Origin of the sequence: Paenibacillus sp. ACRSA, from assembly GCF_022346845.1 — a bacterium.
Lineage (GTDB): Bacteria > Bacillota > Bacilli > Paenibacillales > Paenibacillaceae > Paenibacillus.
This window is the reverse complement of record NZ_JAKRNP010000003.1, coordinates 115,344-173,014: the sequence shown is the minus strand read 5'-3', so window position 1 is coordinate 173,014 and position 57,671 is coordinate 115,344. Positions and strand designations below refer to the sequence as shown.

Sequence of the window (57,671 nt, the reverse complement as noted above, 5' to 3'; positions counted from 1 at the left end):
TGAAGGATCAAGATTAGATATAACAATTGAACAGCGTTTGCAGATACGAGAAGAGTTAACATTGATCAGAAAGCAGAAAAGAATGATGAAAATTGAATGTTACATATGAGGAGAGCGCAAAATTGCACTGTCCTTTTTTGTTCGTCTTTTCATTATAGACAATTTTGTCTACATTGAGATTCGTTAAAATATGCGACAAATATATATGAAAAGTGAATGAAATTAGACTGATATCTTTGTTAATGTTCGTGTTCTCAATATGCACATTTTTGTGCACATTGGATTATGTACCACTTAGACGTGTGAATAGGCAAATACACGAACATTCACAGTCTCCTTCAGTTTGAAGGTAACTGGTTAAGGTATTCTCAAAGTTGAGCCTTCGTCAAATTGACGGTAGTTTTTGGACGTTGTATCCAACTTGAACACGAGTGTCCATTATGAACATGCGTTGCGTTAAATCATATCGAAGCTATCCTCGCAATGATATATCAGACATTACATCCTAGAGTGAATGATTTCCTTTGAAGGAAAACGTTAATTCTCCCTCAGTGAACAATGACGGGACACTTAAACTCCCTCGTTGCATTGATTGACCATGAACAAGTAGTCCACGGTGGATTCGTGACCTAAGCTAAACTTAGGGTATCTCCCAATAGAAGGAACCCCTACTTGGCTTTGATCATATCTTTGATGTCGACCATATGATAGTCCACAACCTTAATCACGAAGTGGAAAGTTATCCACCTTGTCTTTCCCCCCACGCGGGTGAAAACCTTTGTGTTTAGTTAGACAATATAGTTACTATAACTTGGTTCCTTGAGGGAACTGGGTGTAATTGGATTCTCGTGCGACAGAATTGTCCGATGAGGAGTTTAGAATGCTGTAGGTTGAAACCACATCATTAATCTGAAAACGGAATTTTACGCTTTCTAACTTCAAAGATAAAAAGTCGAGTACACATTGTACCTGAGTTGACTAGGCAAAGTTGACAACACAAACTGTATTTATATCGGACAGCAGATTTGCGTTATGACCAATGTTGAACGGAAAATTCCGTTACACTAATTTGTGACGTCCTTTAAGGACATGGCAAATAATTTCCATATTGGCGGTCGATTTGGTCGACAGCGATCATTTATAATAGAACTGAGTAATACAAAGACAACCAGCGGAAATATTCCGTCAGTGAAACTCAATGGCGAATCACCTGTAAGTTCAAATATAACGAATCGTTACAATTGAATTCTAATGTCGTGAATCTCGACTTTTGGATACGGCGATTTACCATGTCTAAATCAACTAGCACGAAATTAGGGTAGGTTCATTCAGCCGAGACAACGAACGGTAAATATGATGGTCTGTCAAATTAGAATATATCATTATCACTATACAGTGTACTTAGTAGTATAATATTCCTATTAAGCATAAGGAGTGATGTAGGTAGTGGGTTGGGTATTTGATTGGATAGAGACTATGTGGAAAAACAATGTAATAGGAAGCGTTATAATGCCTTTGATTGCAGTACTTATAGGTTGGTGGCTTGCTAACATGAGAGCAGATAAGAAAGAGAAGAAAGATGAACAGAATCAGCGTATCAAGTTGTTACATATGCTTAGTCATGAGTTGGAAACTGTAATTAGACACTACAACGAAAAGAAAAAGTACTACACCAAAGAATCGTTAACAGGAAAATTGATTGTAAACAGTCCGTTATTTAATGTAGATAATCATAAAGACATGTTGAGTGGATTATGGGAATATTTAAGAGGATATGAATCATTAAACACAGCTATTGACACGATCCCTATGCAGTTCGCGCCAAAACAATTAGCCTTACTAGACGAGAGTAGGTATGCTAGTAACAATTACAACTTGGAAAAATATAAAGAACTATCAGACGAGTTTGTAAATAAGGAAATAGCGTCTATTATTGATGAATCAGTCCAATACATTATTACCGCAGCTAGGCCACTATTAGAAGAGGTAGAGAAACAAATTAAAATAATGGAAAGCAAGTAATAAAGTCCATTCGTTTTCTAACGGAAGGAGGTGGAGATATGATAGTGATAACTTTCTTGGATGATTCCAGTATTACAATTGAGAATGACACTGTATTAAACGGATATAAGAATGATTCAGATGATCCAAAGGAATCATACTACTTACGTCAAGTTTACTCTAATTCAATTGATGGGAGCGAAGGTAAAGAAGCTTCCCGGTTAACAACAGTTGATGGAAAGGTTGGTGTGATGGGATTCATCCTTTCAGTTGATTGTTTCTCTATTGGAAGAAATACAGAGAGCAACATACTTTATCGTTCATCAGCAGTGAAATCAGTAGAGAATACCAATTTTAGTTTCGGTTGATGATTAGCATCCTTATGGGTGCTTTTTCTTTTATATAGCTCACATTGAAATCTTAAGGATAGAATGAGTAGTAGTCAAGTTGACCACCACTGAATACTTCCTCTCTGCGATTACTGTTACCAAACTCCACGACTCGACTGTAATTATGACGATGAAAATGTGTATCGTATGACTTGTCCATGTGGATGAGTCTATTCCTATTTGTATAGTTTTCTTCAAACATAGTAGATGGTAACTTGTTGTTGTATAATTGTGGTAGTTATGTAGGTGTAGTATGCACAGTTTTACCATTATTTATCTAAGTGAAATAATACTTTTATTTGAAGTTACATTTCGTGCGAATTGAAAGAAATCGGAGTTGAACTTATGTATTATCACATTCGAAAAAATGCTCTTGATAGAAATAAAGAAGCGGTCAAACTCTCATGTGATATCTCTGAGCTAAGACAAGGAATGGTGCGTCCTTTTAGGCTAACGATTCAGAATGAACAATTTCATGATGTTGGATATTTAATATTCAACTACTATTATGATGGAAAAATTTATATTACGGATTTTAAAGTGCAAAACCAAGGTGTTAGACATGGAAGACTATTGCATGACTTTTTTCTCGAAGTGTTGCCGCAAATTGAAGAAATCGCCTTCGAAATGGAGTTAAGATCTGTAAAGATGCACATAATTGAAGGCGAATTATTTCCTAATGGAATATCAAGAAATGATCTTATCGCAATATATAGGCATTTTGGCTATAAGATTGATGGTAGTTGGATTACTTTACATTTAGAAGTGAGTTGATGGAAGGTTTATTTCATATGAAATGGAGACGTGAGTTTTGAATGAGCAGAAGTCAATTACTAAAAGATTTGGTTAGTGGGACAATAACATTGGAAAATATACTTTTAAGGCTGAAAATTATTCTATCAGATTTAGAAAGCATAGCTATTATGGAATGGATTAATGGGGAACTTGAAGGGTACTCAGAAGGAGTCGAATTACCTGAGTACAGAGTGTTAACTGGAGTTCCAATGGGAACTTTTATTGTTAATGGTAGAGTTCAATATACCAAGTCTCAAGTTCCGATCGAGTCTTTATTGACATCTCAACAAGTAGAAGATATAAAGACAGTACATCTGTATGATAGTGTATCAACTTTACAGGCTATATCAAGCAGCGACAAAGAGGGTAGCTATGGTAAACAAATATCCACATATGATTGCCACTATATCTCAAAACCACATTTGCAAATTGCAAGTATGCATGTTTCAATTCCTTCAAATCTCTTAACTGGTATTGTATTTAAAGTAAAGTCAAAACTTTTAGATGTAATCATGGAACTTGAAAAAAGGTTTGAAAATTTAGATGATCTGGATATTAAGTCTCAAATTCAGAGTGATGAGTATAAAGAGCAGATTGTTAACAACATAGGCCAAATTATCTATGAGGGTAAAATAGAAATTGGAGACAAAAACAAAATTAAAGGCTCTGGGATTGGAAAACTTTTTAGAGGTGGGAAGTAATGAAGATCAAAATCGGAGATAATAACAAAATAAAGAATTCTTCAATTGGTCATCAAATTAATATAAATACGGATGAAAACAGTAAAAACAATCATCGGGCAAATTCATTCGCACAGAGGCATCCAATTCTTTTATCTATTATTATCTCAATGGCTACAGGTATTTTTTTGCTATTTTCTTTTTGGAAGTATGTAATTGATTTTATTGAGGGTTTGTTCTAATTGTTTGAAATAACTATTTTATGAAGAAGTGAGGAATAGAAAGTGAGCTTAGTTACAGTTATTGCGAAAGAGAAATATTGTTGCGTTATGTCTGATGGAAGAGTCGTAGATCAAGAAACAAAGGAAGTAAAACAAGAGGATTTACAGAAGTTTATAAATTATGACAATCGAGCATTTATTGCATACGCTGGAGGAAAGGACATGTGTGATATTGTCTTAAATGATATCACTGAGGTAAAAACTTATGATTTTGATTTATGGCTTCAAGCATTTCAACAACTATTTGATCGCTACAAACTTAAAGAGGCTTATTTGGTCGATCCATTGAGATACAAAGTATCTCTACTGTTCGGAGGGCTAAATGAAAAGGATGAGGTTGAAGTTTATTCGATCAGTTCTATTAACGGAGCAGTAGAGCACTATCTACCAAAAGATGACCAAGTTGCTGTTACCTTTTTGTGTAGTGAGAATGTCGGAGACGGTTCTAGAGTGATGGACTTCCTTGGCGAAAACTTGAGAAATGTTGGACATCAGACCCCTAGTCAAGCTCTAAGTACTATGAAACTTACTAATTCTTTTGTTTCTGATATAGATTGGTCAGTTGGAAAAAAGACTTTCCGAATGGTAATCAAATGACTGTTTTAAAGGATGTGGTGAAAATGAATAATGAAAAGATAAGGTATATCATTCTTAGTGAAACAAGTAAAGGAGAATTATTCAAAGGCATAGATGCTAAAGGATTAGAACGACTGAATCTTGGGTTTGACTGGAAAGAATTTGAGGTACAGGTTGCTTTTTTAGTAAGTGAAGGCTACCTTACAAAACCTTATTATGCTGGAGATACAATTTACTATTACAACTCCGTTTTGACTGAGAAAGGTGAAAGTTACATAAAAAAAATTGTTGGAGGGCGATATACTATGTTAAGAGAAAATGAGTATGAAAATGTAACTATAGTAAAATTGAATGGGAAGAAGTTCGAGAACGTTGAAGTTGTTATTGGGCCTGATGAGGTTGTAATTGAAGATGGTAGCTTGCCCGTAGAAGAAGGAGATAAAATTCTACGACTATTACCAAATGGACTTACTGAGACATACATTGTATTGGATAGAGGATTCTATGACAGATTTCTGGACATACCAGCACATTACCAAGCTAAAGTTAGAAAGGAATCTACAATAGATTTACAGAGATCTTCTGCAATGCATTTTAATATTGGAACGGTGTACGGTTCGAATATAGGTACACAAGGAAATGCGCATATTGAGAATGTTTTCAATTTCGAAAAGGTTAATCAGCTTATTGAAGAACATGGAGGTGAAGACAAAGAAGTATTAAGAGACATGATTGAGGAAATTAAAGAATTCTTTGAAGACTCTGAAAAAGTAAAAAAAGGTTCTTTATCGAAGTTTTCTGAGTTAATGGAAAAACATAGTTGGATCACTGGAGCTGTTTCACAAATGGGGTTGGGCTTTCTTACAGGCAGCTTGTTTAAATAGATTGTGTCGATAAAAATGGCTATTTTACATCCTGAATTACAAGGGTTAGACATTGGATCACAATAAGAAATGAAGTTAGCAAAAATTGAAGATGACATTAGTTAAAGGGGTTCTTTATATGGTGTTTATATTTTTAATTGGCCTCTTTGTAATATTTATTAGTTCGATGAATTCATATGGTGCAAAATGGGCGCATATTGCGTTCCCGATATACCTAACAGTGGGCTTGTTATATTTTTCTGTTTTGTGTATTGTCAACGAAAAATACTTTATAGGTAGTATCTGTGTAATTGCTACAATATCTTACTTGATGTACTTGGTACTCGACTTCAAGATTGGTGAAAGGTCACATAGAGACTCTCCCTCCGAGTGGGTGTCATATCTTGGGTTGTATCCAGTATTGGTAGCTGTTATTGCATTGTTGTTCCTACCTAATAATTTTGTGGTTCTAAAAGATGAAAAAGGCCCCGTCCAAAGTGACAATGTCTATTATAGTAACTGCTCTGAGGCGAGAAAAGCTGGAGTAACACCTATATATGAAAATCAGTCGGGTTATAGAAGAGGTTTAGACAGGGACAATGATGGAATAGCTTGTGAGTGATTCAGTAAAAGATGTGTTTCACGAGGAAGGATGTGCGACCATGACAGACAAGATCAACCTTTACGTAGATGACCTCAGAGACTGTCCTGAAGGCTTTGTGGTTGCTCGTACATACTATGAAGCAATACATATCCTAGAGACCAAAGAGGTGGCTATTCTAACATTAGACCATGATCTGGGCGAGGATGTAGATGGCAATGAGTTGCCCAATGGATATGACTTGGTGAAGTACTTCTGTGAACACGGATTGAGGGCAGATAAGATATACATACACACAGATAACCCTGTTGGAAGACAGAACATGTATGAGACTCTGTTAGCAGCTCAACGACGAGGATTTATAGAAGAGGACATTGAGATTTATCATTATCCTATTACGGCGAATAGATATTCAGGTGATTAAGTGAAAGGCATGTTAAATTTTAACTAAGGGAGATGTTTGAATGCGCGTTTTTATAATTGAATCTCCAAATCCTAAAGATTTACTTGATAGTCGCTCAGAAAGAGAGCCGCTTGAATACATTTGTAATGCTATGGGTCATAACGTGTATTCGTTTTTGGTTAAATCCGCTAGAGAACTTGGCGATACCTGCAAATATATTTCTTCTTTTTATGAGGGAAGTGATGACGACCCCGAAGAACCGCTATGTATTCATTTAAGTTGCCATGGAAGTAACACGGGATTACAATTTGGCACCGATAGGTTGAATTGGAAAAAGGTCGCTGAACATTTAGAGCCAATTCTAAAAATGAATTATCAAAATGACTTATTCTTAGTGATTTCTGCTTGCGGTACTGATAAGCAAAGAATCACAACGGAGATACAAAAGCTATCTAAAGTGGACAATAAAATAAAACCACCTAAGTATGTTATTGTATTTGATCAGAATGAGGTCAGTTGGGATGATGCAATTTTAACATGGACAATTTTATATCATCAAATAGACAAAATTGATCACAATAATAATGGGAATGTAAAAGGATTGCTTGATAGAATTAAAGGTTCTCGCTTTGGAAATTTAACTTATAGACGATGGAGTAAAAAGAATAAGATTTTTCTCAAATACGCACCAGATGATCCAGTGAAAGAAGAATAAGATAAAATGCCAAGTTTTATTAGAGATGATTAAGGAGCCGAATTATGTCCGATGTATGGTCTTTTTTTGTAGCTTTAGTTATATCCTTACCCATTACTGGTGCAACAATGTTGGCAGCTTTAAAGTTTTGGGGAAAGGCTTATATTAATCAACAATTCAATAAAAAACTTGAAGATCATAAACATGATTTGAGTGCGATAATGGAGGTTAGTAAATTTGATTTGCAAAGAAAAAGCTACGACTTTAACCTATATACAACAAAAAGGCATGAAAGCTATGTAGATTTACATAACTCATTATTGGGGACACAGGGATGTATAAGCAACTTCAATAGAGGTTTGGAAAGGAGTCCGCACTTTGCCTTTGTTCAGTATGAAGATTTAAAACACTTTTTAGAGAGCAACAATTTAAGACCTGACAGAATTGAGTACTTTTTAGGATTATGGACTAAGATTCCTTCCTCAGATAATCCACTTAATAAAGAATTGCGAGAACATTTCAAACAACAGGAATTAAAACGCCTTAATGATTCATTAGTTAATAGTTTGAATAAATCTTTGTTGGTAAGTCTGTATTTATCTGAAGAGGTAACTAGGAGTACTGAGGCGATAATTATTGAGATGCACAAAGCTTACGATTTTATAGAGCAATTCTGCCTTAGTCATTCTCCAGAAGATGTAAAATATATTGAGTTCGGAAATGCTATGGAAATCTCAAAGGAAATTTCTTCTTCCATAAAGAGTCTAAGATTGCAGATGAAGAAGGAATTATCCGTAGGCTATTATGATCAAATGTAAAATTGAAAAAGGCAATCAGATTATTAATTCCTGGATGCCTTTTTTGTGACTCTTATATTATTAGGATTAACTATGATGGGAGTGCTCTCTTGAGACATCTACTATAAACTTCCTTTTACAAAGAAATTTTTCAAAGCTTTATTACCTCTTTTATGATCTTCAGGATCACCAGATACTTTGATAGTAATCTTGAATCCTCGGCTGTTCTTCTCAGTAGACAAGTGCTTTGATCCGTCAGAATATTCAATATAATTATATAAATCACCATCAAAAATAACTTGCTCTCCGGGATAGGAAACTATAGTTACTGGCTTTTCCATATATTACTCCTCCTGAGTATTGTTTGTTATTTTAATATATTCAATATAGGTGGAAATTATGCTAGTTTTTTATAATGATTTTGTATTGTTGGTTTGGTTTCAAAATTTATTATAGTTCAGTCATCAAGTATGAATTCGACGGAATAAAGGTGAAATAATCAATAAATAAGTCATCATTTTAGATAATCCTGTTACTATACGATTGAACTTTTGAAAAACGCTGAAATCCCTTGACCTACCTACATTTTTTGATGTTCCAATCGTAAAATTGAAATTTTTTCCAATGTGTGAAAATCGTTGCTACGACTAGCTTTTCAGGGTGTCGATCGTCATTCTACGATTGCGTTTACGATATAGGATAAATTGACCTGATAAAGAAGCTAAAACGTTGATTTAACTGCATAAATGGATAGCTATTGTATCTTACACGATTGAAATCATGATTTATGTGATTGGAATTTGTCCATTCAGTCAGGAATCTGGTTATAGAAACGAATTTCTAAGACAGGCTCAAACTGAACTGTCCATAGGGACTTCGTAATTGTCCGATATTGTTCCAGTGCCACATTGGTACGTACCTAGGATTGAAAAGGTGTGGCTAAAAGTATACTTTTTGAAACACTCTATTAGTATGTGTCAAAAGTGGTTATGGTATGTTTCAAATAGTTTATAAATATATATGAAACATTTCAAAAGTGTTGGTATACATTTTGACATTAATTTGATATAATATCCTTAACGACATAGCAAAGGGTGATTGAATTATGGGAGAGATTAGACATCATGGATACATAAGAGTTTCAACTAAGGATCAGAATGAAGCGAGACAATTAGAAGCAATGAAGAACTTAGGGATATCGGAGCGAGATTTCTACATAGATAAGCAGAGCGGCAAGAATTTTGACAGACCATATTATCAAGCCATGAAGAGTGCTATCCGTAAAGATGATATATTGTTTGTGAAGGAATTGGATCGTTTAGGACGTAACGCACAGGAGATTAAGAAGGAATGGGAAGATATTACCCAGAACATAGGCGCTCACATTGTTATATTGGATATGCCAATCCTAGATACTAGACAGTACAAGAATGGATTAGAGAAAGTCATAAGCAGTATTGTATTGGAGTTGCTTTCGTATATGTCAGAGCGAGAGCGGGAAAAGATAAACGGTAGACAGGCTGAGGGAATAGCGACTGCTAAGAATGACGGTGTTGTATTCGGTAGACCTAAGCAAGCAATTAACGAGGAGTTTAAGCAAGCATACACAGAATGGAAGCAAGGTGGTATCACAGCCGTTGAAGCTATGAGAAGGGCAGCTATGAAACCTAACAGTTGGTATCGGAGAGTTAAGGAGTATGAACAATCAATAGTCTAGATCATGTGCTCAGGCATATGTTTGTTGTTATGGACAAAATTGCTGGACAGATAGTAAATGTAAAGGGTGAAACAAAATAGTTGATAATTAGAAGAAGACTAGGGTTACGTTCCTAGTCCTCTTTCTCTTCTAATAGCATTCTTAAAAGTTTGTTTTTCTCATCGTTCTGATCCAGTTCTCTTTCTTTCTGAGCAATCTCTATTAAAGGTTTTTGTTCTAAATTATTGTCTGATGAGGTAGCCTTTTCTACGGCTAGTACCATTAAATCAGGAGAGAAATGAATAATAATACTAACTAAAGCGACAAGAACATATTTTATTTTGTCGTCTGATGGATATAATTTATAACCATTAACCAACTCAATATACAAAGCAATGAATTTTTTTAATGCGATTGTCTTATTTAAACCTTTATCTATATTTGCCGCTTCTTCCTCAAATATATTAGTTGAAATATCGGTAGAAGAATCATAATCAATTTCTTCGTCAGTTATAGTGTAGTCTATAGATGAAAGAGAGTCAGCAATAGCCTTATAGGAATCAAAATTTGTATTGTTGGCAAGAGTGTTGAACGCATCGCCGAAACTGTCTTTAATCAAATCAGATAATGTTGTTATGCTTTCGAAAGCTTTTGAATCTACCATAGTCAACAAACTATCTCTTAAAGCATCCATCGCATTTTGAGTATCCTTAATAGCTGCCATTGTTGAATCGTTAAAAATCAAATCCACATTCCTCTGCATTACTGCTGTTTGTTCAGCTATAGGAGAGAAGGATATTCCCATTCGTTCCCGATGTTGAGTGATTGTGCTTACAAGGTCAGAAGCTAATTTAATTTGCTTATCAGTCATATAACACCTCACAAAGTGTAGTAACCATAATTATACTACATTGAATAAAAACAAATAAGCCTAACGAACGCAAGTATGATGTTGGTATAAATAGGAAAATTTACATAAGGGGGTATATTTACATCTGAAATCCACTAATAATTTCCATAATATCCCACAGCACTTATGCCTACACAGTAAGGTTATTGGATGGTCACGATAGGCAAGGGGGGTATTTAAAATCCAAAAAGTTGACTATTTTACAGAATATAAACCTAGCACTTCCACTCCGACACCACGATTAAACTTTTATCTGATTATATACCCGCTGGACATAACGCCGCCTCAACAAAAATAACCCTCCAGAGGTAGGAGGGGATAGTTTACCATTCAATTATATAATTTGCATCTGGTAGTATAAGTTGCTCAATAATCTTGAACGCAATAAAAAAGAGGAAACCTTGTTAAGGGATATCCTCTTTCCACCATCTAATTAAAATTGTCGAGCACTGATATTCATTTCAACTTTATGACCTGTTGAACTGTAGACATAGACTTTAACACTTGTTGTTCCAATAACACCTAGTCGTATATTACTTTGCTTTCCTTTAGCGATTGGAACATCAAGAGGTGAAAGGCTGCCTACAGTAACCTTGGCATAAATAGTATCTGTACTAGTATTCTGTATCCAAAGGTTAGCATCCTCCCCATTCTCAGGGGTTAATGTAAAATATCTCTCATATGCATTGTAGCTGCTGTAAGAATCAGGTCTGATAATTTGTAAATCCAATGGAGTAATAATTGGATCGTCGGGGTTCTCCACAGTGATTGGAGGGTTTGTATAAGTATCCTTTATTCTATCTTCTAATGGATTAGCACTAGCAGGATTAGCAGATAGTAATACAGACAAAGCTATACCAGCACCTAAAATTTTATTCAATGACAATGTAATTCCTCCTCTATGGCTAGTAGTATGTAATTGTGTTCCAATTACTTATATAATTTTATTACCAAAACATGGAATAGTACATAGGTCTAAAGTATAAATGTTATTTAATAACATATTTAAAATATTTATTAAATAGTCCTAACCAGGAGAATGCAACAAATTAAAGTTAATGTATGGATAATTTAACGCATTTTGATATAATTAGAGAAATAAGATAACTTGCAAGTTTTGAAGAAAAATATATTTCAATAGTGCTTTTGACATGATTTTACCTTATTATACCATAAAAATTTAACAAAAAACTAAAGGATTGTACCACGAAGTCAATCGAATGACAGACACAACGGGTTTTGTTGTGGATGAAGGTGAACGACAGCCATGGAGTGAAACGGAATGGATCTCGTCACCTATTATTAAGGAATGGAAACAATCAAATCTTGTCACCTTAAAGTCCTATAATATAAAATCATAACCCTAGTAGGGAATAGAAGTGACACATTTTAAAATTGACTATTGATAATTGTAATTTGAGGGTAGTAATAAGGAAACGATACCAACTCGATAAAAACCACTTCGCTATCGCTTCGTAATCGGTATTTACCGACCTATCGCGTTTCCTCTCGGCTACGCCAATTCACCTTCCGATTCAATTAGGTCTGAATTCTTGCAAGAAAATGAACAAAAAAAATCAAGAAATCCTTATGTATCAAGTGTTTTTTGGTATTCTTTATAGTCTAGTTTACTATAGTTTATATATATAAATATGCAGGATAATGAGACAACTTTATTAAAAAGTACGCATAAACTCAGGCTTTTTTGGGATTCCACTGAAAAAAAATCTGGAATTAATCTCAGTAAATATGTTTTGCTACTGTCCAGAATGTCTTGTTAAAATTCGGATTAGGTTGGTTATCTTCTGTTTTCCGCTTATTGTCCCTGTTCTTATCTCGTATGTTATATGGAATACTATTCTGTATAAAGTATTCATTAATCAATCTAACACTCTTTTGAAGCCTGTTATAATTGTCTCGAAGGTTAACCATTTTTATAAGGGCTCTCTGTTCATCTTTAAATAGCTGTTTACCAACAAGGCTATCCAGATAATCTTTGGATGTAGCTTTATCATATGTGTCATCTAACATAGTGTAATTCTCCTTTTGAAGTTTACTTTTTACGTGCTCTATATACCCATTCTCAATTTCTCGAATATCCTCAAGATTGTTTCTGTCTGAGCATTCTTTAAAGTAGCGCAATTCATTAACGAAGAACTCGGGATTAGTACGATCCTTATTCGGTTCAACGTAGATTGTGGGGTTGTTATGATTCCGTTTGTATTTGTCCATATATGCAATTGATCCATTTTCAATTAAGTATTTTGCCGAATTTATTATCTTGTTCTTTGCTCTTATACGTTGTCCAATTTCTTTATCCGTTATATTTCTAATTACTACTGTAACTTGATCTTTGGCATCTATGATTCGTTTTCTACCCAAGCATTGAATTAGAGTATCAACATCTTGTATATCGCAGACTATATACTTCATTTTCTTGTTTCGAAGATTTATTCCATTGTCCAGTGTTGAAGTAGTAAAGAGATATTGTTCCTCGAATGATTCACTGTCGAGCATTAGTTTAACTTGATCCTTGTTAACATATTTCTTGTAGTCAGAGTTTCCTTCTGCACAGACAAACATTGAATCTTCAAACCTCTTATGTAGTTCATATGCTTTTGATGCTTTGGTGAAAAATGCTATCACTTGTTGTCCTTTTCTAATCTTACTGAGGTATTTCTCCAGAACTTTCTCGTGTCTGTAAAATATCAGTTCTTTAATATGACTATAATCATGAGGAACACTATAACTTCTAAATTTGATCTGCTTGAATTTGAAAAAATCTATTGTGATATCTGCTGTAGCTGACATAAATATTCTTGTTTTGTTCGAATGTGACATGATCAACTTAAATGAAGTGTCTGTATTGGAGTTATAGGTTGAATCGGTTAGAAAATAATGAAATTCATCGCAAACTATATACGTGTAATCGTCTTTAAATGTGGCAGCTTTTTCTCTTCCAAGTCTACTTTCAACTTTTTGATAAAGGAAGATGTCAATTACATCATCTTTTCCGTCCTTCTGTATTTCTTCCACAAACTGATCTTTGAGCCTAGTTCGATTAACTAGGAATAATATTTTAGTACCCTCACGTTTAGCCTTTTCGTATAGAGTATTCTTGATGAAGTAGGATTTACCTACACCTGTTCCAGCTTCAATTGTGATGATCTCACCTTGCTGCCATTGTTCAACTTCCTTGCCTATGATATCCGTTACTGTAGGTTTCTTTTTACGTGCAATAGCTTTAGTCCTCCTTTTTTAAGAATTAATATATGTATTCATAACTAAATTAACATGTTTATGATAGTTTTGCAAGTGTATTATGAGAAACGGAGGGGTAAAATTGACCCTCCCTACTAATGGCAAGCAGAGTATCTTCTCATTGCCGAAAATACTGAACGCCGAGGGGAATCAGAGTTTGATCCGGTTAGGAAGGGGAAACAGGCAGCATTTCTGAAAGATTATTGGGATATCAAAAATAATGGTGACCAAACCGCTGAACCATTGTTCCAGCGCTCAATGAAAGACGTTGCTGAGTCATTAGGAGAATCTGAGCGCACTACTCGTAGACTGTAAACAACAATGAAATAAAAACTGAGCTCATGAAGGAAGACACTTTATACCTCCTAGGCTAGTTGTATTCCAAATTCCTATTAATTAATCAAGGATATGAGGAAGAGAATCGATTCTGAGATGACACTATAGTAGAAGAGAAATGTAAAGTTAAATAAGAGTAAATATACATATTGACAATAAATTATTAATTGCATAAACTGTGATTACAAGGTTAACGAATTCCAAGGCAGACTCTTGGAGCCTATGAATACATATGAAAGTGAGGGATGAGATACGAGGAAGGTTAGATATACGTGGTATAGGTTGATGAGCTGGCTGGGCTGGAAGTGATCCAAGGAGAATTAGCATGGGCAACAGGGATGAAGAAAAACCGAATTCAAGTTCGGATATAGTTTGACAGTAGATAGTGAAAGTTGAAAATAATACATAGTGAATGGGGAATTGTAAATATGAGTAAGTTTGATATTGTATTTAAGCTAAAAGATGGTTATGAGTTTAAATTGGATAAGTTGGATGGGAACATTCTAAAGCTTGAAGAGATGCAACCTGTCTTGAATCAAATGTACAATAATTTCTTTACTGGTTTGATTGCTAATCGTCCAATTACTGTTAACGATGAAGATGGTAATGCACGTCAATACAAGTTTGAGGATTTGAGTTCTCTCACAATTAACTTTGTTGGGGAGGGCGAGTAAATGAGCTTGGCAATTAGCGCTAGTTATGAGCATGATCATTATATCGCTGTAGATACTGCGGTATCTTTTAATCGAAAAGGGATTAGTTATAGAAATACTGACCCCAGAGAATATGACAAATTACATGTATTAGACGGAGAAGGGTACTTTTTCTCAGGAGATTCGATCTTATGTGTCAATACATATGCTCGTTTTAAAAATCAGCTAGAAAGAAGTTTCAAAAAGTTGCTATCTATTGCAAAGGAAACATACTCTAAATTGGCTGATGAAGGAGATAAGCTTGCCTTTGCTAAATACGGGTTCGATAATGATTGCCGTGCTACTTTTGAATGCATGGACAGCAGTAACTGGGATACAGGAAGGAATATGTTCTACTACGGGAACTCCAAAATTAGTTACATAACTTATGGAGCCCAGATGCAAAAAGCAATGAATGAGCTTGACAAGTATAAGAGTGGAGATCCTTCTATTCCTTCATTTTATCTACCTATTTATGAAGCTGTTGCTAATGAAGGCGTTGGTGGATCAATCATCTTTTATCATCTAACACCTGAAAAGTGGGAAATGTCATCTGAAATTCCTTTGAACGAACCTACGGATATTAAGAAAGCATCATTTTCGGATATACAATTAAAGAAAGAGCACACGTTTGTTGGATCAGGAGCAGACGCTTTTCCAGAGGTCACTTTGGGGGAGGGAGATGGAAATGGATTCGGCAAGGCAAAAATCTCTAAGCCGAATGGTTCATTAGATGTTGTGTATACTGCAAGCAACTTTGGACGTGAAAGAAGTGTGAGGTTCAAAGACAATGGAATCACATTAATTTCTGACAATGGATCTTTTACAGCAGAAAGTAAAGACTTCAAATTCATTTCTACAGAAAATGGTTCATATCAGTTAGGATTGTCCAATGGTTCAACTTTTGAATTAAAAACATCAGGTCTTGATATGGACATTCAAGGTGACATCAATATTAAGGCAACTGGTAACATTAAAATGAATGGTGCTCGTATCGATCTAAACTAATTAAACAAACATATAGAGGAGAATATACATATGGATAAACGATTTGAACTAGAGAAGAAACTGATGGAAGAATTGATTGAAACGAGAGAGTTGTACGAAACGACTATGACTGAGTGTGATATTTTGATGAATTTTGTGATGCACAACGATTTAACAATGCATTTGGAGTCTTACATTAATGAGCAATTAAAGATCTGTGATGATGAATACATTATTGATCGCTATCTACAGTTGATTACAAATCCTCACGAGGAGATTGTTGATGAAGAAGCAAGTGTGGAAACGTCAGGAACTCAGCCACTCTTTTTCATTAATGGTCAGGCAGTAGATTTCTCGAAAATTTTAGTAGGGAATTCTAAGTGAAACTGGAATTTTAACCGATATTTCTATGGTATAGTCTCAATTTTAGGCTATACCATATCTAAATCGGAGGTATATAAGATGAAAAAAATATTATCAAAGATTCCCACGTTTACATTAGGTTTAATTGTTGGCGTTGCAGTTACAGCAGGAACAGCAGTTGGAGCAGCTACATACCTTAAGGCGACACAAAGTAATGTGAAAATTGTTGTAGATGGCAACCAAGCAAAATTGTCTGACAGTCCAATGAATATTGGAGGAAGACTTTACCTACCTGTGAGAGATACTGCAAATGTAATGGGTTACTCTGTTGAATCTGTAACTAGTTCTCAAGTGTCTTTAAAAGAAGGCCTTACTGCAAGCAATACAGCTAATGGTGGGTCAACGAGTGGTCAATCTGGAACGGTTGTTACTACTCCAAGTAGTTCAAATAGTGGATCAGCTAATACAACAGCAAGTAGGAAGATAGCAAATTTGCGGGAAACGTACAGTACAAATGGGAAATTGGATGCCGAGAAAATACGGATTGCGCTAAACAATGGCGCATTGGATGTAAACTCCACCGACTCTACCAATGGCAACAATACGTTATTGATGTACGTCATAGAAGAGGATAATTTTGAGGCATATAAAGCGATAAATCGTAATGCACTTGATGTTAATATTCAACGTGATGACGGCAAAACAGCGTTAATGATGACTGTAATTGAGAATAGTTCGTTTTATTTTGGAGAGGTAATCAATAAGAAGCCAGATACAAAATTGAAAGACAATAGTAGTAAAACGGCTTTGGACTATGCTGAAAATAATTCATCGCTACGTGTTGATTTAAACGCGTACATGCTCTTCAACAAATAATCAATATGTAATAACTACCCAACTAGCGTTTAGACTAACTCTAGGCGCTTTACTTTTACCATTAGCAATGTAGATACAAACGAATACAATACATAGAAATCGACTTTTAATCGAACAAAAAAAGAACTATTACCAACTATAGCTCGATCGTGTTATAATCATAACTGTAATGATCTTCCGCTGTTACGTTGGTAAAAATGGGTATATTCTAATTATTGGGGCATACTTTAGATGATTTACTAATCAACTTGCGGAGGTGTGTAATATGTGTGAGCCAAAGGAGGAAACAAAAATGGCTACAGTCCTGACCTATACAAAGAAAGATGTAAGACCTACTTTAGACAATGGCGAATTCTTTGATTTGCTTTTCGATAAAGCTAAACGAGAAGCCATTTACAGAAAATTTGATGAAGATTATGTTGAGATTGAAGAAGACAATTTCGTGGAAATGTTTAGAAAGAAGAAACAAATTGACGAATAGAGGTGTTCTTGTTGCCAGCCCCAAATTTATCTCCAAATCCTATTCCATTTAATCCTCGCGCAGTGGAAAAAGGTATGCTTTTCTGGTATGACTTCTCAGATGGTGCGGATACATTCACTGGTCAAAAAATCCGCCCCATCTGCATCATAGGAAGAACAAATAAGAATTCTAGCAGGGTTATTGTTTCTCCAGTGTCAGACATACATAATTACTTAGACAATGACAAGTTAAAGTACCCTTACCATGTTGCCCTACTTAAGCATGTTCATCCATTCTTAGAAAAAGACTGTGTAGTATTGCTTGACCAAGTTATAACTATACAGAAGTCGGAGCTAATGAATGAATGGCATATGGGTTGTTTGCAAAATATGGATGAACTCGATCAGGGTCTATTTTATAACTATGACCTTTATGAGTCCATTGTTAGTGGAGTTGTAAATAGAGTTAGTAGTATGATGATGGAACATATGACCAACTTCTCCAGAAAATAATACATTCTCTATCAACAAAGTTAACAGTAGTACTATAAAAAATAAAAAACAGAAAGGATTGGGCTTAATACGGCCTGATCCTTATTTTTTGCCTAATCCCTAATGTCAAGAACTTTTAGTAAGGGGGGAATATAGTTCCTTGTCAAAATTTACATATTAACACTTGTTAAATTATTTAATTGAAACTGTTGAAATGATAATGATTCATGCTATAATACTTTTTAAGAGTAAATATACAGATTAAATTTATATATTAGTGAATTGATAACAAGTGAAGGAGAGATTTATATGAGTATGGTAATGGATGGAAGAGGGGTTGATAGTAAGACAGTCAAGCGATTTGAGATTTGGGAAGCTGATTTGGGTTATAGAGAACGTTCAATTCAAGGCGGTAAGCGTCCTGTTTTAGTAATTTCAAATAATATCGGAAACAAATATGCTCCAATTGTGATTGTAGTTCCTATAACAAGCAAACTTAAAAATCCTTCTCAACCAACACATGTTTTCTTTGACTCAGATGAGTGTGGAATGGCAGATGACAGCATCCTATTGTGTGAACAAATCATGACGATCAATAAAGAAGAAAACCTTTTAAGAAAGTTATTTGATATACCAAGACATTATAACGATGAGATAACAAGAGCATTGGGAGTTAGTATTGGTATGGTGAATTATTAAGAGTTAATATATGTACATATATAAAATCATGTGATATTATTGAATTGTGAAAGGAGGGCTTGTGGCAAGAAGATAGACAAATCTCATGCAGTCTATGTAAAATAAGATTTTTGTTATAATATTAAGAATAAATATACGAATATAAAAGAAAGGTTGTTTTGAATTGACAAAAGATAAAAAAATGGGCAGACCATACAAGTTGCATCCGTCAGAGATTGCAAAATGGATTGAAAAGTATGGAGAGAATACATATTTACCAAGAGCGATTCTATGTGTAGAGAGTTTAATTGAGGAAGGAATAATTGAGGAAGAACACTCCATGGCAGGATACCTATTATTCAAATCAATAGAATCGCGTATCCATAGTTGTCGCTATGAGCAAGGTATCTATAAGGGGGTTCATTGTGCTTGGAGTGATCCAATTAGTGGAGTAATGGACATTATCAAATACAAAACAGATATGTGGTTACTATGGATTGAGCAGACAAAAATTTTTCTAGATAAAGATCAACAGCAAAGTTATCGTCCCACAGTCGATAGAACCGACACTAATCCAGATGTAGGATACAGGTTATCTAATATTACCATGCTACCGTTCGGAAAAAACTCTTATAAAGCACAAGTGAAACCAGTTTATGCATTTGAGATGAGTAATAATCAGTCAGTAGGGTTACCAACATTTAGGAAATTTGATTCGATAACAGAAGCAAAACAGGAATTGGGCCTGCAAAAACTAGATAAGGATTCTGGAATGTTTACTAATACTCAAGACGGAAAACAATTTCTCATTCAATCAGAGAGTGTAACAAGCGGACAAGAAAGTGTTGAGACTGTAATCACCGAAAGTAAACAGAAAAAAGAGTATGTAGGTTATATTCCAATTGGACAGGTAGAGATAGGTGGACAACGATACACCGTTAACCAACAATTCACCTTCGAACAGTTGCAGGTTACGTTGAAGAAACAAGATTAAATACATAACAAATGACTAATTTGATCTATCTGAAATTAATTCTAAGCCTACCGGATGTTATATCCTCAAACCTAACAATACACTATAGACACAGGGCTTAGAATGGATTCTAGATGGTCTAGCGGGGTGTCATCAGGTGTTACCTGAAACATATCGGTAAGGAGGTGAGTGAATAAATGAAAAAAAATTCGAAGAAGGCAAGAGAATTCAACTTCATCTTTATTGACGATGGTAGAACCGACGAGGAAGCAAACGAAGCAATACGATACGTAATTGATGTGATAAAACACAATACAAAGAAACTGAACTTAGCAAAACAACGAATTAAAGATATGAAAGGATGATTAATATTGATTGCAACACTCAAATATGATGACCGCGAGATTGCCCAAGTGGAACAAAAAGAATTTGTAAACTACATATGCAAAGAATTTAGTATCAACGAAAAATCTCTATATAGTGGCTACTATAAGAAACTAAAGGATGTTCAGGAGAAGTGTAACTTGTTGGATGTAGTGGAAACCATACAAAAGAATGCTGAAGCGATTAAAGGGTTCATTCAAATAAATAATGATTACAACAATGATGTATTTACAGCATTAGCAGTTTTAAAATTAGCCATCAAACTTCATTTAAATGAGAATTTGAACAGATTGAATAATAGAATTACATAAGTAAGGAGAAATTATATGATTGCAACTTTCTATGCTCGTGTATCAACAGATAATGACGAACAAAAAAACTCAATCATTAGCCAAGTTGATTATTATAATACATATCTTCACGAAAACAATTACCAGAATTCTAAGACAGGGGTCTTTTATAAAACGGATGGTACATTCAGAGTAACAGACGGGTATTATGTTGATGAAGGCTTCTCAGGGGCTAAATCTAATAAATACAGAAAAGCGTTCCAGCAGATGATGAATGATGCACGAGCAAGAAAGTTTGACATAATCCTTACTAAAAGCATAAGCAGGTTTGGACGTAACACTAAGGAGCTGTTGGCTGCAGTTGCTGAATTAAGAAGCTATGATATTGCTGTCTACTTTGAAGACTTAAAAATTAACACGATGAATAGAGCCGATGACTTTAAGTTAACTATCTTTGCAGCACAAGCAGAGGAAGAATCCAGAGCAAAAAGTGAAGCAGTGCAGTTTGGGAAACTTCAAGGCTATAAGAAGGGTGTATGGGGTGGTCGTGCTCCCTATGGTTATGATATTAGGCAAGGGAAGTTAGTTGTTAATCCCAATGAAGCACCAATTGTTAAACGAGTGTTTTCCATGTACCTAAATGAATGTATGGGTTTAAGGAGCATAGCGCAGCAACTAAATGAAGATGAGATTCCTACTAAACGTGGAGCGAGCCTATGGGATCAAAGTCTGATTTCAAAGATGCTGAAGAATGTTATATATACAGGCGAGATTAGGTTACATAGAACAAAGAAGATTGATTTGAATCAAAATCTAATTAAGAAAATACCACCTGAAAAACAAATCGTAACCTATGATGAAGATTTAGTATTGATTGACATTGATGATTTCAAGCTGGTTCAAATAGAAAAAGAAAAGAGAAAAGATGATTTCGGAACTTTGACTGTTAAAGAAATAACGGTAGAGAACAATGGAGAGATTGAGAAACAGAAAGTGCACGTTTTAGAACGTGGTTCTTCAAGGCATTCATCTAAACACATCTTTTCTAACGTCTTAAAGTGCGGAAATTGTGGTGGAAGTTTGAGAAGAAAAATCCAGCGTAATAAGAATAGAACATTTATTCAATGGATATGCCGTAACAATGATCAGTTTGGCAGAAAAGGTTGTCAGTATAGAAACCTCCAGTACGAAGAAGACTTACTGGGCTATATCAAGAAAGAGATAGAAAAGTATCGAAATAATGAACAGGTTCATCAAGAGAATCTTAATTACTATATCAAATCACAATTTGATTTAAAGAATGTGGAGCGAGATATACAGACACTTAAAAGTGAGATTGAAGGATTAACTCAGGAAAGAGAAGTCAACTTTAGACTCCTTACCAAAAGCATCATTGACGACAGCGAATATGAACAACGCAATACATCAATTCAAACTCAATTGACTGATAAACAGAACAACCTATCACGGCTTGAGAATGTAAATGTTGAGATTGAAAAACTTGAATTACGTCATAAAAAGTTTCTGGCGTTTCTCTTCAAGGTAGATGTTGATAACCTCACCAATGCAACTCTAAGACAAATTATAGACAGATTCGAAGTAACTTCACCTGAAGGAGCCGAGCCTTTACCGAGATTCACACAGCATGAATTTAAGGAAGATCAATTAAAGATTTATTGGCGTGTGTTTGGGAAATCGAGGGAAAGTGTTATTGAGGATACCGTAGATAAACTTATATATGGATTCAAATTAGACAGCTAATAGTTGCTGTTTTTCTTTTTGTCTAATAATCACCATTTATATGTATATGTTACAAGCCATGAATACAGGTCATGATGGTAGCTTGAGCACTGGGCATGCCAATAATATTCGCGATATGATCAGCAGGCTGGAGACGATGGTACTTAGTGGTGCAGATCTTCCGATTGCTGTTGTGCGGCAGCAGATTAGCTCAGCCATTGATATCTTTGTACATCTGTCCAGGCTACGTGATCGGTCACGTAGAGTAACTGAGATTAGTGTATAACAACAATATAGTTGATCCCCGTTAATTAAAGTTGGTCCCTCTAAATTAAAGTTGGTCCCCTTTAAATAAAGTTGATCCCTAGATGTATAATTCGGAAAAACGGCTCCATACTGTGATTAACCATGAAGGAGGTTAATTATGGCTGGACGCCGTTTTTTTTGGAGTGAGGCAAAGATTGAGCGTTATTTAAAGAACGGCAAAGGGCAGGGAAGAGGAAAAGAGTACAAACCATGGATTACAGTGGAGTCAGGTTTCTCGACTGGAAATCAGTACAAGGTGTTTGGCTTAAAAACTGAACGTATTCATCACTTCCTTTCGTCACTTGAATATCATTATTTTTTGTTGCTTGAGTGGAATGACAGCGTGATTGATATACGAGAAAGATTCCCCTTGCTTAATCGAGTCGAAGCGATGGCAATTGCCAAGGAAAGATATATGAACTATCCACATTGTTCTGAGACTCGGACTCCATTAATAATTACAACCGATTTTTTGGTTGACACAATAGTTGATGGTAAAATCAAACAATTTGCGAGGAGTATTCTGCCGGAGAAAAAGAAAAATATCCGAAGGAATGTTGAACGATATTCGCTTGAACAAGAATATTGGGCAAGAAGAAATATTGCTTTCGCTGTTGTATCCGAAAAGCAACTGAATTTTTCTATTGTTCGCAACTATCTTTCGTTCAGAACTGCTTACATTCTTGAGGCGACTAAGGCTTTAAGTGCTGAAGAATTACAACAGCTACTTCCATCTTTGAGAAGGTATTTATTGCTTTCTCCAAAGGACGTAGAGGTGAGGAGCGTATGTGGTGATTTTGATAAATTCAACAGTCTACCCAAAGGTACTGCGTGGTATCTTTTTCGGCACATGCTTGCCCGTAAAGAAATTACTGTTGACATGAATCAAAAAAACTACGAGTCGTGTAGGATAGAACACTTCAAGTAAGGAGGGGAATTTAATGGATTTTAGCGTTCCAATGATCAGATACCTCTATGCTATGGACCGTGAGGGTCAAGAGATTGTGGCACGGCTGGTACACATTGATGCTAAGGAAGAAGATATGTATTTTTTTGATATTTCAGATACAAAGTCTGGTTTTCCGTTCGTATTGAAAATAGAAGCGTTTAACAATTTGATTTTATCCGGCGAAATAGTAAAGGTGGAGGAAGACCATTTTACACTTCTGTATGCGGAAGAAGATCTCACTAAAGAGGTAAGAGAGCGCAGAGACAAAATATGGGGCGTTTTTGAGCCCTTTTTGAGCAACCAGACCCATTTGCTGCTTCTCAATGAAGAATCTCGTGGAGAGATGATTACACGCTTGTCAGAAGAGCTAGGGAATCACAAAAAAACTGTAAGGAACTATCTTCGAAGGTTTTGGCAAAGAGGGATGGTTAAGAATGCATTTTTAGATGATTATTCGAATTGTGGAAGCCCAGGGAACAAAAGAATGCCTGCAAAAGAGGGGAGCAAGAAACGTGGAAGACAACGAAGGTATTCAAGTATCCAAGGAGAGGGCATCAATATCGATTCAGTAACGAAAGGTTATTTCGCATTTTCCATTGAAGAATGGTACAAAAAAAGTGAAATGATCTCACTCAGTGCTACCTATACCAGAATGATTGCAGAGTTTTATACAGAAACGATCGAAAAACCGGATGGCTCACTGCACACAGAAATAGCTTCCGACAAACCATCGTTAAGGCAATTCACTTACTGGTACAACACGGAAGGAAAGGACGAGATTGAGGACTACAAAAAACGATATGGTCAGCGTCATTTTGATACACACAAACGAGAGTTGAGAAGTGATTCAAATTCTAGGGTGATTGCTCCAGGAGAGTGCTATCAAATTGATGCAACCATAGCTGATGTTTATTTAAGGAGTCGTTTACATGAAAAATGGATAATCGGGAGACCGGTTGTATACGTGATGATTGATGTTTATTCTCGGCTTGTAACAGGGTTATACGCTGGGTTTGAAGGTCCATCATGGGAAGGTGCAATGATGGCTCTTGAGAGTGCGTCGAGAAACAAGGTTGAACTTTGTGAGGAGTATGGTATCGCAATTGATCCGGCTGAATGGAATTGTGAGCATATCCCAGAAAGGATTATTTGTGATAATGCTGAATTGAAGAGCACATTGAGCAATAACTATATCAGCGCTTTCAATACTACGATACAGGTTGTACCGCCAGGGCGGGGGGATCTAAAAGGAATTGTGGAACGTTTTTTTAGGACGGTTCAAGGATATACGCTTCCGTTTACTCCGGGGCGAGTGATACCTGGTCTTAAAGAACGAACAGGACGAGATTATCGATTTGATGGAAAATTAGATATCCATCAATTCAGAGAAAAGATTTTACGGTCGGTTTTGATTCACAATGCATCTGTTTTGAGGAAGTATAACCGTACTCGTATGATGATTAAGGATGATGTTGAACCCGTTCCAAGTACCATATGGAATTGGGGGATAGAAAAGCATGGGATGTTACGATGGTTTCCCCAGGATTTAGTTAAGTTGAATTTAATGAGATCGGGTGAAGCCAGCGTTACTGAATCAGGGATTATTTTTTCGGGAGGAAGATACACTTCTCAAAGAGCCCAGGAAGAAAATTGGTTTGGGAAAGCTGCTATGAAGGGAAGATGGAAAGTACGAGTTGCTTATGATGGACGAAGTAACATGGACCATATATATGTTAGGAGTCCTGATGGCAAAAGCTTTGACAAGTGCTGGCTTAGAGACACAGACGAGCGGCTACGTGGTCTAGATATCGCAGAAATTGAATATCTTATTGAGCACGAGAAAATGATCCAGATTAGTGGCAGAGAGAAACGCTTAGTAAGCGACATCGAGTTAATTAAGCTAGAAGAAAAGAAAGCAGTCGATCAATCGAGAGAAGAAAGGAGAAAGCGGAAAAATCAGCCTAAGGAGAGTAAGGCACAAACAATTAGAAACATTCCTTCTAGGCGTGAAAATGAAAAACAGTTGTTGCGTGAAGAAGAGGAATTCGTACTGTTAACGAAAGAGGAAAGTAAAGAAGTGGAGCATGTCAGTTCGTATGAAAATAAGGATAGAGATTCAAAGCCATCTATTCCTTTTGTCGAAGAAATCAAGGAAACTGAGGAGAGCGAAGTGGTAGTGAATACTGGCTTAAACAAACGTGAACTTAGAAGACAAATGTTGTTAAGAGAGCAAGAAGAATTTTTCTCGAAAGCAACTAAACAAGAGGAGGAATAAATATATCAAACACAATGGAGCAGGCACAGTATACCGAGCAAGTTATTCCAGATTACCAAGATAACCCTCTCATTGAGGCGCTTCCTGAAATTAATTCAGAAGAAGCGGCATTGAAGGCGTTGCTAACAATGCCTAATTTTGATCAGCGTGAAAGAGACTTGAGTGCTATACACAGAATGCATTGCATTCCTCGGCTCTTTAAATACTTTTTGCCTTTACAAAAGCATTTGGATTTAGAGAGGGATATTGGATTGGTTATCAGGCAATCTTACTGTTCTCGTAATCCATTAAAAGGAGATTATGTGAAGAGAGCACAGAGAGGTTACCGGGAGTTGAAGGAGGGGAAGTACCAATATCACTTGGATGACAAAATGCCTTCTCTGGGATTCACAATTATCGGAATCCCAGGTTCAGGGAAATCAAAGTCTCTCGAAAGGATTATAGGGCTTTACCCAAGAGTTATTGAGCACAGTTTCTATAAACAGCAACATTTAATAATGTTCCAAATACCAATGTTAACTTTGCAAACTCCTCATGATGGGGCATCATTGAAAAGTTTGTGCTTGAATTTCTTTGAGAAGGTGGATAAAACCTTAGGGGGAAGGACAACATATTTACAGAAATTTGGACTTTCCGGAAATCCATCCACGGAGAAAATGCTAATACAAATGGAGCAGATTGTTAACAATCACGGTATTGGTCTTTTAGTTATCGATGAAGTTCAATATCTGAGAAGAGCTAAAGATGGGGCTCGAAAGATCTTGAATTTTTTTGTTTCTATGGTGAATCGCTTAAATGTGCCAATTCTTTTTGTAGGTAATTATGAAGCGGTAAATATCTTAGAAGGGCAGTTCAAAATGCAGAGGCGAGGAACTGGATTAGGAACAGCTGAGTGGAACAGATTAAAGTCTACAGACCCTGAGGATTGGGAAGACTTTGGTGACATACTTACGGGACTTTGGAAATATCAATGGACGCATGAAACTGTCGAATTGACTGAAGAGTTCAAAGCGGTGATGTACGACGAGACTCAGGGAATATTGGATTTGATCGTGAAGTTGTTTATCATTAGCCAAATCTACGCTATCGGATCTGGAGAAGAAAAACTGTCTGTGAAATTGATTAGGAAAGTGGCTAAACAGAATTTTAAGCCCCTTCAAGAAGCTATCCATGCGCTTCGTATAGGGAACGAGGATCTGTTGTCAAAATATGATGATCTCTTGCCTCTGGATGTGCAGGAATTTATCAGAAAAAATCAGCCTAAGTTAGACAAGGGCGTCAGAGCACAATTGATAAAAGAGGCGAATATGATTTCGGCTGAAGAAGAGGGGCTGCCATTTACAGATCAAATCATTAGAAGGTTGCTTTCCGTATATAAAGATATGGATGCGAAGCAAGCACAGACATATGCGGAGAACGTACATGGATATTTTGTGAGTTCAAATAAGCCACTGGATGTCGAAGCAGGTCTAAGGGAAGCGAAAAAAATGGTTCATGAAGAACGGGGGGAAAGTGGAATGGAAGAAAGTAATTCTAAGGTAACAAAAGAAAAAGCTAATGAAAAAAGAGCGAAGGAAATCGTTAGCATCGAGGAATTTGAGGAGAATGGTTTGTTCCAAGATCCACTAATCCCAGATAATACTTGAAAACGACCCGCAGTGTAGCAGGTCGTTTTTGTTTTTGTTAGTGATAATTGTTTCTAGATTACATACACATGGGAGCTAATGTTGCGATATGGCAGTCAACAGAAATTCGAGATGGAATAGTTGGGAATGCTTTAATTTCTGTTCTAAAAAGGAGTCTTCTTTTTTAGCACAGATGTGGTTTTAAATATCACTTGCTGGGCTCACCTATTAAAATCGTTCCGTTTTCACCACCAACGATAAACTTCTCACCATCCCATATTACGTCTGTTTTAAGATTTTGATTAGTCACCTGGCTTGATTGGGAATAGTTTAAGCCATTATAAGAATAGTACATTTTTCCTACCTCGTTACCATCACTTCGAGCGGAAGCTACATAGAGTTGACCGTTCCAGGCTAGACGGTTAAGTCGGCTTATTGTTTTATTTGTCTTCCAAGTTAGCCCGTTTGTGGAGGTAGCTACTGCTGGAATGTCTCCGAGGACGGCAAATTGCTTACCATTCCAATTTATATCACTAAATGAGTTACTTGTAAGCCAATATTCATTGCTGAATTTATTTAAGTTGATTTCACTTTTTTTCCATGAGGTAAAATCTTTGGAGTTGTAGAGTAGATCACCATATTCATTTTGTGTATTAGGTGCTCTTAATCCCAACAAATAGCTATTGCTTGCGGCGATTTTCGTCATAGTAATATTAGAAGAGTTGAGCTTGCTCCAATTAATTCCGTCCTTTGAGGTAATGAAACCTCCATTCACAGCCACATAGAATTGACCCTTCACCCAATAAATTCCGTCAACACGATTTACAAAAGACGGGAATTTTTTGAGTTCCCATTCTCCCTTTTTAGAGGAGAATAGATACTGATTTCGCGGCGGCTTTGGTCCAGCGGTGACTGTCCCATAAGCGATCACAGATCCGTTCCCAGAAGCTAGATTTGTCCATTGCATGTAATCAGAAGCATCTTCAATTTCAGTCTTCGCCCAGTCATATCCGTTTGTTGATTCCCAAATAGAAGCTGTTGAGTACATAAAAGATATGTACTTATAGCCTGTTGCTACATAACGCCCTTTTCCATCAAAAACAATATTTGTGAAGTCTGACGTATTCGTTTCTCGGACAATTGTCCAGTCGGTTTGGTCATAATCTTCATTCAAAGCATCCTTAAGTAAAATGAAACCATCATCCGTAATGGCGATATGTTGCTTTCCATCATTTATTATTTTGTTAATTTTTTTTCCTTCAAAAAAACTTTGTTCGCTCCAAACAGTTGATTTGTTTTTGTTTATTAAAGAAAGACTCCCATCAAATTTGTTCCATTTGAGCCCATCCTTTGAAATTAACAGATCTTGTTTAGTGTTTGTAATGAAACTTCCATTATGAATTAGCACATCGTTAAGTTGACCACCAGGAATTTTTGCTTCCCAAGTTTCACTTATTGTTGGAGAAGAAAATGCTACCTGACCGGCTAAAATTACATACTTAGTACCATTGAAATTGATTTTATAAGGGTCAGTAGGATAAATGTTGTTATTAATCTTCTTTAATTTGTTATTATCATACTTAAGCGGTTTTATGCTCCATTTAACCCCATCCGAAGATGTTGCAGTATAATATTGGGTTATTACAGTAGGATGATCCCATAGAACTTGTAGTTGCCAAGTACCCACTGCTACATAGCGTTTTCCGTCCCAAATGATATCACTAAAATTAAAGTCGGATAGTTTGACTTTTTGACCCCAGCCTACCAAACTATATTTCTTTGGATATGTATTGTCGTAATAACGGTAGAAATCTCGGTTTACTGGAGCATTAACTAGCTGACCTGATGACCAAGTGATTCCATTTTTTGAGTTCAATAAAATTCCGTTACTCCCAACCGCGACAAATTTTTCGCCGTTCGTTGCTAATGATTCCACATTTCCGACTAGTGAGTTTGGTTGCGAGGATCTCAACCATTGCTTTCCATCTCTAGAATGCATAATCGTTCCATCGTCTCCTACAGTCACATATACATGATCATTGTTAAAGGCGATATCGTTTAAATCCACGGACTGCAAATCCGATAAGGTTGACCACTTAATTCCACTTGTATCCTTGCTGGCTGCTTGAATAGATGGAAGCCAAATCCCAGAAATTAATCCGAGTGAGAGGAAAACAGTTATTATATTACCAAATCTTCTTTTCAATTTCTTTCCTCCTAAAAAGTAAATCCGCAAATTCAAAATCTCTAAATTTTTTTTTCAACATCCTCCTTAAAATTCAAGTTAAGAATAACTTACTAGTTATAAGATACAAATTCAACCAATAAATCAAGAGTCGCTCTAGTAGAAGGATCGTTTTCTTTAACGAAGTTCTCATAGCAAATTCAGAAAGCGTACCAAATGGTTCTAAAGTAAAAAATCCTTGAATGTATATTTTATAAAGAAACATCCCGTTAATGATCTTTGAGATCTCGGTCAAAAGGTTGAATATCCTAGTGATTCTGTATGCTTGGAATCACCTATATAACCCGATATTTGGCTTCGTAATCATACGCTCAAACAAACGGCATTTTCTTTATCGTCGGTTTCATGGCTTTGGGGTATGACAAAAAGGCGTTAACTTACAATCCTTACAAAATATAATCTGGAGGAGGAAATGAATTTTGTGTTATAAAACAAGAACAACCTCTTGATTCTAAATGTTAAAGATAATAATTTGGTCGAAGCTACAATGTACAGGGTACATAACCGATATTTTAATAAGCGACAATATCATCGATTATTTTAGAAGCGAGATGGCTGTAAAAAGTTTATTAGGGTTTTAACTATATGCCCAATTTGGGCAAGAGTCTACCGAAAATGCGCAAGTCAAGGAGTTGACTAAAGAGCAAGATAGTTTCAATCTCTAAAAGCATTACAGTTTTGAAAATGGTGAGATTTGGGGAGGAAATGGAGGGCTTTGGTCTCCGCTGACGAGCTAAACGTAGTAAAAAATCTATGGGAGTTATTAATGGCGATAAAAAATTATACTTAATCAGAGTGCGTAACAATAGTTGAGCAAGCGTGTTTAATGGCTTATCGTTAGCTCGTTAAAACGGAATATAGTAAAAATATTTTAAGAAAGTAGAGAAGATAATGAGAAATTCTTTATTAAATGCATCGTCCATTTTAATTTTGGGGCTAGCATTAACAGGGTGTGGATCAAGTGACCAAGGAAATTCAACAATAAATGGGACACCGATAGCATCCACAGAAACAACACCGGAAATAATTGATAATACTGAAATAACCGAGGAAAATTACGGGTACATAACAGATGATTTATGGCTTAATACAGTTGATGCTAATGGTGTGTCAGGGAAGACCTTGGTCACTAATGAATTTAACAATGCATTAATTTATCAGGAAAATAACAATATTAGAAAGATAAGATCTGGTTTAGGTTACTATATGAATATTAATATTTCGCTTACAGGGAGTACAGTTATATATACATACAAATTAAGAGATAAACTTTCATTTGGGCAAATAGACGCTATAAAAACCAAATTAGAAGAAAAGATTGAAGCAAGTGCGGATATACTTCAATCTGCCTTGAAACCACAAATTGCTATCCATATGCAAGACCCTGTTGTATCCGTTAAATTCGAAACGAAAGATGGGGAAGTCTTTTTTTCGCAAGATTCCGCAAATTTACAACAAAACGTTGATGCAAAAGAAATACAGCTTGAGAACAATGAACCTGAAAAAACAGATACCAATTCAGTTCCCTCTATCACGCCCAATTTAAATGTAGATAGGGTTCGAGTTGTAGGGTCGTTCTTGAGTCAATTCAATCAATATTATGCGGGTACTGGATATCCTAAAAATGTAAGTGGTGATGAACATTACTATTACAATTACATGGCTTCGATAACTGGAAGAGGCTATAGGGAGTTAGGAGCTGAAATGCTCTCTGGTGATGAGATAGATATGATTGATAAACAAATGTCAAATCTACAAGAATATTTGAAAGGTTCGACTGTGTACTCAGGCTATTCTAAAGCTGGGATACAATTTATTGCAATAGGTGAACCATCGGGAACTCACAGTTCTAATTATAACGAAGCTGTGAGTCGGATAAGTGGTGTGAATCAAGAGATGGACTTTTTATATGATGTTTCACAGCGGATTAAACAGACCAGCGATGGGAGGTATCAAAAGGGTTTCGGTTATATTTTTGTTGTTGACCTTTATGCTGAAGGTTTGTTAAATCCTAAGAGTGAGTATGAATTAGAAAAGATACAGCTGTCCATAGAAGAGAAAGAGTCTAGTTTGAAGGAATATACCCCCATTACAATACCCAAGGAGGATATAAAAATTCAAGGTCTATTTGACATGAAAAAAAGAAGTATTGAAAGCGGGAATTCCATTAAAAACAAAGAATGGAAAGTATTAGCTTTTCATACGCCAAACATACCAAATAAGATACTTATAGATTATGATGGCGAAAGGATAGAACTACGCAGGTGAGCTTAATAAGAGATCACGAATTGCGGTAGGTAGCCGGCAACCCAAAGTGGATTGTCAAATGCATCTATAATCGCATGGATCTTAGTGGTGACTCTACGTGAAAGCAAATTAATTCAGCCCTACTTGTGATTAAGCGTGTTAATAGATCAATATAACGGACTATGGAATAAAATGATAGCTTTTAAAATTGCTTTCGGAATTCGATAACAATTCTATGGAATTCACCGGCTAAGCCGGTGGTTATGACTTTTCAAGGGAGTAGGGAGTATAGATGAAAAAGTTCGTATTTAATGCAACATCGTCCCTATTAATATTTGGGATAATATTATCAGGGTGTGGGTCAAATAACCAAGGTGATTCAACAATAAATAGCTCAGTAACAGCAACAGCAGAATCAACACCAGAAATAATTGATACTACTGAAATTACTGAACCGAGATTGGGGTACATGTCCAACGATCTAGATAGCATTAGGCTTTTTACACTTGACGCTAATGATGAGCTAACAATGACCTTGGACGACAATGGCGAATTCCAAAATGAAGTAATTTATCAGGAAAATAACAATATTAGAAAAATAAGATCTGGTCTTGGTTACTATATGAATATTAAAATTTCAATTTCAGGTGGCACAGTGACGTACACATACAAATTAAGAGACGATCTTTCATTCGGACAATTAGACGTTATGAAAACCCAATTAGAAGAAAGAGCTGCCGAAAGTATAGATATACTTCAATCTGCTTTGGAGCCACAAATTGCTATCCGTATGCAAGATCCAGTTGCATCCGTTAAATTCGAAACGAAAGATGGGGAAGTCTTTTATTCTCAGGATTCTATAGTTCCAGGAGATGCGCCTGTACAAGAAGAAGTTCCGCCCCAAGGAGATGCACCAGTAAATGAAGAAGTTTCACCACAAACAGATACAATTTCGGAAAATGATGCAGAAAAAATTTTCTATTTGGAGTCTATCCAATATGCTGAAGAGCTAATAGATATTGCTCCTGAAGCATCCTCTTATTCTATAGGGTTACGAGAGGCAGATGAAGCTTGGGATAATGAACTTAACAGAATCTATGGATTATTGAGAAAGAAACTTTCATCCGAAGAGATGGAAGTACTTAAAAAAGATGAACTAGCTTGGATTAAAGCACGTGATAAAGAGGTTGGGGATCCGGAAGAAGTGGGTGTTTGGACAGCACTAGAAGTTCGGATTCGTTTAACAAAAGAAAGAACACTGTATCTAATTGATATGTATTTTGATGATAAAGAATAGATCACAAAATTCTAAATGTATATGGTTGGTGACTAGTGACTTTGTTTTGGAAAGTTCCAAAAGTTATAGGAGGTATTATTTTGAAAATTAAAGCTTTTGCAATTTGTATGGTATGTGTTTTGATGACTTCTATAATGTCGTCAACTACTTATGCGGCGGATAAAATGGTGGCTCAGGCTGATATGTATACGGAATATATCAATTCCGGTAAGTGGTATAACGATACAGAGTATGGTGACCAAGCAAATGGAATTACGGTTGATTTTTTTGATCTTGATGGTGACAGTAATTATGAACTTTTAGTTAAACCACAATTTCCAAATGAACAGATCCTTATGTTGTTATATACGATTAAAGATGGAAAAATAACGTTAGTTTCTGAAGGTTATAATTTGGATGTGACAAGGCATACTAATTTGATCTCAATTTCATTGGACAATAAAACGGGAAGATATGTTATTAAATCAGAAAGTGAGTTTGACTTATATGGTGGGAACTCTTATGGGAGTGATAATAGAACCATCTATTATAGCTTTAATAAGGGTGTTATGACACCGATAACTCAGTTCGATAAGATATCCAGTTACGCTGATCAAGGTAAGTCTGGTTTTGTTGATATTTATAATGCTGCTAATGGTGCCAAATTTAATAAGAATCTCGTATACGAAGGTGAATCCGAATTTGGTAAGACGTTTATGGCTTATAGTTTGAATAATGTTATGTCAACTAAGAAAGAGTATAATAAAGCTCTTACCCGTTTTACAGATAGCATAGATATTAAAACAGCTTTTAGAAACATTAGAGTTGCGTTAGATAGTCGATATGTTGAGTTTGAACAACAACCGGTTATGAGAGATGGGCGTATCCTTGTTCCGATGCGTGTTATATTTGAAAGTATGGGGGCTTCTGTTTCTTGGAATCAAAAAACTCAAACAGTTACAGCTGTTCGTACAACCTCTACAGGTATTAAAGACACTGTTGAAATGAAGATTGGTAGTAAATCTATAATTAAAAATGGTAAAAGCATTTCTGTAGATGTTTCGGCACAAGTTATTAATGGTAGCACTTTGGTACCTGTGCGTGCTATTGCTGAAGCCTTTGGTGCATCAGTAAGTTGGGATAATGTTAACAGCATAGTTGAAATTCAAAGTGAAAATTAAAGTCTGCTAACAAAACACTTGTAATGGTACTGCTGGGAGAGGATAGTGAATATTGGCAAGATTTATCCCGAAAAATGAGGATAGAATTACCTCTCCGAAGGTACAATCGATTTTATGCAGATCTCGATCTCTTCAAATTTATGCGACTGAATAAGTAATGCATGTTTCAACTAATTTATACACCAAGAAGGCAGTTGATCAATGTGATTGACTGTCTTTATTTCATTAATGGGTAGTTGAGGGGACAAAGATAAGACGGAAGAGTTGACATTTCAAAGAGGAGCATAAAGATCATAATACATCCCGCTTCAGCGAGTGACCAGTGTGAGGCTTACTTACGACTTGTGCTGTAGGTACATGAGTTTTATTGCTTGATTGACAATGCCAAGCTTCCTGACCGCGTAAGCCGTAGTATAAGGGATGGATGGAACGTACGATAAATCAGCAATTGCTCTATCAATGGATCAATGATAAGTGTAACTCTTGCAGCTGCATCGTGATGAAAATGGGATACGAGCAAGTTATGGCTATCAGGTTGCGCTCAGTTAGGGACTTAAGATTCCTACGCTAACAACAACTCACCTCAACATCGATTCTATTCCATGGACACAGCTCTAATTAATTTAGGAGAGGAGATAGTATTTGGAATTGAAATATTGAATTGAACAGAATTTAAATCAAATTTGAATTAGAAGTCGCCATTAAGGAGACTTTTTTGAATGTTGTTTTTTCAGAAAAGGATCAAAGATAAATCCGTGGAGAAAATAAGAGTTTTAGAACACACTGTCACCTGTAAAAGCTTGTTTTCTGATGAGATAATATCTCTAGGAGGTTACATGAATCTGTTGATAAGCGCTTGATTTTGTTTGGACTCAGGTTTATCCAATTTATACATAAAAGTAAACATCATTATAATTTTCAGGGTTAACAAGTATGATTTTTGTTCTTGAGAATTAGATCTGTGAGTGTAGACTTCCTTGTATAATTATTATATGAATTATGTAGTTAAGCAGGTGTTTGGAGAAGAATGTCGAATTAACAATGGATAACTCATATTTTACAAGGTATGGTGATCTTATGGCGGAATATGAATTTTCAAAAGGATCTGAGTGGAGGAGATGGGACTTGCATGTTCACACTCCAGAATCATATCAACAGAGATTTGGTCAGGACTGGGTTCGATATGTAGATGCGTTAAAACAGAAAGCTATTAATCACGAAATAGAAGTAGTAGGTGTTACAGATTATTTTTCTGTAGACGGCTACGATAAAATAAAAAAAGAATTTGCTAATGGAAATAGTTATTTGCAATTATCAAATGGTAAAAAATTATATCTGATGCCTTGTATTGAGTTGAGGTTAGATGCATTTGATACGCGTGAAAATTCAATTAATTTACATCTGGTATTTAATCCAAAGTTAGAAGCATCTACGATTAAAGGTGCCCTACTAGATAACCTAGATGTTCGTTATCAAGGTTCTATGCTAAAGTGTAAGCACGAAGACATGGTAAAAATAGGGTATTCTGAAGTCAATAAGGGAGCATTCAATATTAACTTGGATGTACATTCTATTGATGCAGCTCAGCAAAAGAAATATAAAAAGATAGCTTTAGATATGATTACGATTTCTATGGATAACCTCAAGGAAATTCTAACACAATGCGGAATTTCAAGAAGCGATTACCTAATCTTGGTGGCGTACAAAGGGCACGGATCTTTAAGTAACATGCCATGGAGTGATCAGAGTAACTATACTGGACGATTAGGAAACATAAAACAAACACTTTTAAACTTTTCAGATATGTGTTTTACTCATAACCCATCGGATATTAAGTTTTTGTTGGGGCAATCCTCCTATGCATCAGTTGAAACTTTTCAATCGAGATTTCGCTCTTTGAAACCGAGTGTATGGGGTTCAGATGCTCACGATTTAAATAATTTATTTCATCCCTCTAATGGAGCGAGTCAAAACTATACATGGATCAAAGCTGATCCAACATTTGAGGGGTTGAAACAAATCATTAACGAGCCTGAGGAAAGAGTGTTTATTGGATTACAACCATTAAAATTGAAACATATCATGGGGAAAAGAACTAAATATATACAATCATTGAAAATATGGAAAAAGTCAAATTCATTGATTCAAGAGAAATGGTTTGAAAATGAACTTAATTTTAACCCAGGCTTGGTTGCTGTTATTGGAAATAAGGGAAGTGGGAAGAGTGCTCTGGCGGACATTCTTGGTTTGATGGGGGATACACCACATAGTGATTCTTTTTCATTTCTAAATGAAAATAGGTTTAAACAAAAAAAAGAAAATAAAGCATTGAATTTTGAAGGTACTTTAACTTGGGAAGATAACACAGTTATTGAAAAGAGTTTGAGCGATTCAATTAAAACTACTTCTGTCGAAAGAATTAGGTACATTCCCCAGAATTATTTTGAAACCATTTGTAATGAAATGGCAAATGGCGAAAAAAGCTATTTCGATTCAGAAATAAAAAAAGTCATATTCCAGTATGTCCCTGAAACTGACAAACTCAATAAAGAATCATTAAATGATTTAATTTTATATAAAACAATTGAAATTCGAGATTCAATAAATTTGCTAAAAACGCAAATAAGCAAAGTCAATAATGAGATAGCAGAGTTAGAACAAAAAACATCTGAAAAATATTTATCAACAATTCAAAGTCAGTTGAATTTGAAGCAAAGTGAGTTAGCTTCTCATGAAACGACAATTCCTAAAATAATTGAAAAACCGAGTATTGATCCTGAAACTGAAGGGGTCATATCGGAAAAACAGTTAGAATTAAGTCATATCGTTGAAAAAGTTAAAGACTTAAAGGTTTCTCTTGCATCAAATGAGCTTGCATTAACAAGTAATGATAAATTGATGGGTAAATTCACTAACTTTTTGACTGCATTCGACTCATTCAAGAGAGAATGCGAAGAAGAAATGAATGTTTTGGGTTTGGAATTTGACGATGTTATCACTTTAGATTTTGATGAACAATTAATTGTTGCAAAAAAAGTTGAACTGTTAAAAACTAAAGCACAAATATCTAAAGATTTAGATCCTGAAGTGGAAGGATCGATACAATGGCGACAGAATAGCATTGAAAGTGAAATTGCTACTCTACAAGGAAAACTAGATGAACCTAACAAGGAATACCAGGCTTATCTAAATGAATTAAAAAAGTGGGAAGACAATAAAAAAAGCATTATTGGAGATATAGATGTCATAGGTTCCTTAAAGTATCTTGAGGAGAAGCTCAAAGAATTAGAGTATATTCCGGAAACATTAAAAAGTTTAAATGAAAAGCGACTGAACATATTGCGTGACATTTATGGAAAAATTCAAGAAGAGGTCGCTCTCTATAAAAAACTATATTATCCAATCCAGGAGACGATTCAGGAAAATGTAATACTAAAAGATTCATTAAAACTTAGGTTTGAGGTTAGTGTGAAGATTAATAATTATTTTCACGAGAGCTTTTTGAAAAGGATTAATAGAAGAGCAAGAGGTTCATTCAGTGGAATAAATGAAGGTGATCAAATATTAAGTAACATCATAGACCGATTTGATTATAATACTGAAGAAGGTGTTCTTGGATTAATCGAAGAGCTTATAAATCATTTGCAATATGATATGCGGAGCGAAAACCCCAAAAAAATTGAAATAACAGAACAGCTCCGACATGGGGAAACTATCCAGGAAATTTACGATTACGTATTCTCTCTTTCATATTTAGAACCAACGTATCAATTGAAGCTGAATAATAAAGAATTGTCAGAATTATCGCCTGGAGAAAGAGGCATTATTTTATTGATTTTTTATCTTTTGCTAGATAAAGATGATATTCCTTTAGTTATTGATCAACCAGAAGACAACCTTGATAATCAGACTGTTTATAATTTGTTAGTACCTTGTATCCGTGAAGCAAAGGACTCTAGACAAATATTTATCGTAACGCACAATCCTAACCTGGCTGTTGTCTGCGATGCAGAACAAGTAATTTGTGCATCGATTGATAAGTTGAATGGAAATCGAATAATTTATGAGTCTGGATCAATTGAAAATTCCTCAATTAATAAGCGACTAGTAGACATCCTAGAAGGAACAAGACCTGCTTTCAATAATAGAGATTCGAAATACTTGCCTGAACTTCAATCAATTTAATGGAAAAGCCTTCAGATAACTGAAGGCTTTTTATATATCGTAATACTGTACTTTATATTGAACTTACTCACCACTATACAGTGATTAATGGGTGAAATAACAGTTCTCTGTCACAAAGTATTATAGGTATTCTATTCGCTGCAATAAATTTTTTTATTTTCTCTTTTCCTGCCTTATTATCAAACAGGCAGGCTTCATCGAAGCAAATAATAAAATCACTCTTGTTTCTCACTGTCCATCTCATTAAGTTAAGTAATTCTTTTCTAGTGTCAATTAAATTTTCTAAAACAAGATTCGTTTTATTATCAATGTAGTGTTTGATAATTTTAGAATTGTATTTCAGCATAAGTGCATTAGCAGATTCTACTTGTTTATTCAATGAATAAACATATCTATCAACCCCGTAAAAAACCCCTTTTTTGCCTTGCCCCATCACTGTTTGCAATTCCAAAATTATTTCCTCCTCTCAACTATAACAACATTTTTATGCTAATTATTTTGAATTAGAAGTCACGCCAAAGCACAATTAACAGCTTTCGCTAAACATTTTTTGATTTTTTGAAATTGAATATCGTTAGAGATGATGCTCTCAACATCTCAATGTTAGTTATACAGAGTTATTCCATTGTTCAACTTGTTTTACTTATATGAGTTCTTAAGTATACATAATGTCAGAGTCAGATAAATGAGATGCAGTTAGTGGATTATATGGGGTTTAGTGCGGGGGATAAGATAAGAAGTTCATTTTTCGTTCTCCATAATACATACTACTCAATTATTTATTTTATTAAACTGAATGTAGAAAAGGTTAACCATGAGTGGTTGTACTTTTTATAAATTATCATTATATTGTCATAGTTAAAATTATACTATAGAATTATTTGTTTGGTAAAATTTACTATATTTTAAATAAGAGAATCAACTTTTATACCACATGAAACTGAAATATATATAATATATTATGATGCTTTTGAAGTAGAATGAGGCTCCTCGAAAACCAGACAATACATTAAAACAAATGAAGTAGTGGGATCTTTTACTGACCGAGCCAATTGCCATTTAAGTATATATGTATGGTTGATGCTTCTTAGTTGAAATGTAAGATTAAGTAAAGCTAGGTGATGTTTCTGATAATGATTTTCTGATACAATAGACCTATTACAACGAAGATGATTTCATGGGAGTGTTAGAATGCTTACTGGAGATATTAAACACAAAGTCGACTCAATTTGGGAAATGTTCTGGACAGGCGGGATTACCAATCCCCTTTCTGTTATTGAGCAAATTACATATTTGTTATTTATAAAACAGCTTGATGCACAACAAACGAAACAAGAGCGTCGTATACGGCTTTCAGGTGGACAATTAATTCATCCCATTTTTAGTGAAGAAGAGCGTGAAATTCGCTGGTCCACGTTTAAAAATAAACCAGATGCAGAAGAGATGTTTGATATCGTAAAAGATAAAGCATTTGTGCACATGAAGGAATTAGGTGGAGCCGAATCTAAGTTCGCGCGGCATTTAGAGAACGCGGTATTTATTATTCCGACAGCGCAGTTACTTCAGCGTGTTGTTACAGCTATTGATGTTCTTGTAGATGAGATGAATGATAAAAACAAGGACACTATGGGGGATCTATATGAATACCTGCTCTCGAAATTATCTACTTCGGGTACGAACGGTCAGTTCCGGACGCCACGTCATATTATCAAAATGATGGTCGAACTCATGCAGCCTACACTTGCTGATAAAATCGTTGATCCGGCTACTGGGACTGCTGGTTTTTTAGTTGTAGCTGCTGAGTATATTTCAAAGCATTATCGCGATGAACTTTTTGTGAAATCGAATAACGAAGAAGTTCAAGACCATTACAAAAAATCCATGTTTTATGGATTTGATACGGACCAAACAATGCTGCGTATTGCCAGTATGAATCTCATGCTTCATGAAATTGATGATCCCAATATGGAGTATAAAGATTCCCTCTCAAAATCGAATACTGAAGAAGAGCAGTACACGTTGGTTCTTGCTAATCCTCCATTTAAAGGCTCCCTTGATTACAGTGAAGTTGCTGATAACCTGCTCGCCAAGGTGAAAACAAAAAAGACGGAACTACTGTTCTTGGCACTCATTTTACGTTTATTAAAAAACGGTGGACGATGTGCGGTCGTTGTACCAGACGGAGTATTATTTGGCTCGTCTACTTCGCACGTGGCGATTCGAAAAGAAATTATCGACAATCATAAACTGGAAGCCATCATTTCAATGCCTTCGGGTGTATTTAAGCCGTATTCAGGAGTTTCTACGGCAATTATGATTTTTTGTAAAACAAGCATTGGTGGAACAAATCAAGTCTGGTTTTACGATTTGCAAGCAGATGGGTACTCTCTCGATGATCACCGCCGTGAGCTTGATCTCTCGAAACACGAAGATAACAATATACCTGATATCATTGGGCGCTTTACTAATTTAGAAACTGAACTGTCACGTGAACGTTCAGAACAATCTTTTTTTGTTCCGGTCGATGAGATTCGTGCTAATAAATATGATTTAAGCATTAATCGTTATAAGGAACGAGTACACGAAGAAGTTAACCATATGTCACCGAAACAGATCCTGCTGGAGATTACTGCGTTAGAAGAAGAAATCTCAGCAGGACTGCGGAAACTGGAGGGAATGTTAGGGTGACAGTACCTATGAAAGTAGTCAAACTAGGCGATATAGCTTGTTTTAATCCTGAGAATTTAAAAAAAAGTACCGCCGGAGAATATGAGATTAAGTATATCGATATTGAAAGTGTAAATGTGGGTAAGATTAACGCATATAAAGATTTTGCATTTAAAGACGCTCCAAGTAGAGCTAGAAGAATTGTTAAGTCCAATGACATATTAATTTCAACAGTACGCCCATACTTAAAAGCGTTTGCTAAAGTTGAAGATGATTATGGAAATATAATTTGTTCAACAGGATTTGCGGTAATGCGAGTTAATGAAGGTATTTCATCTGATTATGTTTTTAGTTACCTAATGTCTGATTTGTTTATAAATCAGCTAATACCTAAGATGGTAGGAGCAAATTATCCTGCAGTTAGTGCTGAGGACATTAAAGAATGTTCAATTTCCCTCCCCGCATACAAGGAGCAGCTCAAAATTGCTTCCGCTTTGGCGGAAGCTGACACCTTGATTCAAAAGCGAAAAGAAGCGATTGCCAAGCTGGATGGACTCGTTCAGTCCGTTTATGACGATATGTTCGGAGATTACCGACTTAACAATAAAGACTGGCTTGTTAATACTTTGAACGAAGTAGTTGTCGATATTACAGCTGGATGGAGCGTTGGAGGAGAAGAACGCCCTAAAGCTCCAACAGAGATGGCTGTTTTAAAGATTAGTTCTGTAACATCAGGAACTTTTAATTCAGCGCAATATAAAGTTGTAGATCCTAAATTGCTGTTGAGTAGAGCCTTGGTTCATCCATTGAAAGATGACATATTATTTAGCAGAGCTAATACAAGAGAATTAGTTGGGGCTACGTGTATGGTTGATGCCGATTATTACGATTTATTTCTACCAGATAAATTGTGGAAAATAAATGTTTCAGATAAATGTAATCCGTATTATTTCTTAGCTGTGGTCAAAAATAGATGGTTTAGAGAAAAGCTTTCAAGTAAAGCAACCGGCACAAGTGGCTCTATGTTAAATATTTCAAAAAGTAAGTTTTTAGAAATGGAAATTCAAATGCCGCCGAAACAACTTCAAGATCGGTATGGCAAAATAGCTGAGAATATACAAAATCAAAAGAAGCAAATGCAACGACAACTTGCCAAGCTTGAAGAAAACTTCCAATCTCTCTTACACCAAGCGTTTACCGGACGACTACAATTCCGCGATTAGAAGGTGAATGAATATGACATTGAACGTTGATTTTTTAAAAGATAACCAGCAGTGGCAAGTGTTGCACGAATATGCCGTCGAAGCTGAATCGAATGTTTATGCGAATCCTCGTACATCCTTGTTTTATAGCCGCGCGTCACTTGAACGCGCGGTACGTTGGATGTATAGCAGTGATGGCTATTTGGAGTATCCAGATAAAGAGAGATATACGCTTAGCGATTTGATACACACTCAGTCTTTTAATGAAACGATTGCACAAGGGTTGTTTCAGCCTATTAAGCTCATTGTTAAGCTTGGTAATATAGCTGTACATGAAGATACACCTGTGACGAAGGATCAGTCGCTGCTCATTTTTGAGCATTTATTTCTTTTTCTCAGTTGGCTTCAAGATTATTATCTTGACGAGCCGATTAAAAACTTAGCGTTTGACCGTGATATGTTGCCAACTACTGCAAAGAAAATCGCTGATTCTACGGAAGACCTGAAAAAGCTAGAAAAGAAAATTGATGAAAAAGATGCGAGCATCCAGAAAATTGAGGAAGAAAATGCAAGTCTCAAAAGACAAGTGGATGAACTTACGAAGCGAGCATCTGGTTCAACCATAACGATGCCACCTGAAAACGAAGCACGAACAAGACAGCTTATTATTGATGTCATGCTTCTAGAAGCAGGATGGAATCCCCATGGTCAAAATGTACGTGAGCTGCATTTAGAGGGGATGCCAAACCGTACAGGTATAGGCTACGTTGATTATGTGCTATGGTCAGATTCTGGCTTACCACTTGCTATTATAGAAGCAAAGAGTACAGTTAACGATGCTCGTAAAGGGAAGCAGCAAGCGCAACTATACGCTAATCATCTGGAAGAAAAATATGGACAACGTCCAATTATCTTCTATACAAATGGCTATGAGACATGGATATGGGACGACATGTTCTACCCGCCACGTCTATGTGCATCTTTCTATTCAAAAGCGGACCTGGACTGGGCTGTACAGAAAAGAAATGAACGCAAAGTAACTAGCGATTACAGGATAAACTCCATGATTGCTGGTCGCGTTTATCAAATTGAAGCGATTAAGCGAGTTGCAGAAACATATGAAAGTAGTCGGCGCAAGACTCTTCTCGTAATGGCAACTGGAACAGGTAAAACACGTACTGCAATTGCCTTAGTGGACTTCCTTAAACGTGCAGGATGGGCTAAAAATGTTCTGTTTCTTGCAGATCGTAGAGAACTGGTTAAGCAAGCAGCTAAAGAGTTTAAAAAACATTTACCGAGCGTAACGACGTGTAATTTGCTTGAAGACAAAGATGATCCATCAGCTCGCATTTATTTTTCGACATATCAAACCATGCTCAGCTTTATCCAGCCGGGAGTAAAACCAAAATTCAGTGTAGGTTTTTTTGATTTGATTATAATTGATGAAGCTCACAGATCAATTTACAACAAGTTTGGCACGATTTTTCAATACTTTGATTCACTTTTGTTGGGACTGACAGCTACACCGAAATCAGATGTAGACCACGATACATATACATTTTTTGGTCTTAAAGCGAATATACCAACATTTGCTTATGAATATGAAAAAGCAATTGAAGACAAAAACCTTGTTCCTGTAAAACCGGTTTCCGTATTTTTTAAATTTCTCCATGATGGCATTGATCGAGATGAGTTGTCAGAAGAAGAACAAGAAGAATACGACAAGAGGGTTATGCCACATAAACAAAATAAAAAGGTCACAAAAGAGGAAGTTAATAAATTTTTGTTCAATAAGGACACCGTTCGGCAAGCACTAGAAATCTTGTTTGAGCATGGGATTAAAGTTGCTGGTGGAGATCGGCTCGGAAAGACGATTATCTTTGCCCGTAATAATGCACACGCTCATCTCATTGTTGAAGTATTCGACGAGATGATGCCTCATTTAAAAGGTAAATTCGCTTCAGAAATCCACTATAAAGTAGATTATGCGGAAACATTGATTGAGAATTTTAAACAAGCAGATAAAGATCCTCACATTGCCGTATCAGTTGATATGCTCGATACAGGCATCGATGTTCCAGAAGTAGTAAATCTAGTGTTATTTAAACCTGTCTTTTCGATAACAAAGTTTTGGCAAATGATTGGTCGTGGAACGAGGCTGTCGGAAGATTTATTTGCTCCGGATGTTGATAAGACCCATGCTTTGCTGTTTGATTTATGTGGAAACGTGGAATATTTCAAGTTCACAAAAAAAGAAGAGCCGAAATCCACTCCTATCCATCTTACGGGACAGTTATTCGTGGAGCGTGTCCATTTAATCAGAGAACTGTACGCTTCTGGTAGAATGTATGATGAAATTAGAAACGAGCTTATTGACACGTTAACCAAGCAACTGGTTGCAATGGATGAGCATCATTTCGCAATTCGTCCACATATTCCGCTGTTAACAAAGTTCCGTAATAGTGAGAGTTGGGAGCGAATCGAAGATCGTGACTTCGTTAGCCTGACAGACGAAGATGGCTTTGCGAAGCTTGTGTATGATGCTGAGCCAGAAGATAAGAAACGTATTGATTTACTCCATGTAAAACTTCAGAGGTCGGTTCTAGGTGTAGCGATTATCCCAGGTGCTGACACCAAGAAAAAACAACTGCAAACCATTGCAGAAACACTGTATCGGAAAAGGATAGTTTCGCAAGTTGCAGATCATGCGGATATGCTTCGAGAAGTTATGGATGTTCGTTTTTTTGATCGTACGAATGCGATTGATTTGGATGGCGTTCGAAAATTGATACGAGAGCTCATTCGTTCACTTGATAAAGAGCAAAAGGTAATCGTGCATACAAATTTCGAGGACAAACTAAAAGAAATTGTTTTCGATGATATATTACCGTCATATGGAGATTTCAAGGATTATAATGATCATATTAGTGAGTACGTTAGAGAGCATCAGGACCATATTGCTATTCAAAAACTAAAACGAAATAAATCGATTACTCTCTTGGATATCACTTCTTTTGCTGACATGCTTGAAGAAGAACAGGCTGGGACGAAGGAACAATTCAATCAACATTTTGGTTCTGGTGAAAACAACTCTTTTGGTATATTTGTTCGTGGATTACTTGGGCTTGATCGTAGTGCGGCTCAGGATGCTTTTGCTATACTCTTGCAAAAAACGAACCTTAACGCAAATCAAATCAATTTTATTAATATGATCATAGATTACTTATCTGTAAATGGTATTTTGGAACCGAGCAAACTTCTGGACCAACCCTTTGTTACTTTACATCATGAAGGTGTATATGGATTATTTGACGAAAAAACTGTAGATGAAATTGTTAGTGTTATGTATGCTTTAAAGGAAAGTGCTAGGGTTAAAATAGGTTTTAATGATACTAAAGACCAAATTAAATTTGAAAAACAGAGCTGAACTGGACAAACGAATTTCATTACGATAATAAGTCGCTAATTTTTAGCGGCTTTCTATTAGTTCTAAACAATGTTCTTGTCCCTATCAGGATTACATTAATAACCAAATATTTGAAATTTAGTGAGATCACAGAAATAGAAAACAAGCTCGCTTCACCAGGCAAATAGATGAAGTCTGTTGGGGATTAATGTATAGTTAGAAGGTGCCAGAAATTTTGCGGAAATACAATGCATAGGAGAGTGAATGTACATATCTATGAATACACCAACAACACATCATATCTTGACAGAGTGGGATTCAGAGACGAATGCAAGTGAGCTTATCATTCATCTATATACGTTACCTGTTCGAAACGTCTTCGAACAACACAATGAAAACGGACTTGTTCGGTCTGCTTTAAGGAAGTTGAATAAGTCGCAAGATATTGATTTCTTTGAACAGTATATTATCAGTTGGAAACCGATCAAAAATTGGGGGGAGTACTCATTTGCGCAGTATGAAAATCGATCAATAAATTCTTCTGTTCCAAGGGAACGTACACTCCTGGAACGGCTGATTCTAAGAACCATTGAAAGTGTTCAGCCTAGAAATGAGATAGCTGCTGGATTTCGCAAGTTTACATGGCTCAAAGCGGAAAAAGTTGTACAAGATGTTTCGATACATAGGGTTATTCAATGTGATGTTACAATCAATCAGGAAGGTGTTATCACGGTCGGGTTCGACTTGAATCACAGTTTTCGTACAAGTCAATCTGTATATGATTTGCTGAACACTAACGGAATCTTCAAAAATGATCGGGTTATTGATAAGTACAACAATCTGCACTATGAGTTTGACGAGGTATCAAATTTAACGATTAGCGATGTCACCCCTGAACTTAACCAATCTGTGATTGATTACTTCGTTAAAGGAAAACAAGCTTGGAAAGTAGACAAGCTTGACCCAAGCATGCCTGTTGTCTATGTGAAAACAAATACGGGAGCTAGAATAGCTTATGCTCCAGCGATGCTACAAAAAGAGCTAACTTTTGAGTCACTACCCCCTGCTGTAGTTCGTCAAACATCGGAAGTTTATAAACAAAATGCAGATAAAAAAATCACAACTTTGTTAGCTGAAATGCAAAACATCATTTCGCGCATGGATAGGCTTGAATTTTCTAAACAGAAGCTACTAGTTCAGCAAGCCGGATACGAAGTAAAACAATTTAACACTCCGAACCTTTTATTCGGAAATAAGAATGTTCAATCAAACACTAAGTATGGACTCGATAAAGGGGGAGTTGTTGCTCCCACGGCAATTTCTATTAACCTATTTGTATATCCAGAGTTGATCGAAACTAAGCTTGATGCTATAACAGCATTTAACGAGAAGTTATGTAATCTCTCTGATAAATGGGGGGTATCACTTTCCTTTCTAAAAAAATCCAGAGCGTATCGCAACAAGAAGATTGACTTTACCAATCCGCATCAGTTCGCCATTTTACTAAAAGAGCTCACGAAAGAGTCGTTTCAAGAACTCACACTTGTGATTATTCCTGATAAAATTGCAGGCATGTGGTATGACGCAGTTAAGAAAGAGTTTGGAGGAAAAGCTGCGGTACCTACCCAGTTTGTAACCCTAGAAACTCTACAACGCGCAGACGAATATACATTAGGAAATATTCTTTTAGGACTTTACGCTAAATCAGGAATTCAGTCTTGGTTATTAAACTCTTCCTTATCATCTGACTGTTTTATTGGGCTTGACGTATCGCATGAATCTGGGCGGCATTCTGCGGGAATTGTTCAAGTTGTGGGCAAAGACGGTAGAGTTTTATCTAGTGGAGCCAACACTTCAAATGAGGCGGGAGAGAAAATCCGTCATGAAACCATCTGCCAAATCGTATATTCGGCAATTGATCAATACCAAAACCATTACAACGAAATGCCTAAACACATCACGTTTCACCGGGATGGGTTTTGTAGAGAAGATTTAGTTAGTTTGGATGAAGTGATGGACCAACTTGGTGTGCAATACGACATGGTTGAAGTTATTAAGAAAACAAACCGACGAATGGCTTTAAATGTTAACAAGCAGGGGTGGGAGACGAAGTCTGGACTTTGTTACGCAAAAGATAATTTAGCGTATCTCATTTCAACAAATCCCCATGCTCGTGTTGGTACCGCACAGCCCATCAAAATCGTTAAGAAGAAAGGATCGCTTCCTTTTGAAGCCATTCTTCAGGATATATATTACCTTTCATTTATGCATGTTGGATCCTTGTTAAAAAGCCGGTTACCGATTACCACGTACTATGCGGATCTTAGCTCCACACATTTTATGAGACAATGGCTGCCTAGTGAGTCTGGAAAAGCACTTCATTTCGTCTAGCAGCAGAACATATAAAAGTAGAAGGAGTTTTATTCCGCTTCATTGGAATAGAGCTCCTTCTTTTATTGGATATACAAGATTAATATTGAATGTGTTTAGCTTCAAGAAGTCCTAATTCGCTGTCTTCTTGATTTTGTTTAAATTTTACTTTCAAGTTTAAAACACCAATTAATTCGACAATGTTGCTGATAAGGTTACCCAGGTTTTCATTCTTGGTGAGGCTGTTCCATTTAGAGTATGGAGCCAGGAAGGCGGCTTCAAAGTTTTTGTAATTGCCATTAAGAAGATGTACTTACGACATAGTTCCCTTTACCGTAACCATACCCGGTCGAATCACTTTCACCAAAAGCGGAACCTGTAAGATAAATGCCGTGGGTGCACAAGAAGAAAGAATGAGTAATGTGCCCGTTAAAGCTGGTGCTGGACATTGATGCCTAAGCCGGCTTGCGTCTCAGTACGTCCCATCGCAGTTATTCTCCTTAGCTAATAAATTTATGGAAGGAGACCTCGTCAATTATATTATTACATGGAGCAAGTGTGAATATTTAGCAGTGAGTGTCTAAAAATGATACCGACAATGCTGTCACAAATTTCAAACGCAAGTGTGTAAGAATATCAGTACTAAACTTCCTGATTTTATTGTTGCTATAAATAACTTTTGAGAAGTAATTTGTTTTTTATTGATTAAATTTCTTTAGATTTGTTAGAATTATTAGATTGTGATAGATAATTTTTTTAAATATTTGGATATTTAACATTATTAGGTTCATATTAGGTAAAAGTAAAATGTCTAAGGAGGTAGGGGAATTAAATGGAATTTATTGGGGTTATTGTAGTTTCAATTTTATGTATCATTGGTCTTCTCATCTTGGCTGCCGTTATACGTTATGCCATAGATTCGTCCAAAACATCAAAAAAATTTGATGATATTATAAAAGAGATCCGATCTTTGAGAACTGAACTTAAAAATCAAAAAAAAGTTCAACAAGAAAAAAGCAAGAATATTATTGATGAAAAAGTATAAACTAATTAATTATTAATAATTCGATACTCTGTAAGTCACTATATTGTATGTAACATATATATATCAGTGATAAAGAAATTCGAAACATGGATTAGTAATTTTACTGGTTTTGGAAACAATACTCGATAGCAGTCCAGTAATTGTATTGTTATCGTTGAAGTGTTAAAGGTAATGAACATTTAACCAAGTAATAAATTTAAATTATATCATTCACTGAATATCAGTACACTTCGGTCTACAAAGAGGAACTCTCGTAATATGTTTGTAGACTATTTTTTTAGATACTAGGTCGTGATGAATGGACTGTTTAAAAATACAATAAATAAGGTTAGTTCTAAATAAGTGAATTAATAATTATAATGATGATTACCTTCAATCAGAAGCAACCACGACTCGATACGAAGCAACTGCAAAACGGCGTTCGTAAGGTGTAAGAAACAGCCCGGAATTTAGGCTGTTTCTTTTTGTATAAATGTAAGATCTTATTAGAAAATATGTAAAATAATGAAGTTGCTTTGAAACTCAACTATCCTAAATAGCTTGCAATTGGATTTAAAATAGTAAGAGTTATTCACCCTTACGGAATTTTTAGTTTGAAATTCAACGATACCATATTCCTCAATAATTTACCGTCTTGAAAACTAGCTGCATGCCATTTGTTTAGAATAGCTTCGTTAATGTAATTTGCCCTTTTTAATTTATCATTTAACATATAAGGGTGGGACCTTCTTTAAATTATGTGGTCGTTATATAAACTTCTTTTTTCAAATCATATCATATGGAAGGTGAAGATATTGATAGGTCATATTATCCGTGGTGAAGATGAAGCGAAGTACTGGTACGATAAACATTTCACTGTAAAAGAAGCTGCCAGTTATTTAGACATTTCAACTTATAAGATTCGAAAACTAATCAAACAACACGAAATCCCCTATTCCAGAAGCTGTAACCAGGTAAGTTTCCATAAATGCTTACTTGATTCATGGAAAAAAGGTGAGGTTATAGGGGGACAAGTGAAGTTGATTTTAGATGACGAATGTATTGATTTCGATCATGAGGAAGCGCTACGTGAGCATTTCAAACGCTATCCAGAACTAGTCCCGAAAATGAAGTCTGTAAATTTTGTTCCGATAGTTAGATATATTGATGGACAGAAGGTAACCATCAATGCAGAAACAGTTATGATAGAAAGTGATTCTGGACAACTTGTATTTTCACTATCGAGAGAGTTTTTAAGACAGCTAATGCTTCACCTATAAAAGTGAGAATTTATCTCAAGAGACAACGTCTCCGTAAAAATTGTCCACATGATGAATTGTCGTAATACTTTCGCCCTGTTCGTTTCAATCCTTGTGATCTAGGATTGTTTTGATGATTGTTTGATAAAATCAATGCTGTATAAAGTGTACAATTGCAACAGAATTAGAGAGGGGAACGGCTAATGAGTGAAGTATCCATATCCTTTACGATACAAGGTGACAGTGAAGGTTTCGTAGCTCTTGAATGCCCTTTTTGTGAATCAGAATTTAAAGTGAATGCAGGTGAATTTCAAAGTGATGATGAACCTGTCACTGACCTGTTCTGTCCATACTGCGGATTGACTACAGACAAAGATCAATTTTTTACCAAAGAACTTGTAGAACAAGTAGAGGCAATAGCCACTAATTATATTTATGAACAATTAAATAAGTCTTTTGGGAAAATGGCTAAGAAAATAAACAGTCGAAGTAAAAGTGTAATCAAAATGAGCTATAAGCCATTAAAGAAAATGAATGTACAAGAATTGAAGAATAAAGATACTGTCGAGGAGATATTTGTTTGCTCATGCTGCGAGAAGCAAGAAAAAGTATTATTTCTCTCAGGTGTCTCAAAAGTATATTGCACGTATTGTGGGGTTGATCTTCCGTGAATTTAATGGAGTATAAAACTTTGAGCTTGGATTTTAGAAGAGTATCTAGCAATTTGTTGACTGCTGATGCAGACAATGCTTTTATAAAACTTAAAAGGTTCAAATTATTTATTGATTCATCTCCTATCATTACTAAGATTATTCAGACACGCATATCTAAATTGGAATTCGACTTTAGAGATTGTTTTTTGATAGACACAGTACAAGGTCATCATCAGATTATTCCTCCAGTAGATGAAGATCTTCATATAAAAGCCCAATATGATTATCTATCATACTTGTGTTCTCAGGATATAGATATTAGAGGTGTGGCATTTCAATTTGTATCTAAATCAGGGAAATGGAATGACATTGTCAGAGAATTTTTGGACAAAGCATTTAAACCTTTGGTTGATTTTATTGTGGATTCATTAGGAAAAGAGATAATGATTCTAGGAGGGGATCGGTCTATGGGGAACAATATAACCCAAAATATAGCGAACAACTACGGGAACGTCAACGCCGCAGGCAGAGATGCTACCATTAATACAAATCTAAAAGCAGATGATATTGGTGAGATAAAAGCATTAATTGAAAAACTTTTACCTACTATTGCCGATACTCAATTAACAGATGAAGAAAAAGAATTCTTAACTGACGATATGGAGACCATAACTGAACAACTGGAATCGAGTAAGCCAAAAATGGCAAGGTTGAAAAAGGCATACGAAGGTATAAAAAAATATGTTGGGAATGCTAAGACAGGAATCACATCTGCAACTCTTTTCCTATCTGACTGGAATAGCCTGATGGAAAAGGTAGAAGAGCTGATCGGTAAGTCATAAGAATAAACAGAAAAAGAAAATTTAACTATAATGAGGTGGACAGTAACGATCAGCAAGAAGCACTCGTTTCATTTGAGTATGATGGTAAGAGTTATTTTGCCATGTGTTCAAAAGAAAAAGGAGATGAATGGATTAACAAAGGGATATTGCATAACGCAGATGACTGCACTTGCGGTATTCAGTCATCAATTGTATGTGAACTTTTTGACGAGTCTTCACGAGGAATTATTATAGAGGAAATAAATGCGCGATATAAGCTCATGTTTATTTTTCCAACAACTAAGGAACTACATGCTGATAATTTACCGCAATGGATCGTTGATGTACTGGAAGGGAATTAAAAATAAACAAAAAGGAATCTAACCTGTATATATGATTGATCCCTTTTTTCTTATGTTTCGATTATTCACTTTATTAAGAATCAGACTGAACCCAATCTTCAGGTATGTAGCCCAAATGGTAAGCTTCCTTTTTTAGCAGCATCTCTACTTGGTTATGAATACTAGTTAATTGATCAAACATTGCATTTAATTTATTTTCATCTGCATCATTATATCCACCTTGTCTGAATCTTTGCGGTTGTAACAATTTATTAAGTTCATTGGCTTCCTTTTCTAGATTTTGATAATTCCTTCTTAACGTATCTATCTCATTCGCAGTTTTTTCAAAAATCTTACCCTTTGGAATAACTACATCAACTGATGCTTCTATTGAAGGGATACGTAATTCATCAGCAAGATACGGTCGATGATTTCCTCCCGTCCAAACTGCATATTTGCCGTCTGGGGTTAAATACAGATGCAAATCTATAGGCGATTCATCTTTCCAACCTTTTGTAGCCACTGACTGTCTAAGTCGCTTCATTTTATTATCATTCGCTATATCTCTTGGTCGTAAACCGAGCCCAATAATATCCTTTGTGTGCACCGTTCGAATTCCAACATCACATACCTCATACGTCCCATCCGGGTAGTTCTTCATAACTTTTTCAGATGGTAACCAACGAGTTTTTTTTATAAAACCAACTATAACAACCACCTGCCTTTATCATATTTTATTCCTAGTTTATGAAAAAAGGTTTCATTACAGCACCTCGTTGGAAGTATTTTTGAATAAGATTTTTTCGTACCAAAGAAACTGGACTGGGATTAGAATACGGTAAAAGAGCCTCAAGGGATTGAAGTATGTAATATGCAACCCCAATAAGCTTGAACTTATTCAATCTTCTGTTTATTTCTCCAAACTCATATTTAGATAAAGCCAATTGCCCTCATGATACCATTCAAATCCGACATCTTTCTTGAAATACAATGTTCGATCTCTATTTGTATTCTTCCATTTGCCTGCCCAACCGGGAATGATGGGCTCTTCATTAACGTAAAGAGTGCCATGACTAATGCTCACAGAATCAGCATGACCAGAGTGTCGACCATCTTTATAGTACGGATTATCAGTAAGGCATAAAAATCGTTTGACCGCAAAGCCATCAAAATTCAGTAGCCGTTCGATATCCTTTAGAACATCATACATATCGGTATCTGTCGCACGATTCGATGCTTTTTTAAAGCATTTTAGTTCAATCGCTGCTTTGATATTGTTGTAATAACAAACAATATCAATATTTTTTCCTTGAAAAGAATGCTCTAACTCAATTGAAAATACGTCATTCTTATCAATGCACATTATTTCACCCAAACTATTAATCAATGATGCATAATGCAGCTGCATTGAGGATTCTTTGTTGACTTTGATGCGCCCAAGGGCAAGCCTTTTAATAAAAATACTCCAAGCTAAATCAATTACATAATTTAAGCGATCCACATGATTAATTGGGACACTGATCATACCTATTTCTCCTTTAACATTTTAAGATGTTGAGATTTTCCAGCTTAGTTTACCACAAATTTTTATACGGTGGATTGTAATATTGGGAAGAAATCACTTAATATGTGGTTGTATAAGAAAAGTAATTGAGGTGTTTGAAGGAGGGCTGCATTTGAAACGTAGCATTACTGTCTTGCTTGGAGTTCTTGTCATTAGCTTTGTTTTATTATTAGGAGTTAATATCCTAGGCTTTCCTGTGCCCATAGTTATTAAGCATTCAAATATCTCAACTGAGGGTGAATTTAAGTATCATGAGGGAGGTGACTCAAAGATTGAGATAATGTGGTGGGAAGACTAACTGATGTCTTGGCTTAAAAAGGATTACGGCGGACAACGCCTTTACTTGGTTAAAAGAGTCGGAATTTATTGCAAGTTAGGCTGAAGATGTAATAGCAGCAAAATATGAAGGTTCTGAAGGCTTAGTGAAGGTGTTGAAAACAGATGAGGTCAACATTATGGAATTTGAGAAAGATGAAAATGCAACGAAATATCATAACCCTGATTTGAACTCTTACGCCAGTGTACATGATAGTGTACTAAATTTCATTCTACATAATTCAAGGTTTGAAAAAAATCTGATCTATGAAAATTATATTAGAAGGAGACTTAAAATGAATTCATCAAAAACAAATTTAGAAAAATTAGAAAATTTAGAAATGTATCTAAAGGAGTTGGAGGGTGAAGATTTTTTATACGAAGTTGTTTCTGTATATGATATGTTACTCACACATACATACACGAAAGATATTATCAATCATGCTGTTCAAGAATTTGAAGAAATTAAAAAAAAGCATGAGGCATATAAGATGAAAAAAATTGTTATATTACAAGAGTTCAAAAACAAAGCTATTGAACATCTTTATGATCTTTATAAAATGAAATGTGACCAATCAGAGCATTTCTTATTTATGGCTGCTACCAAAGAAGATTTTATAAATACAGAAATTTATCAGGACTTTGGGGGGGATACTGCTGATGGCTATGAAGGATCCTTCAAACGATTGGATAATTTATTACAGAACAAGCGACTCTTTAGAGACAAGAATCCGGAAGTTGATAATATTATTGCTGCCACAGAATTCCTTAGAGAGAAATTCAATTGGTATAAAGATGAGAAATATCAGGGGTGGTTTGAAACTACTGGGAATTCCTTTTTGAAGGAGATTAGTACATTTAAAACGAACTATATGCTGAACTACAAAAGATATAATGTTCTTATGAGAAATTCAATAGGAGCCGCTATTCTATTCATAGAAAGCTTCATACTACGAATAAATCCAAATAAAAAAATGATTCGGTTTTTAAAAGAGTACTCCTATGAGCCATTTTTGTTAACCACTAAAGAAGCTAATGTTATGGAACAATCAATGTTTGTTTATAATTTTTATCAAAAAGAAGAGCAGTTTCAGAAAATATATTTAAAAATTAGAACAAATATTTTTCGCATAATACACAAAATTAAAATTAAAATACATGAAAATTTATCAATTAGTCAAGTTATTGAGAATTTTAAAACTAGATGTATGTGGTACGATAAGGAGAGAATTAGAGGACGAATTCATCAAGATGGACAACGGAAAAGAAATTGTGAAGACATTTTAATGAGAGAGATGGCTCTATACCTCTTTGATAATGGACATCCTGTAATTAGCAGAATTCAGACTGAAAATTTACAGACAGATTTAATGGATTTATCAAGTCAAATTTCTGTTCTTATTGAATGCAAGGTTTATCATCAAAATAGTAAATCTAATTTGATTCAAGGATTCGCACAGTTACATGCATATCTTAATAATTTTGAGAATAGTCATTTTCGAATTACCACAGCTTACTACGTTATCTTTCGAATAAATGGTCCCATATTCGATCTGCCTTTAAGAATTACAACAAATAGGTATTCAATTATCCCGATTATAATAGATTTGGGGGAGTCAAGAGTTAGTGGCAGCAAGCAATCTAACAATCCCATTAAAATAGAGGAAAAAGAATTTATAGAAAGTTTAGAAAACACCTTCATATAGAGATATTTATTTTTATGAATTTAAACTTGAACTAGACTAATTAATGTATTTTATTAAAAAGTGCTGTAACTCACTATTTTATTCATTAGAATGTTTGTTTAGGTTAACACATTACTATACTTTCGATTAAATTTTATTATTGCTTAACCACTCCATATAGCCATGTTTTATGAGATGAGATACTGAAGCTATTACAACTATAACTTCTAAAACAACCCAATGAAGCAGGATCCCAATAAGGACCCGCTCTATTGGGTTGTTTACCGTGTACTCGTATAGAAAAAATTAGTTAGAGGGATGTAGAGAAATTTAAAAAATATATTTTCAATGTAATTCAACACTAAATTGAAAGGGGGAAATGTTGTTGAGATCAGATTTTTACAGCACGTGGGAATTCAAAATAAAAGATATAGTCCTTGAGAATATAACTCAGTGGCTAGAAAATATGGGGAGTCAGACAGTTGATTTCATATTAAATGCTCAAATTGAAAATGTATATTTTGATCAACAGAAACTGCTAAACATTATTTTGAAACGAGATCAGATGGTCTGGAATTTAAAACACCTCTATGTTCAAGATCTTCCTATGTTGCAAGGTTACAAAATTAACGATACTCCTTTTAATGATTTCTTTGGACTATCTAACAAAGAATACACTTTTTTCATTAAACAACTTGATGAATTGAATTTTGTTAGTTTCTATAATTTGGTAGACTAGTTTCTTTACCTCTCCTATATTTATCCCATATTAAACTTGGAGGATAAATATGAACTCAAACAAGCTTATAATCGATGATGCAATTATTTATGATATTCAAGCTACTAATAATAACTAATGGGCGAAATATCGATAAACGGGGAGTGGTTTATCCTGGATTTGCTGAAAAAAAGAGCGGATGGCTGCTAGATGATATTTATCCGAAAGATAATCCAAACGGGACTTTTCCGGAAGAGCTTCAAAGTCAGCTAATAAGGGAAATTTCTGAAAATGTAACCTTTATGTTTCATTATTAAGATATATCAAACATTCAATTTGTGAAATGGACCCAGCTCTTTCACAGATGCATAAACATAAGCCATCATCACGTTTTAAAGAAACTTTTTACTAAGATATTATCTTATTATAAGATAGTATCTTAGTAAAACGGCTTTTATCTGTGTCGAATTAAAACTATTATAGAATAAATTATTCACGTATGATTCTGTAGAAAACACATTGCACATGAATAAATTATGGACGAAGTATGTGAAAAAAGTATATACTTAATGCTATAAAAATTGGAGGGAAGAAGAGGATTGAAACAATTTCTTTTAGAGTTCGAAAATTTCAAAAATAGAGTTACAGGGTTGGATGATATATTAGATGATGTAATTCAAGACTCTCAACTTCAGAATGTGCTTAGAAGAATGGCATATGAAAATGGATATCGAGAAATTGTTGATTTAATTTTATTGATGCAGTCAGACACATGTTCATTAAGACCTGTAAACATGTCAAGGTTACAAAAGATTGAATCTGTAAAAAGATTTGTAAATTCAATCTCAAAAGATGACCAAGTAGATGATCCAAACACTCCGACAATGTTTACTCCTCCAATTCAAAAGGGACAAATGATTTATGTCGATTTTGCAGGAGTTGGAGCTGAGTTGAATAATAAACATTTTGCTATAGTATGGGATGATGTCACCGATAAACAAGATAAGATTGTTGTCATACCCGTAAAAAGCGAGAAGCCAAAATACCGAGACTACCCTAATTCATTTTCAATTGGGAATGTTGATTTCTTTCCTAAAGAAACGTGGGTTGATGTTCGTGAGTTGACTTCAATAAGTAGGA

50 protein-coding genes and 1 pseudogene (1 of these 51 only partly in view) are annotated in these 57,671 nt (G+C 35.4%); 43 read left to right on the top strand and 8 right to left on the bottom strand.

Annotation, left to right across the window (positions count from 1 at the left end; genetic code table 11):
• Nucleotides 1-1,446 precede the first annotated feature (1,446 nt).
• From MH215_RS10415 to MH215_RS10365, 11 genes are all read left to right on the top strand, one after another.
• Nucleotides 1,447-2,022 (top strand): hypothetical protein, encoded by a 576-nt coding sequence (locus MH215_RS10415; protein WP_239290096.1) that lies wholly within the window; start codon nt 1,447-1,449, stop codon nt 2,020-2,022.
• Between the two features lie 38 nt (nt 2,023-2,060).
• Nucleotides 2,061-2,369, top strand: coding sequence for a hypothetical protein (locus tag MH215_RS10410; RefSeq protein WP_239290095.1), 309 nt, complete (start codon nt 2,061-2,063; stop codon nt 2,367-2,369).
• A 366-nt stretch (nt 2,370-2,735) separates the two neighbouring features.
• Entirely contained in the window at nt 2,736-3,164 is a 429-nt protein-coding gene (locus tag MH215_RS10405) for a hypothetical protein (protein ID WP_239290094.1), read from the top strand.
• A 41-nt stretch (nt 3,165-3,205) separates the two neighbouring features.
• Nucleotides 3,206-3,886, top strand: a complete 681-nt coding sequence (locus tag MH215_RS10400) for an AbiTii domain-containing protein (RefSeq protein WP_239290093.1) — start codon at nt 3,206-3,208, stop codon at nt 3,884-3,886.
• A complete protein-coding gene (locus MH215_RS10395; protein ID WP_239290092.1) occupies nt 3,886-4,107 on the top strand; it encodes a hypothetical protein in 222 nt (73 codons plus the stop codon). Before MH215_RS10400 ends, MH215_RS10395 begins: the two co-directional genes overlap by 1 nt.
• Before the next feature lie 42 nt (nt 4,108-4,149).
• Nucleotides 4,150-4,743, top strand: coding sequence for a hypothetical protein (locus MH215_RS10390; RefSeq protein ID WP_239290091.1), 594 nt, complete (start codon nt 4,150-4,152; stop codon nt 4,741-4,743).
• A 23-nt stretch (nt 4,744-4,766) separates the two neighbouring features.
• Complete coding sequence (locus tag MH215_RS10385) at nt 4,767-5,606, top strand: hypothetical protein (RefSeq protein WP_239290090.1); 840 nt, start codon at nt 4,767-4,769, stop codon at nt 5,604-5,606.
• Between the two features lie 91 nt (nt 5,607-5,697).
• Nucleotides 5,698-6,207: an excalibur calcium-binding domain-containing protein gene (locus MH215_RS29210; RefSeq protein WP_343224557.1), complete on the top strand. Its 510-nt coding sequence runs from the start codon at nt 5,698-5,700 to the stop codon at nt 6,205-6,207.
• A gap of 40 nt (nt 6,208-6,247) precedes the next feature.
• A complete protein-coding gene (locus MH215_RS10375; protein WP_239290089.1) occupies nt 6,248-6,610 on the top strand; it encodes a cyclic-phosphate processing receiver domain-containing protein in 363 nt (120 codons plus the stop codon).
• A 40-nt stretch (nt 6,611-6,650) separates the two neighbouring features.
• Nucleotides 6,651-7,304, top strand: a complete 654-nt coding sequence (locus tag MH215_RS10370) for a hypothetical protein (protein ID WP_239290088.1) — start codon at nt 6,651-6,653, stop codon at nt 7,302-7,304.
• 44 nt (nt 7,305-7,348) lie between these two features.
• On the top strand, nt 7,349-8,101 hold the full coding sequence (locus tag MH215_RS10365; protein ID WP_239290087.1) for a hypothetical protein: 753 nt from the start codon (nt 7,349-7,351) through the stop codon (nt 8,099-8,101).
• Between the two features lie 101 nt (nt 8,102-8,202).
• Here MH215_RS10365 and MH215_RS10360 read toward each other — a convergent pair whose 3' ends face one another.
• Nucleotides 8,203-8,421 carry a hypothetical protein gene (locus tag MH215_RS10360; RefSeq protein ID WP_239290085.1) on the bottom strand — a complete coding sequence of 73 codons (219 nt, stop codon included), beginning with the start codon at nt 8,419-8,421 and terminating at the stop codon, nt 8,203-8,205.
• 764 nt (nt 8,422-9,185) lie between these two features.
• Between MH215_RS10360 and MH215_RS10355 the strand changes: the two genes are divergently transcribed.
• Nucleotides 9,186-9,797, top strand: coding sequence for a recombinase family protein (locus MH215_RS10355; RefSeq protein ID WP_239290083.1), 612 nt, complete (start codon nt 9,186-9,188; stop codon nt 9,795-9,797).
• Nucleotides 9,798-9,909: 112 nt separating this feature from the next.
• On the opposite strand, the gene MH215_RS10350 is transcribed toward MH215_RS10355, so the two are convergent.
• The 3 genes from MH215_RS10350 to MH215_RS10340 all read right to left on the bottom strand — a co-directional run bounded on the left by MH215_RS10350 (nt 9,910) and on the right by MH215_RS10340 (nt 13,854).
• Complete coding sequence (locus MH215_RS10350; protein ID WP_239290081.1) at nt 9,910-10,647, bottom strand: hypothetical protein; 738 nt, start codon at nt 10,645-10,647, stop codon at nt 9,910-9,912.
• 472 nt (nt 10,648-11,119) lie between these two features.
• Nucleotides 11,120-11,572 carry a hypothetical protein gene (locus MH215_RS10345; RefSeq protein WP_239290079.1) on the bottom strand — a complete coding sequence of 151 codons (453 nt, stop codon included), beginning with the start codon at nt 11,570-11,572 and terminating at the stop codon, nt 11,120-11,122.
• A gap of 854 nt (nt 11,573-12,426) precedes the next feature.
• Nucleotides 12,427-13,854: a DEAD/DEAH box helicase gene (locus MH215_RS10340; protein WP_343224579.1), complete on the bottom strand. Its 1,428-nt coding sequence runs from the start codon at nt 13,852-13,854 to the stop codon at nt 12,427-12,429.
• A gap of 857 nt (nt 13,855-14,711) precedes the next feature.
• On the opposite strand from MH215_RS10340, the gene MH215_RS10335 reads away from it, so the two are divergent.
• The 15 genes and pseudogenes from MH215_RS10335 (at nt 14,712) to MH215_RS10265 (ending at nt 27,393) form a co-directional block, all read left to right on the top strand.
• Nucleotides 14,712-14,957 carry a hypothetical protein gene (locus tag MH215_RS10335; protein ID WP_239290075.1) on the top strand — a complete coding sequence of 82 codons (246 nt, stop codon included), beginning with the start codon at nt 14,712-14,714 and terminating at the stop codon, nt 14,955-14,957.
• Nucleotides 14,958-15,983, top strand: coding sequence for a hypothetical protein (locus MH215_RS10330; protein ID WP_239290073.1), 1,026 nt, complete (start codon nt 14,958-14,960; stop codon nt 15,981-15,983).
• A 30-nt stretch (nt 15,984-16,013) separates the two neighbouring features.
• Nucleotides 16,014-16,346: a hypothetical protein gene (locus MH215_RS10325; protein ID WP_239290071.1), complete on the top strand. Its 333-nt coding sequence runs from the start codon at nt 16,014-16,016 to the stop codon at nt 16,344-16,346.
• A gap of 78 nt (nt 16,347-16,424) precedes the next feature.
• Nucleotides 16,425-17,201: a stalk domain-containing protein gene (locus MH215_RS10320; RefSeq protein ID WP_239290069.1), complete on the top strand. Its 777-nt coding sequence runs from the start codon at nt 16,425-16,427 to the stop codon at nt 17,199-17,201.
• 292 nt (nt 17,202-17,493) lie between these two features.
• Nucleotides 17,494-17,682 carry a hypothetical protein gene (locus tag MH215_RS10315; protein WP_169480504.1) on the top strand — a complete coding sequence of 63 codons (189 nt, stop codon included), beginning with the start codon at nt 17,494-17,496 and terminating at the stop codon, nt 17,680-17,682.
• A gap of 11 nt (nt 17,683-17,693) precedes the next feature.
• Nucleotides 17,694-18,173 (top strand): type II toxin-antitoxin system PemK/MazF family toxin, encoded by a 480-nt coding sequence (locus MH215_RS10310; protein ID WP_239290067.1) that lies wholly within the window; start codon nt 17,694-17,696, stop codon nt 18,171-18,173.
• A 288-nt stretch (nt 18,174-18,461) separates the two neighbouring features.
• Nucleotides 18,462-18,851 (top strand): type II toxin-antitoxin system PemK/MazF family toxin, encoded by a 390-nt coding sequence (locus MH215_RS10305; RefSeq protein WP_239290065.1) that lies wholly within the window; start codon nt 18,462-18,464, stop codon nt 18,849-18,851.
• A 163-nt stretch (nt 18,852-19,014) separates the two neighbouring features.
• The gene (locus MH215_RS10300) at nt 19,015-19,824 is read left to right on the top strand and encodes a hypothetical protein (RefSeq protein ID WP_239290064.1); all 810 of its coding nucleotides are present in this window, start codon (nt 19,015-19,017) and stop codon (nt 19,822-19,824) included.
• 176 nt (nt 19,825-20,000) lie between these two features.
• A complete protein-coding gene (locus tag MH215_RS10295; RefSeq protein ID WP_239290063.1) occupies nt 20,001-20,168 on the top strand; it encodes a hypothetical protein in 168 nt (55 codons plus the stop codon).
• A 6-nt stretch (nt 20,169-20,174) separates the two neighbouring features.
• Nucleotides 20,175-20,498, top strand: coding sequence for a hypothetical protein (locus MH215_RS10290; RefSeq protein ID WP_239290062.1), 324 nt, complete (start codon nt 20,175-20,177; stop codon nt 20,496-20,498).
• A 15-nt stretch (nt 20,499-20,513) separates the two neighbouring features.
• On the top strand, nt 20,514-22,238 hold the full coding sequence (locus MH215_RS10285; protein WP_239290061.1) for a recombinase family protein: 1,725 nt from the start codon (nt 20,514-20,516) through the stop codon (nt 22,236-22,238).
• A 46-nt stretch (nt 22,239-22,284) separates the two neighbouring features.
• A pseudogene (locus MH215_RS10280) lies at nt 22,285-22,497 on the top strand (ATPase, T2SS/T4P/T4SS family); the annotation flags it as partial.
• 144 nt (nt 22,498-22,641) lie between these two features.
• Nucleotides 22,642-23,451, top strand: coding sequence for a TnsA endonuclease C-terminal domain-containing protein (locus MH215_RS10275; protein ID WP_239290060.1), 810 nt, complete (start codon nt 22,642-22,644; stop codon nt 23,449-23,451).
• 13 nt (nt 23,452-23,464) lie between these two features.
• The gene (locus MH215_RS10270) at nt 23,465-25,747 is read left to right on the top strand and encodes a Mu transposase C-terminal domain-containing protein (RefSeq protein ID WP_239290059.1); all 2,283 of its coding nucleotides are present in this window, start codon (nt 23,465-23,467) and stop codon (nt 25,745-25,747) included.
• Between the two features lie 14 nt (nt 25,748-25,761).
• Nucleotides 25,762-27,393, top strand: a complete 1,632-nt coding sequence (locus MH215_RS10265; RefSeq protein WP_239290058.1) for an ATP-binding protein — start codon at nt 25,762-25,764, stop codon at nt 27,391-27,393.
• Between the two features lie 187 nt (nt 27,394-27,580).
• Here MH215_RS10265 and MH215_RS10260 read toward each other — a convergent pair whose 3' ends face one another.
• Nucleotides 27,581-29,578, bottom strand: coding sequence for a DUF6242 domain-containing protein (locus MH215_RS10260; RefSeq protein ID WP_239290057.1), 1,998 nt, complete (start codon nt 29,576-29,578; stop codon nt 27,581-27,583).
• Between the two features lie 930 nt (nt 29,579-30,508).
• Here MH215_RS10260 and MH215_RS10255 point away from each other — a divergent pair.
• The 4 genes from MH215_RS10255 to MH215_RS10240 all read left to right on the top strand — a co-directional run bounded on the left by MH215_RS10255 (nt 30,509) and on the right by MH215_RS10240 (nt 38,506).
• Entirely contained in the window at nt 30,509-31,885 is a 1,377-nt protein-coding gene (locus MH215_RS10255; protein WP_239290055.1) for a DUF4854 domain-containing protein, read from the top strand.
• A 271-nt stretch (nt 31,886-32,156) separates the two neighbouring features.
• Entirely contained in the window at nt 32,157-33,161 is a 1,005-nt protein-coding gene (locus tag MH215_RS10250; RefSeq protein WP_239290053.1) for a lysozyme inhibitor LprI family protein, read from the top strand.
• Nucleotides 33,162-33,241: 80 nt separating this feature from the next.
• On the top strand, nt 33,242-34,321 hold the full coding sequence (locus tag MH215_RS10245; RefSeq protein ID WP_239290051.1) for a stalk domain-containing protein: 1,080 nt from the start codon (nt 33,242-33,244) through the stop codon (nt 34,319-34,321).
• A 1,077-nt stretch (nt 34,322-35,398) separates the two neighbouring features.
• Nucleotides 35,399-38,506, top strand: coding sequence for a TrlF family AAA-like ATPase (locus tag MH215_RS10240; RefSeq protein ID WP_239290049.1), 3,108 nt, complete (start codon nt 35,399-35,401; stop codon nt 38,504-38,506).
• 73 nt (nt 38,507-38,579) lie between these two features.
• Here the strand turns inward: MH215_RS10240 and MH215_RS10235 are convergent, their stop codons facing one another.
• On the bottom strand, nt 38,580-38,957 hold the full coding sequence (locus MH215_RS10235; protein ID WP_239290048.1) for a hypothetical protein: 378 nt from the start codon (nt 38,955-38,957) through the stop codon (nt 38,580-38,582).
• 740 nt (nt 38,958-39,697) lie between these two features.
• Here MH215_RS10235 and MH215_RS10230 point away from each other — a divergent pair.
• The 8 genes from MH215_RS10230 (at nt 39,698) to MH215_RS10195 (ending at nt 51,929) form a co-directional block, all read left to right on the top strand.
• On the top strand, nt 39,698-41,194 hold the full coding sequence (locus tag MH215_RS10230; protein WP_239290047.1) for a type I restriction-modification system subunit M: 1,497 nt from the start codon (nt 39,698-39,700) through the stop codon (nt 41,192-41,194).
• A gap of 8 nt (nt 41,195-41,202) precedes the next feature.
• Nucleotides 41,203-42,396 (top strand): restriction endonuclease subunit S, encoded by a 1,194-nt coding sequence (locus MH215_RS10225; protein ID WP_239290046.1) that lies wholly within the window; start codon nt 41,203-41,205, stop codon nt 42,394-42,396.
• A 13-nt stretch (nt 42,397-42,409) separates the two neighbouring features.
• The gene (locus MH215_RS10220) at nt 42,410-45,802 is read left to right on the top strand and encodes a DEAD/DEAH box helicase family protein (RefSeq protein ID WP_239290045.1); all 3,393 of its coding nucleotides are present in this window, start codon (nt 42,410-42,412) and stop codon (nt 45,800-45,802) included.
• Between the two features lie 255 nt (nt 45,803-46,057).
• Nucleotides 46,058-48,172, top strand: coding sequence for a Piwi domain-containing protein (locus MH215_RS10215; protein ID WP_239290044.1), 2,115 nt, complete (start codon nt 46,058-46,060; stop codon nt 48,170-48,172).
• Between the two features lie 811 nt (nt 48,173-48,983).
• Nucleotides 48,984-49,196, top strand: a complete 213-nt coding sequence (locus MH215_RS10210; protein ID WP_239290043.1) for a hypothetical protein — start codon at nt 48,984-48,986, stop codon at nt 49,194-49,196.
• A gap of 794 nt (nt 49,197-49,990) precedes the next feature.
• The gene (locus tag MH215_RS10205) at nt 49,991-50,455 is read left to right on the top strand and encodes an excisionase family DNA-binding protein (protein ID WP_239290042.1); all 465 of its coding nucleotides are present in this window, start codon (nt 49,991-49,993) and stop codon (nt 50,453-50,455) included.
• Between the two features lie 182 nt (nt 50,456-50,637).
• The gene (locus MH215_RS10200) at nt 50,638-51,105 is read left to right on the top strand and encodes a hypothetical protein (RefSeq protein ID WP_239290040.1); all 468 of its coding nucleotides are present in this window, start codon (nt 50,638-50,640) and stop codon (nt 51,103-51,105) included.
• The gene (locus MH215_RS10195; protein WP_239290039.1) at nt 51,102-51,929 is read left to right on the top strand and encodes a hypothetical protein; all 828 of its coding nucleotides are present in this window, start codon (nt 51,102-51,104) and stop codon (nt 51,927-51,929) included. Before MH215_RS10200 ends, MH215_RS10195 begins: the two co-directional genes overlap by 4 nt.
• A 414-nt stretch (nt 51,930-52,343) precedes the next feature.
• Here the strand turns inward: MH215_RS10195 and MH215_RS10190 are convergent, their stop codons facing one another.
• Together MH215_RS10190 and MH215_RS10185 are read right to left on the bottom strand one after the other, a co-directional pair.
• Entirely contained in the window at nt 52,344-52,967 is a 624-nt protein-coding gene (locus MH215_RS10190; RefSeq protein WP_239290038.1) for a basic helix-loop-helix domain-containing protein, read from the bottom strand.
• 192 nt (nt 52,968-53,159) lie between these two features.
• Entirely contained in the window at nt 53,160-53,774 is a 615-nt protein-coding gene (locus tag MH215_RS10185; protein WP_239290037.1) for a hypothetical protein, read from the bottom strand.
• A gap of 151 nt (nt 53,775-53,925) precedes the next feature.
• Here MH215_RS10185 and MH215_RS10180 point away from each other — a divergent pair, with 151 nt between their 5' ends.
• The 4 genes from MH215_RS10180 to MH215_RS10165 form a co-directional block, all read left to right on the top strand.
• The gene (locus MH215_RS10180; RefSeq protein WP_239290036.1) at nt 53,926-54,111 is read left to right on the top strand and encodes a hypothetical protein; all 186 of its coding nucleotides are present in this window, start codon (nt 53,926-53,928) and stop codon (nt 54,109-54,111) included.
• A gap of 157 nt (nt 54,112-54,268) precedes the next feature.
• On the top strand, nt 54,269-55,834 hold the full coding sequence (locus MH215_RS10175) for a hypothetical protein (RefSeq protein WP_239290035.1): 1,566 nt from the start codon (nt 54,269-54,271) through the stop codon (nt 55,832-55,834).
• A gap of 364 nt (nt 55,835-56,198) precedes the next feature.
• A complete protein-coding gene (locus MH215_RS10170) occupies nt 56,199-56,552 on the top strand; it encodes a hypothetical protein (RefSeq protein ID WP_239290034.1) in 354 nt (117 codons plus the stop codon).
• Nucleotides 56,553-57,130: 578 nt separating this feature from the next.
• Nucleotides 57,131-57,671, top strand: the 5' portion of a protein-coding gene (locus MH215_RS10165) for a type II toxin-antitoxin system PemK/MazF family toxin (RefSeq protein WP_239290033.1). The gene runs 449 nt beyond the window's last position; 541 of the gene's 990 nt are visible here — the first part of the coding sequence; the start codon lies at nt 57,131-57,133; its stop codon lies off the right edge, out of view.

Coding starts and splice junctions, on each gene's coding strand:
- MH215_RS10270 (WP_239290059.1), top strand. CDS start 23,465: ATGGATTTTAGCGTTCCAATGATCAGATACCTCTATGCTATGGACCGT.
- MH215_RS10210 (WP_239290043.1), top strand. CDS start 48,984: ATGGAATTTATTGGGGTTATTGTAGTTTCAATTTTATGTATCATTGGT.
- MH215_RS10405 (WP_239290094.1), top strand. CDS start 2,736: ATGTATTATCACATTCGAAAAAATGCTCTTGATAGAAATAAAGAAGCG.
- MH215_RS10400 (WP_239290093.1), top strand. CDS start 3,206: ATGAGCAGAAGTCAATTACTAAAAGATTTGGTTAGTGGGACAATAACA.
- MH215_RS10250 (WP_239290053.1), top strand. CDS start 32,157: ATGAAAAAGTTCGTATTTAATGCAACATCGTCCCTATTAATATTTGGG.
- MH215_RS10325 (WP_239290071.1), top strand. CDS start 16,014: ATGGATAAACGATTTGAACTAGAGAAGAAACTGATGGAAGAATTGATT.
- MH215_RS10350 (WP_239290081.1), bottom strand. CDS start 10,647: ATGACTGATAAGCAAATTAAATTAGCTTCTGACCTTGTAAGCACAATC.
- MH215_RS10305 (WP_239290065.1), top strand. CDS start 18,462: ATGAGTATGGTAATGGATGGAAGAGGGGTTGATAGTAAGACAGTCAAG.
- MH215_RS10225 (WP_239290046.1), top strand. CDS start 41,203: ATGAAAGTAGTCAAACTAGGCGATATAGCTTGTTTTAATCCTGAGAAT.
- MH215_RS10295 (WP_239290063.1), top strand. CDS start 20,001: ATGAAAAAAAATTCGAAGAAGGCAAGAGAATTCAACTTCATCTTTATT.
- MH215_RS10335 (WP_239290075.1), top strand. CDS start 14,712: ATGAGTAAGTTTGATATTGTATTTAAGCTAAAAGATGGTTATGAGTTT.
- MH215_RS10370 (WP_239290088.1), top strand. CDS start 6,651: ATGCGCGTTTTTATAATTGAATCTCCAAATCCTAAAGATTTACTTGAT.
- MH215_RS10320 (WP_239290069.1), top strand. CDS start 16,425: ATGAAAAAAATATTATCAAAGATTCCCACGTTTACATTAGGTTTAATT.
- MH215_RS29210 (WP_343224557.1), top strand. CDS start 5,698: ATGACATTAGTTAAAGGGGTTCTTTATATGGTGTTTATATTTTTAATT.
- MH215_RS10230 (WP_239290047.1), top strand. CDS start 39,698: ATGCTTACTGGAGATATTAAACACAAAGTCGACTCAATTTGGGAAATG.
- MH215_RS10265 (WP_239290058.1), top strand. CDS start 25,762: ATGGAGCAGGCACAGTATACCGAGCAAGTTATTCCAGATTACCAAGAT.
- MH215_RS10395 (WP_239290092.1), top strand. CDS start 3,886: ATGAAGATCAAAATCGGAGATAATAACAAAATAAAGAATTCTTCAATT.
- MH215_RS10285 (WP_239290061.1), top strand. CDS start 20,514: ATGATTGCAACTTTCTATGCTCGTGTATCAACAGATAATGACGAACAA.
- MH215_RS10240 (WP_239290049.1), top strand. CDS start 35,399: ATGGCGGAATATGAATTTTCAAAAGGATCTGAGTGGAGGAGATGGGAC.
- MH215_RS10200 (WP_239290040.1), top strand. CDS start 50,638: ATGAGTGAAGTATCCATATCCTTTACGATACAAGGTGACAGTGAAGGT.
- MH215_RS10215 (WP_239290044.1), top strand. CDS start 46,058: ATGAATACACCAACAACACATCATATCTTGACAGAGTGGGATTCAGAG.
- MH215_RS10360 (WP_239290085.1), bottom strand. CDS start 8,421: ATGGAAAAGCCAGTAACTATAGTTTCCTATCCCGGAGAGCAAGTTATT.
- MH215_RS10330 (WP_239290073.1), top strand. CDS start 14,958: ATGAGCTTGGCAATTAGCGCTAGTTATGAGCATGATCATTATATCGCT.
- MH215_RS10375 (WP_239290089.1), top strand. CDS start 6,248: ATGACAGACAAGATCAACCTTTACGTAGATGACCTCAGAGACTGTCCT.
- MH215_RS10255 (WP_239290055.1), top strand. CDS start 30,509: ATGAGAAATTCTTTATTAAATGCATCGTCCATTTTAATTTTGGGGCTA.
- MH215_RS10385 (WP_239290090.1), top strand. CDS start 4,767: ATGAATAATGAAAAGATAAGGTATATCATTCTTAGTGAAACAAGTAAA.
- MH215_RS10185 (WP_239290037.1), bottom strand. CDS start 53,774: ATGATCAGTGTCCCAATTAATCATGTGGATCGCTTAAATTATGTAATT.
- MH215_RS10315 (WP_169480504.1), top strand. CDS start 17,494: ATGGCTACAGTCCTGACCTATACAAAGAAAGATGTAAGACCTACTTTA.
- MH215_RS10220 (WP_239290045.1), top strand. CDS start 42,410: ATGACATTGAACGTTGATTTTTTAAAAGATAACCAGCAGTGGCAAGTG.
- MH215_RS10355 (WP_239290083.1), top strand. CDS start 9,186: ATGGGAGAGATTAGACATCATGGATACATAAGAGTTTCAACTAAGGAT.
- MH215_RS10365 (WP_239290087.1), top strand. CDS start 7,349: ATGTCCGATGTATGGTCTTTTTTTGTAGCTTTAGTTATATCCTTACCC.
- MH215_RS10175 (WP_239290035.1), top strand. CDS start 54,269: ATGGAATTTGAGAAAGATGAAAATGCAACGAAATATCATAACCCTGAT.
- MH215_RS10275 (WP_239290060.1), top strand. CDS start 22,642: ATGGCTGGACGCCGTTTTTTTTGGAGTGAGGCAAAGATTGAGCGTTAT.
- MH215_RS10410 (WP_239290095.1), top strand. CDS start 2,061: ATGATAGTGATAACTTTCTTGGATGATTCCAGTATTACAATTGAGAAT.